We start from the raw sequence: 57,671 nt of genomic DNA on the forward strand, positions 1-57,671 counted from the left end.
CCCCGACGAGACCGGCCGGCGCTCCGTGCGCCGCTCCCCCGTCCCGTCCGGACCGTCGGTGACCGAGCTGGCCGTCTACGGGGCACTGGCCACGGCGATCGCGGTCGCCGTGCTGATCGCGAACGGGCGCCCGTGGTGGCACGCGGCCGCGGTCGTCGTCGGCGCGGCGGTGGTCGTCGGGGTGCTCGTCATGGTGTCGTCGCGGCCGGGCCCGGACCCGGACCACGGGCGCCCGAGCGCGCGACGTCGCAGGCGGCGCTAGGCGCGAGACCGTAGGGTTGTGGGCGTGAGCAACGACCGTATGGTGTGGATCGACTGCGAGATGACCGGGCTCGACCTGCAGCGCGACGCCTTGATCGAGGTGGCCGTGCTCGTCACCGACGCCGAGCTGAATGTGCTCGGCGACGGCGTCGACGTGGTGATCCGACCACCCGACGACGCACTGGCGGCCATGAACGATGTCGTTCGCACGATGCACACCTCCAGTGGTCTGCTCGACGAGCTCGCGCACGGCGTCACGCTCGACGAGGCCAGCGCCATGGTCATGGAGTACATCACCGCGTTCGTGCCGGAGCCGTCGAAGGCGCAGCTGGCCGGCAACACCGTCCACATGGACCGCCTCTTCCTCGCCCGCGACCTCCCCGAGGTCGAGAAATGGCTGCACTACCGCAACATCGACGTCTCCTCGATCAAGGAGCTGGTGCGGCGCTGGTATCCGCGCGTCTACTTCGCCAGCCCCGCGAAGACCGGCAATCACCGGGCGCTCGGCGACATCAAGGACTCCATCGACGAGCTGCGCTACTACCGGCAGACGGTGTTCGTGCCGATGCCGGGCCCTGACAGCACCAGCTCTCGCGCCGCCGCGGTCTCGGTCATGAACGCCGCCCGCACTGCCCAGCCGGCCGACGAGAACGCCGGCTGACGCCCGTGCACCAGCACCCGCTCGGGCACCGTATACTTGTTCAGCCGTGCCCGGTCACGGCGCCATGGTGGGTGTAGCTCAGCTGGTAGAGCACCTGGTTGTGGTCCAGGAAGTCGCGGGTTCAAGTCCCGTCACTCACCCCATTCATCGGTGCTGGTCAGAGGATCTCTGACCAGCACCGATTGTCTTCCGGTGCTTCCCACGCCGTCGCGGTCGCCACCTCGATTCCACCGTCGGACCGCGATGGCCTGTTCCGCGGACGCGATCGCGGTCCTTGGCACACGGAATCACCACGCGCGCGTCCGATTTGCTCCGGTTCATTGCGAGACCATTGCGAGCCAAGTCGCCAACCGTTGATGATCATGGGGAGGCGGCATCCGCGCGCACGCCATTGCATGTCATTGCGGCGATCGCCGCAATGACGCGACGGCGCCGCGCCCGGGAATGTCCCGGACGCGGCGTCGGTGAAGGGTCTGACGGCGGCGGCCTCAGGCCGACTTGATCGCCGAGACCTCGAACTCGAGCGTGACCTTCTCGCTGACCAGGACGCCGCCGGCCTCGAGCGGGGCGTTCCACGTAACATTGAAGTCCTTGCGGTTGATGACGACGGAGCCCTCGAAGCCCACGCGGGCGTTGCCGAACGGGTCGACGGCGGCGCCCTCGTACTCGAAGTCGATGCTGATCGGCCGGGTGACGTCCTTGATGGTCAGGTCGCCGGTGACGCGGAACGTCGTCTCGCTGACCTGCTCGACCGCGGTCGAGGTGAACGTGATCTCCGGGTAGGTGTCGATCTCGAGGAAGTCGTTGGTGCGCAGGTGACCGTCGCGCTGCTCGTTGCGGGTGTCGATGCTGGCAGCCTGGATGACGACCTTCGCGGTCGACCTGCTCGGGTCGTCACCGTCGACGTAGAAGGTGCCCTCGAACTCGTTGAAGGCGCCGCGCACCTTCGTCACCATCGCGTGGCGGGCGACGAAGCCGATCCGCGTGTGGGCGGTGTCCAGCGTGTAGTCACCGGTCAGCTGGTTGAACTCGGTCGTCGTGGTCATGGTTCCTATCTCCTTGCGGGGGGCCGTGGTCAACTTGTTTAGTTGACGCGTCACAGATTATCCAACTTGGATGACGTGTCAACTATTCCGTAGAATCGAAGACATGGCAGAGACACGGTGGCTCGACGACGCCGAGCAGCGGGCGTGGCGCGGCTACCTGCGCATGAACACGGTGCTGGGCGCGGCGCTGAGCCGGCAGCTCCAGGTTGACTCCACCCTGTCACTGCCCGACTTCGAAGTGCTGGTCCACCTCACCGACGTCGAGGACGAGCGGCTGCGCGTCTCCGAGCTCGCCAGAGTCATGCGCTGGGAGAAGAGCCGGCTCTCGCACCAGGTCACGCGCATGGAGCGGCGCGGGCTGGTGGCCCGCGAAGAGTGCCTCAGCGACGGCCGCGGCGCGTTCGTCGTGCTCACCGGCGCGGGCCGGGACGCCATCGAGGCCGCCGCGCCCGCGCATGTCGACGCCGTCCGCCGGCTCTTCTTCGATGCCATCACCGCCGACGACGTCGACGCCCTGGCCGGCATCTCGCAGCGTGTCATCGCCAGGGTCGAGGCCAACGACGTCTGCCCGTCCTGATCCGCCCACCCTGTGTGAGGCCACCGCGGCTGGGTACGTGATGGTCAGGACGAGCTCACGGAGGTGAAGCCGACATGGGTGCTGATGACAAGCTCGAGAACACCGCCGAGAACCTTTCCGGCAAGGCCAAGGAGGCCTACGGCAAGGTGACGGACGACGAGGGCAAAGAGACTGAGGGCAAGGGCGAGCAAGCCAAGTCCGACCTCAAGCAGGCGGGCGACAAGGTGAAGGATGCCTTCAAGCACTGACCTTCGTCGGGCCATCCGCTCCCGCTGCGACCACCAGCGGGGGCGGGTCCGCGTCAGGGACGCGATGCGCTACATCAGCAGGGTGACGGCGATCGCGCCGGCCGTGGCGCCGAGGATCGCGAATGCCTCCCCGTACGAGCCGCCGCCCTTCCGCGACACCTGCTCGGTCCGGCCGGGCAGGTAGACCACCTGGACGGCGTCGCCGACCTGGTACTTCCCCGGTAGCGACGACACCCGCTCGGCGCCGTCGTCGTCCTCATACCGGACCGTCGACACCCAGCGGCTGCTCTGCGAGCCCTGGGCGCCGGCCCGGTGCACCAGCTTCGAGTCGGTGACGACGGCGTCGACCTGCCGCCCGTCGCGCCTGGTCCGCAGCACCCGTAACGCCGACCAGCCGGCCCCGACCAGGCCGGCGATACCGACGACGATCCGCAGCACGTTGTCCACGTCAGGAGTCTTCCGGTGAGCGTCGACGCACACCGTGGCTGCGCTCCCACATGCTGAGCTGCTTCTCCAGACCCTTCATGATCTCGAACACCTGGCTCGGTGGCACCCGAACGCGCGTCACCACCCGGGTCGGCACCTTCACGACTCGGCTGCCGTCGTCGGCCACTGTCGGCTTCGGCGGCCGTTTGAGCACGGCGAAGTCAAGGACGAAGGAGTCGGCGGTGTGCCAGATGGAGGCGAAGTCGGCATACGTGCCGGGCTCGACGTCGGCGGGAATCTCGATGTCGTACTCGCGGCGTTCGGGCTGGTTGGCCATGCCGCCTACTCTAGGCGCCGCGATCACCGGCACCCACGCATCGAGATCGTCGGCCGGCGATCCGCAGCGACCTCCTGCGATTTCATCGCCACGGGCCGCCGATGGTACGCTCTAGCGTCGTTGCGCCATTAGCTCAATTGGCAGAGCAGCTGACTCTTAATCAGCGGGTTCGGGGTTCGAGTCCCTGATGGCGCACTTGCAAATATCTGACCAGCGGCGGAGCCCCTGCGGGCCCGCCGCTTCGTCGTCTTGGGGGCCCGAATCCCCCACCTACCCCCCGGATTGGTTATCCCGCGAGCAGTTGGCCAACGCTCGTCAGCAGCTGCGCCAGTGATCGCGCTCTACGTTTGCGATCTGCCTGGTGTACCTGTTCGACCGATCCTCTCTTCGCGAAGATCATGTAGAAGATCGGAATGCTTCGCAGCAGCTGAGGCGTGACGGCTTTGAGGTTCATTCTTGGCTGAAGCTGCTGAAAGCTGGGCCGCCCGCCGCGTCGAGCGCGAGGATTTCCCCGTCGAGGATCAACTGGTGGCCGGCGAGCGCCGTACCTAAGCGATCAAGCTCTGGATAGCTGCCCGTCACATCGCGCAACTTGCGGCTGGTCAGTCTGAATGCGCCGTCGCGCACGCGGGCCAGAGCGCGACATGTTGACCGGACTAGGCCGTGTTTGGGAATTGAGGAAGCCTCCAGTTGAATCTGTTGTGCTGCAACAGCAGCTGACCGGAGGCTTCGATTGTCGAGCGTGACGCAGGGATCTGACTGATAACCAGTGGGAACGGCTGCGCCGCTGGCTACCGGGGCCAAGTCGACGGGGCCGGCCCGCCATGCTCGCGATCAAGACATGGGCGGAGACCAATTGGACGACGTGCAGGCGGCACGGGACCGGTTCGACAATGCCCGCTGCCGCCGAAGAGCGGGGATTAGGCGGCTCGGCCGAATCGGCGCGGCTCGGCGAGGAGCGCGGGCAGCTCGGCGAGCGAGGTGATCCGCATGGGGCCGTCTGGACCCGGCTCGGTTCCGCTCCGGTCGAGCCAGATGCCGGTGAGTCCGGCGGCGTCGGCCGCCCGGGCGTCATTGTCGGCCAGGTCACCGACGTAGGCGACCGCTTCGGGCGGCAGGTCGAGAGCGGCGCAGGCGGCATGGAACGCCGCGGCCGCGGGCTTGGCGACACCGAGCTCCTCGGCGCAGGCCAGCACCTCGAAGCGGTCGCGGATACCCAGGGCGCGGAGCTTCTGATCCTGCTGGAAGGCGGCATTGTTGGAGAGCACCCCGTGCCGGTATCCGGCGGCGAGCGCGTCCAGTGCCGGGACGGCGTCGGGAAACGCCCGCCAGTGGTGCTGATAGGCGCCCAAGTAGCCGCCGAACCAGGCATCGGCCTCGTCGTCGGTGAACGCCCGGCCCGCGAGGGCGCGCGCCCGCTCCCGCCGCTGGTCCTGGAAGGTCAACGCCCCGTCGAGATAGCGCCGCACGTACGCCTCTGACACCTCATGCCAGTGCGCGGCGGCCTCCTCCTCGGAGCCGTACCGCTCCAGCAGCCCTTCGGACGCGAGGTGTTCGAGCGCCGCGAGCCGCTCCGCACCCGAATGGTCGAACAGCGTGTCGTCGACGTCCCACAACACCGCGGCGATCCCCCGGTCACCGCTGATGGCGTTCGGATAGCGACCGCTCATGGGCGACAACAAGATCGGCTGAGGAGAATCACCTGCGGAATGCTACTCGGCCCCGATCAGAGCGCCAACGTGTCGCGGCGGTTGACAATCGCGGTACCGCCGAGGCGGATCCCGGCGCGCGCGCCCGCCGGTGCGGCCGCGGTGATCGCGGCGGGGCTCCCGAGAGCATCGCCCATATCCACGGTGATGGACTTGAGGCCCTGTCCGGCGAGCAGGGCGGCAAGGCAGGCGGTGCTGTTGGCATTGGCGATGTCCTCCTCGACGCCGATCGAGGGCGCGAACATGCGCGCTGCCAGACGACCGCCGCTGTCGGGGCGGCTGTACACGTAGCAACCGAGCAGCCCCAGCCGGTCGCAGACGACACGGAGCCCGGTGAAGTCCGGTTCGAGCGCCGCCAGCGCCGATCGGGACCCGAGCGGTACCAGCATTCGCTCGCGCCCGATCGAAGCGATACGCGCTCCGGCGACGGCGTCATCCGGCGCGATGCCCAGTGCCGCCAGCACCGGTCGGCGCTCGTGAGGGCACGGTTCGCGAAACTTGACGGGCCCGGTCTCGAAGCCGGCGCGAAGCTGCGCCCCCTCATTCTGGGACCAGCCGGTGAAGACGCCGGCGGCGGTGCGCAGCACACCGCGGAAGCGCTGATTCCCGGCGAGGAAGGCGAGGGCGGCGATCGTCCCGTGCCCGCATGCCGGCAGTTCGCCCTCGGCGGTGAAGAACCGCAGTGCGGCCCGGCCTTCGCCAGCGGCAACGAAAACGGCGTGGGAAGCACCGGTCATCAGCGGGATGCGGCGACGCTCATCGTCGCTCAAGGGCGTCTCCTCGACCACCGCGGTCGGGCTGCCGCCTCGGCCATCCCGCAGACACGCGTCGATGACCACTACCTCGGGCATGGCACCGTGTCGGTCGTCAGCAGCATCGTCAGGTCCAGCGCGGGCGCGCTGTGCGTCACGCGCCGACCGAGATGAGGTCGACTCCCGTCCCGGCGATGGCGCGGACGCTGTTCAGACGGACGGTGCCCGAGGCCTCCGGCAGGATCAGGGAGGCGTCGGCACGCTCGGCCCGGATTCTCACGACCGTTTCGATGTCGGTCACCGGCATGTTGTCGAGCATGATCCAGCGGGACCCGGCATCGAGGGCCTCAACGGTCTGCACCTCGACATCGGTCTCCACCTCGTGCCCGGTGCGCGCCATCTCGCGCCGGACCGCGTCGATCGCGGTGGTCACGCCGCCTGCCGCGGCGATGTGGTTCTCCTTGAGCAGCACCATCGCCGCGAGGTTGAGCCGGTGGTTGCGGCCGCCGCCGACGGTCACCGCGTACTTGTCCAGGGCGCGCAGGCCCGGCGCCGTCTTGCGGGTGTCCAGAATGCGCGCCTCGGTCCCGCCCACGGCCTGGACGTAGCGGTCGGTGAGCGTCGCGATGCCGCACATGCGTTGCAGCAAGTTCAGCACCGTTCGCTCCCCGGTGATCAGGCTGCGCGCCAAGCCGGACAGGCGCACCAGGACATCGTCGCCGGTCAGCCGGGCGCCGTCGGGGACCAGCGCTTCCACTGTGACCTCGGAGTCGACCTGGCGAAGACCTCGGCGACCACGCGGAGACCGCCGGCGATGCCGCACTGCCGGGCGCGGATCTCGGCCACGGCCGCCAGGCCATCGGGAACGCTCCACGCGGTGGTGACGTCCTGGCCCGACTCATCCTCGGCCAGGGCACCGGCGACGGCGGTTCGCGCCGCCTGTGAGGCGAACTCTGTCATGGTCTGTGGTCTCCAGTCCTGTGGTTACGAGCCGAAATCTGAGGTGTCCCGCGCGCGGACCGCTGTCATAACCGGTGGCACTGGCCGTCGCCGGCATCTTCGGCGGCAGTGGGCGGGGCGTCGGCAAGCTCGGCAGCCCACCGCCGCGACCACTCGATGACCGGACCGAGGGCCTCGCGGGCGTCGTGGCCGAGCGGGGTGAGGGTGTAGTTGCCGTCGCGCAGCACCTCGGCGAGCCGAGCCTCTTGGAGCTCTGTGAGCCGTTGCCGCAGGACGCTTGACGACATGCCGTCGCAGCGCCGCTGCAACAGCCGGAAGCCGAGCGGCTCGTTCCCCAGCTCCCAAATGATGCGCAGAGTCCAGCGGCGCCCGAACAGGTCCAGTGCCGCCATCAACGATCGGCCCGTGGTGGAACCGCGGACCGGCCGGCCCGGCATGGGCGTCGGCAACGGGTTCATGACTCTCCGTCAACTCTTGTGCTTCGGATTCCGAAGCAGTAGTGTCGCACATCGCGACTGTGCTTCGGAATTCGAAGCACTCATCTCAACTGGAGGTTCCATGCCCAAGGGCTACTGGGTCAGCGTCTACCCCACCATCGATGACCCCAAGAGGCTTGATGTCTACAACGAGCTGGCAGGCCGAGCCGTCGCGGCCGCGGATGGGCGGGTGCTCGCCAGCATCGGCAGCCGGGTCGACGCACACGAGGCCGGAATCGCCGAGCGCGTCGTCCTGATCGAGTTCGACAGCTTCGAACAGGCGGTCGCCGCACGCGCGAGCGCGCCCTACCAGGAGGCGCTGACCGAACTCCCCGACGGCTTGGAGCGCGACTTCCGCATCGTCGAAGGCCTCGACTGACGATCGAGGCTGCGTCGGCGACGAACGCGGAGGTGGGCGGCGGTGCGCAGGACGCAGACCGTGGTACGCGCCGCCCAAACACCGCCGTCCACGACACCAGACGAGTCAAAGCTCACACGGCAGCACGCCGCCAGCGCGGCGAGACGCACGCGAGCGGCCTCGGCGAGCAGGGCGCGCCGACGTTCGGCAGCCAATCCTCTCAATGCTGCTCAATGCCCTTGGGCCAGGGTGACAACCGGCAAGGACGCGCGAGGTCCGATCGGCGGTGGCGCGGGCGCACGTGTCTACGGCACGCAACGGTCATGGAGACCGCCTTCCACGACGAGCTGATCGCCGCGAACCCGCGCCACACCATGGGGCGTGTTACGTTGATTTTCCTTTTGGGCCAACCGGCCACGAGCTGGAGCCGAGTGAGTGTCCTCCGTCGGGTGATGCGCGACAGTCGTCCGCCAGCTGATGCGCGACAGTGGTCGCGCCTGACCGGCGACCCGGGGCCCAGTCGATCCGCTCGACGCACGCACATCGGCGTGGATGTGCTGGTTGAAGCGCTCGGCTAGCGGGCGGAAGAGAGTGCTGGTCACTGACACACCAGGGCGTGTTGAGGCTACCTTCGGGGACATGACTGGACCTGGTTCCCAGCGGCCACGTGTCGTGCTCACCACGACCGTCAGTGTGGACGGCCGCGTGACCACCAGCCGGCGCGAACGGCTGCTCGACCCGGACGTATGGGAGAGGTGGCGGGCGGTGTGGCCTCCGGACGTGGAAGGGCTCATTGAGGAGCGCCGGAGTTGGATCGAGGAGCACCACGCGCCCACGGTCACTCTGGAGGGCAGCGGCACGTTCGTAGCTGACGAGGCCGTCTCCCCGCGGGTCGACGCTCACCGCCCGGACGACACACTGTTGGTCGACTACCTGCCGCGGCGGGCGTCGCGATGGTTCGTCGTGGTGGACAGTCGTGGTCGCGTGGACTGGCAGTTCACAGGGGACGATGAGACAGCCCTGCTCGTGCTGACCCCAGATCACTGAGCCTGAAGCGTTCGGCAACACGCCAGACCGGGGTGAACGCGGTGCGCTTCGAACCTACGACCACTGGTTCGTAAGGCTGCACGACAGCACCTCATACAGCCACTACCAGCAACAACAGTCCCTAGACAGCCGCACCACACGCCTGGAGCCACCCCTGTTCACTGCCTTTCGCACCACGAACGGCACCACGGAGACGCCAGCAGTGGGTACGGGGATCTCGCGCATGATGTTCTGTCAATGGTCGAAGTGATCTTGGTGCTCAGGTGAGCCATGCCGAGTCTGCTAGCACGGCGTCGGGAGTCACATTGGTCTCCTCGAGAGGCAGCTCGGGCCACGAGTCCGCGTCGGGGTGTCGCTCGAGATCGTCCAGTCCGAGTTCGGCATCTGCCGCGACCAGCGCATCCTGGAGTTGAGCGACGGGGACGGAGCGAAGGTCGCGTCGCGACAGGGCCGCGAGGGCGGCGGCCGTGCCCGCCGCTTGTCCTTCGGCGATACAGATCGGAATGACACGCGTCGAGGCGATGGCCTCGTGCGTGGCCGAGATGCACTTGCCCGCCATCATGAGGCCGTCAACGTCGCGAGCGATGAGCGCCCTCAGGGGGATGCCGTATGCCCGGACGTTCGTGGAGCTGACCCAACTTCCGCTGGGCCGGTGGATGTCGATGTGGTAGCCGCCCATGGCGACGTCGTCGTCGTGGCGCGCGCCGGTGACGAGGTCGTCCGCCGTCAGCACGTGGTCGCCCATGATCCGGCGCGATTCACGGATCCCCAGCATCGGCGCGATCTCGACGAGGTAGGCCCGCTCGCAGCCGGGCACGTAGCCCCGGAAGAAGCCTATGAGCTCGGGGACCTGCTCGTAGACCCGCGCGTACGCTTCGCTGAGTGAGTCGACGTCGGTGGGGTCGAGGCCGAGGACCCGGGTCATGACCACGCTCAGCTCGTGCGGCGTCTCCCGCGTGTGCAGCTTCACCCCGACGATCCGGGTTTGCGGCACGTTCAGATCGCCGGCGCGACGTGCCCGCTCGATGACGCTGGCGAAGCCGCCGAGGACGTATGTGTCGACCGTTTCGAGCTTCTCGGCCATCTGGGCGAACAGCCGCGGGTAGGGCGCGAGCCACTCGCGGTACTTGAACGCGGGGTCCTGACAGGCCTTGCGGAAGGCGTCGTTTTCGATGCCGCCGAGGCGGAACACCAGGGTCGGCGACTGCACCAGCCCGTCACTCGTGCGGCCCTTCTCCCAGGCCACTCCCCCGCGCGCCGCGACGTCGCCGTCGCCCGAGCAGTCGATCACGACGCGCCCGGTGATGGTCTCGCGGCCGGACTTGGACTCGATGACGACGCCGGTGATTCGGTCGTTGGACCTGACAGTGTCGACGAACACGGCGTGCATGAGGACTGTTACCCCGGCCTCGCGCAGCAGCCGCAGGGCCAGGATCTTCCAATAGTGCGAGTGGACGGCGGCGAGCGAGCCGCACTTCGGGTCGAGCGTGATCGGGGAGGCGTGCCCGGCGCCGGCCAGCGTCTCGACGAACTCGCCGGCCAGGCCGCGGACGACCCGCCGGTAGCTCTGATCGTGGAATCCGAGCCACGGCAGCGTCGCCGACACCCCGCCGACGAAGCCGGCTCGTTCGATCAGGAGCGTCCGTGCTCCTGTTCGGCCGGCCGAGAGTGCGGCGGCGATCCCCGCCGCGCCGCCGCCGACCACGACGACGTCCCATTCATTGCTGTGCATCGACCAACCTCGCCTCAGTATGCGGCCACGCGAGGCCAGGCAAGTTCGACTCCGCGTGCGATGAGCGTGTTCTGGAACTCCGTGAGACGTGCCGGCGATTCTCGAACCCCGACGGGGTCCGCACCCGTCGCGACGCAGAAGGCCGCGAGTGCGCCGGCCGCCTCGCCGACGTTCCATTCCACCGGGTGGACGCGGTAACAGCCGTTCGTGATGTGCGTCGTCCCGATGTTCTTGGCAGCGGCGACGAGGTTGTCCGCGTCCGGCGACAGCAGCGCGCCCAGCGGGATCTGGAACGGCCAGGCGGCGTCATACTTGCGCTCGCCGCCATGCGTCGACGGATGCAGGTCGATCTTGTAGCTTCCGACGCCGACGCTGTCCTCGTACTCCCGCGCGCCGGCCGTCCCTCGCACCGACGCCGCGATGTCGTTCTGCGTGATGGTCTCGAGCGCGCGGAGTCGCCGGCCCTCGCGGATGTAGGGCGCCATGGCCAGGCCGTCCGAGGTGCCGGTCACGTCACCGCGCAGGCGCAGCCCCGGAAACCCGGTGCCGCCGTCGGCGCGCGGCGCCTCGGTCTGCAGCCAGTAGAGGAAGCTGAGGCTGAGCTGCCGCGCTCCCTCCAAGTGTTCGGCCGCGGCCTCGGGCTCCACGTCGACGATCGAGCCGGCGATGTAGTCGTTCGCGGAGCAGTTGATCAGGGTGATGTCGCTGGGCGGCGCCGGGTCGAAGTTCCCGCGCGCCACGAGTCTGCGGAAGCGCCAGATGTCCTCGATCGGGCTGTAGTCGCCGTTGTCGCCGAACCGGCCCTGATGACTGGCCGAGACGATGACCGCCGGGTCCGTGGCCGGGTCGGGGTTGGGCCGGAGTACGCGGCGCGCGCGTTCGGCCGGGTCAGCCGACGGCGCCGGCCAGCCGATCTGGGGCGCGGGACGTACGCGGGCGTCCGCCGCCGTCCACCGATCGTACTGGGCGGGCCGGTCGATCACGTGGTTCTCACCGGCGACGTGATCCATGGCGAAGCAGACGGTGAACCCCTGCATCATCTGCGGGTCTCCCACATCGGGGGCATCGGGCTCGCCGGTTTCAGCGGCGGACTCGGTGCCGGTGACGTACGCGACCCCGGCCAGCGCGAGCAGCTCACCCGTTTCGGTCGCGTCGAGGACGTAGCTCCCGGTGAACCACTCCTCCGACCCGTCGGCGGACTGGAACCCGACGGCGCTGATCCGGCTCCTGTCGCGGCGGACCTGCTGTGGCATGAGCCCGGTGCGGACGGCCAGCCGACCCGACCGCTGGTGCGGCGCGAGCATCGCGTGCAGGACGGCGAGCGCGACTCTGGGCTCGTGGCACAACGCGCTCACCGCGCCGTTCCCCGGGTTCAGGTGCAACGCCGACCGGGCGGACTCGGACAACGGGTACCAGGTGCGGTAGTGCCGGCGGACCTCGTCGCGGAAGCGCCGGTAGCTCGCGGTCGCGCCGAACTGTTCGATCCACGGGTGCTCGTCCGGCGGCACCGCCTGCGAGGTGAACTGGCCGCCGATCCAGCGAGTCGCCTCGGTGAGGATGACCGTGGCCCCGGCGTCAGCGGCGGCGAGCGCGGCGGCGACGCCACCCACACCACCACCCACGACCAGCACGTCGGCCTCGGCCAGCGTCATGCCGGCGCCCCGAGCAGGCCGAGCGTCGTCAGGACGCGGCGGACCTCGTCCGACCCGCCGGCATCGAGCGGGGGAAGTGCTGCCCCCGCGGTGCCACCGGTGATCCCGAGCTCGGCCAGCGCCGACTTGAGCGAGGTCAGCCAGAACCCGGACCGGTAGAGCGTGCACACCTCGTCCAGCCGGGCCTGCAGGGTGCTGACCTGGGCGCCGTCACCGCTCAGGCCGGCCCGCACGAGTGCGGTGGCCAGGTCGGGGACGACGTTGGCGATGCCGGGCACCGCGCCGTCCGCCCCGGCGAGGAGGCTGCGCCCGATGAGCGCCTCGGCGCCCTGGAACACCCGCAGCCCGGCGGCGCGGGCAGTCTGCGCCAGCGCGGAGTAGATGTCCCAGTTCCCCGACGACTCCTTCAGCGCCACGACCGCATCGATCGCGGCGAGCTCACGCAGCGCCCGGGGTGTGATCGGGTGGTGCGTCAGGTGCGGGATGTTGTAGACGACGAGCGGCAGGCTCGTGGCCGCGGCGATCGCCGTGGCGTGGCGGATCACGGCGCCGTCGGTCTCGGCGTCGAAGTACATGGGCGCCATCACGACGAGCGCGTCCACCCCGAGCTGCTCGTACTCCGCCGCCGCGCGGACGGCTCGCTCGGTGCTCGTCTCGCCGACACCTGCCAGCACCGGGACGGCCCCGGCCACCGCGTCGACGTAGGCCCGGGTGATCGCCCTGGCGACGTCCGGCTCGAGCGTCGGGCCCTCGCCGCAGGACCCGAGCACGAAGACACCGCCGGCGCCGCCGCCGATGACATGGGCCGCGAGGCGTTCCACGGCGGCGACGTCGGCCCGGTGCGCGTCGGTGAGCGGCGAGACGACCGGGGGGATCATCCCCGACAGGTGCGCGTTCATGATGCCCTTCTGAGCGTTGCCGGTCATGCCTTCACCGCGCCGGCGGTGAGGCTTCCGATGAACTGCCGCTGCATGACGAGCAGGCAGAGGATGAGCGGCACGATCGAGATGACCGTGCCTGCGGTGATCGCTCCCCATGGAGAGGTTTCGACGATCCCGAAGTTCAGCTGCGAGTGCAGGAAGGCCAGCCCGATCGGCATCGTGAACTGGTCGGAGTTCGTGAGCATGACCAGCGGCAGCAGGTAGGCGTTCCACGCGTTCAGGAACAGCAGCAGGCCGGCCGCGCCGAGCCCCGGGCGGACCAGGGGAACCGCGACGGTCCAGAACAACCGGAACTCGCCGCTGCCGTCCAGCCTGGCCGCGTCGAACAGCTCCTCGGGAAGCTGGGAGAAGTACTGCCGCAACAGGAAGAGCACCAGCGCGTTGGCGGCGAGTGGCAGGATGACCGCGGCCCAGGTGTTGAGCAGGCCGAACTGCCGCATGATGGTGAACTGTGGCAGCACCAGGGCGTACTCGGGAATCGCCAGGCTGGCCAGGACCATGCCGAACAGCACCGACCGCCCGCGGAACCGGTAGCGGGCAAAGCCGAACCCGGCGAGCGCGGCCACGCTCACACCAAGCAGTGTCGTCAGCAAGGCGATGCCGAACGTGTTGAGCAGCCAGCGCGGGATCTGGGTGTCGAAGGCGGCGATGTAGTTCTCGAACGTCACGCTCGACGGGATCAACGCGACCTCGCCGAGCCGCGTGCTCGGCTTGAGTGAGGAGATGAGCAGCCAGTACAGCGGGAAGGCAGCCACCACCACGATGAGCCCGACGACGGCGCCTCGCCCCAGCCGTTGCGCGATCGGTTTGTGTTTTCTCCCGCTGCGCGTGACCTCGCGGCCGGCTACCCGTTTACGCACGGTCATCACTCCTCAGCAGGCGGCTCGCGACGGCAGTGCTGACGATGATCGCGGCCGCCAGGAGCACGGAGGCGGCAGCGCCCTTGCCGAGGTCGAACTGCTCGAACGAGGCGCCGAAGATGTACATGACGGCGGTGAGCGTCGACCTGGCCGGTCCGCCGTCGGTGAGCACCTGGACCTCCGCGAACAGCTCCCACGCCGCGATGCTCGAGGCGACGAGGACGAACAGGGTGACCGGCTTCAGCAGCGGGAACGTCACGTGCCGGAAGCGCTGCCAGGCGCCGGCGCCGTCGAGCTGGGCCGCCTCGTAGTACTCGTCCGGGATCGACTGCAGACCGGCGTAGAGAATGACCGCGTAGTAGCCCAGCACGCGCCAGATGCGCAGCGCGATGATCGACCAGGGCGCGAGGTCGGCGTCGGTGAGGAACGGGACCGGGCCGACGCCGACCAGGTCTAGTACGTTGTTCACGAACCCGACCCGTTCGTTGTAGAGCAGGTCGAAGACGAGCGCGACGGCGATCAACGACATGGTGATCGGGGCGAAGATCACCACCTGCACGAGGTTCGCCGTGCGCCGCCGCAGCTGCTTGAGCAGCACGGCGACGAACAGGCACAACGGGAGCAGGGCCAGGAGGAACCCGACGAGCATGTAGAGCGTGTTGCCCATGGCCTTCCCGAACAGTGGGTCGTCCAGGACGGTCGCGAACTTGTCGAATCCGGCGAACTCCGGTGGCTGCCCAAGAGGCCAGTCCAGGAACGAGATGCCGAGCGCCAGCAGCACCGACCCGGCGCCGAACGGGACGAACAGCACGAAGAACGGCGCGATGAACAGGTACGGCGCCGAGGCCGGGTACTTGCGGGCCGAGCGACGGGCGGTTGCGCTCACAGCGCGCTGAGCTCCGCGACGATCTGCTCCACGGCCTCTGCGGGCGTGAGGTCGCCGGCGTAGGCCTGGTCGACGGCCGCGGTGATCGCCGCCTCGGTCTCGGGCCAGTGGAAGAAGTGGAATGCCGGGTAGGGCACGGACGCGAGGTCGTGGCGGACGTTCTGGCCGCCGAAGTACGGGTCCTCGATGTCGAGGTCGATCTCCTCCGCGGCCCGCCGGTAGGAGACGAGGCCCAGGGTGTCGGCCTGCGCCTGAAGGCCCTCGGGTGTGAGCCACCACATGATGAAGTCGCGCGCTCCCTGGGGGTTGTCGGCGCCGTCGAGGCCGGCGTAGAGGCTGCCGCCGAAGACGCCGGTGCGCTGCTCGTCGCTCTCGGCCCAGGTCGGCCAGGTCACCAGCTGCCACTGGCCGGACTGCTCGGGCACGTTCTCCTGCAGGCTGGTGCTGCCGACGCCGAAGTTCATGGTCCAGCCGACGATCTCCTGGTTGCGGATGGCGTCCCAGTAGGTCGCGTCGGTCCAGACCCCGTGGTAGACGAGGCCCTCCTGGTCGAGGCCGACCATGAACTCCAGCGTCTGCGTCGCGAGGTCCTCGTCGACGGCCAGTTCGCCGTCCTCGTCCCACCAGGTGCCGCCGCGCGAGTTGAAGAACGCGTTGAACATGTTGGCGCCGTTGGTGCCCGGCGGCTGCACGAACAGGTATTGCTTCCCGCCGGACGCCGTCTGGAGCTCGCGCGCGACGGCGACCACGTCGTCCCACGTCGGGTTGTCGGGGATGGCGAGGCCGTGCTCGGCGAGGGCTTCCTGGTTCACCCAGAGGCCCATGTTGCCCGGTCCCATGGTGAACGAGTTGATCTCGCCGTTGCCGCCGACCAGGATGCCGTCGGCGAAGTCGTCCTCCATCGGCCCAAGCTCCTCGGACAGGTCCAGGAACTGGCCGGTGGCGAACAGCCCGCCTGATTCGCGCAGCGGGACCTGGACGACGTCGGGAAGGTCGTCGCCGCCCTGCAGGGCGACGACGAGGCGCTGGGTCACGTCGGCGATCGGGACCTCCACGATCTCGACGTCGTACTGCGGGAACGCGGCGGTGAAGCCGTCCTCGATGACCGGGGGCGCGGAGCTGGAGAAGACCCAGATCTCCAGTTCGTCGGCGCTCTCCTCGTCACCGGTCGACCCGGCGTCGTCGGAACCGCACGCGGTCAGGACGACGGCGACCGCGGTGACGCCGCACACGACGGCCTTACGTTTCCAGGCGCGGTTCATCGCTCCTCCTTGAGCTGAGAATCAGAATCGAGTGGGCGCGGCGGTTCTAGAGCCGCGTGCGGATGTTCTCGAAGTGGCGGCACATCGCCTCGACCTCGCCGCTCTGCGCGGCGACCGCATCGACGATGTCCAGGTGCATCCGGGCGAGCTCCGCCGGCGTGGACGGTTGAGCGACCGTCGCGCGATGCAGCCGGTTGAACATCTCCCAGAACAGATCGATCACCTGGCTGACGAGTGGGTTGTCCAGGGGTTCGTACAGGCGGCGGTGGAACCGCCGGTCCAGGGCCGCGTGCTCGTCGGGCGTGCAGCCCTCGGCGCCCATGGCCGTCGCGATGCCCCGCAGCTCTTCGACGTCGCGACGGCGGATCCACTCTGACGCGCGGGCGATGAGCCCCTCCTCGAGGGCGGCGCGGAGCTCGAGAAGATTCAGCAGGTCGCGCCCCTCGACCTGGAAGGCGTACGGCAGGTTCTCGAGGATCGGCGCGAACGAAAAGGGTTCGACGTAGGTTCCGCCACCGTGGCGTGTGCGCACGACACCGACGGTTTCGAGGCCCTTGATCGCCTCACGCAGCGACAGCCGGCCGACGCCGAATACCTCGGCCAGTTCGGCCTCGGGAGGCAGCTGATCGCCGGCGCGCAGTCCGTGCTCGGCGATGTAGGCACGCAGCTTGAGCTGGGTTTCGCGGTACTTGGGCAGTGCGGACATGACGCGCCTTCGGTCTTGTGACGGGACCACTGAAGACTAGGGCAAGTGCTCTGATGAATCAACCCCTTCAGCTGTATTGATCAGATGACTCTTGCGTTCATATGATGTCTGCGCCCTATGAGCGCTCGATCCAACGACGAATCGGCCCCGAGACGCGGTGAACGTCGCCGGCGTACGGCGGGGCTCAGAAGGGATTCCTCATGAAGCGACGGACCTTCCTCACCGGAGCGGCGGCCGGCATCGGCGCCGCACTCCTCCCCGATGCCATGCGTCCCGTGCGTGCCCGAGCCCAGGCAGGCGGGATGTTCGAGGACATCGGCCAGATCTCCGCGGGCCACCACCAACTGCCCACGATCATCGCGACCGGGCCCGACACACTGACGATGGTGACGCAGAGCCGGTACCCGGTCGCGACGGGCGTGAACGTCGACAAGGGCGCCGCCGACATCGTCACGTTCCGGAGCCTCGACGGCGGCCGCACCTGGTCGCCGGGCGGGTCCCTCCACGAGGCCGGCGGGGCGAGCGGGGACTGCGGGTACGCGAGTGTCGTGACGATGATCGGCGGGCGTCTCACGGCCCTCTACACGGTCGGTCCGCAGAACTGGGAACCGGCCGACCTCGTCGTGCACCGCCGCATCAGCGACGACGGCGGCCTGACCTGGTCGGAGGTGTCGTACCCGTCCGTCACCAGCGATCACGCCAACGGCCTGCCCACCAACGGCGGCAAGGGCTTCACTCTGCCGACCGGCCGGATCGTCCTCCCGGGCCGGATGTGCCTGCTCTACAGCGACGACCGCGGCGAGAGCTGGACCGCGACACCCGAATTCGCCGAGACCGTCGAGACGAAGGCCCAGCCCGCCAGGCAGGGCCTGACCGCCCTCGTCCCGTGGCGGACGCGCGACAAGATCGGCCGCATGGGTCGGGTGCGGCTCGGGCACAGGTACGCCTATCGCGGGACCGTGACCCATGACTTCGGCGCGGACACAAACCTCGGCTTCCTCCGTTACGACCACCGCACCCTGCTGATGTCGGTCACCCGGTCCAACCAGCTCTACATTCGCCGCAGCGTCGACGAGGGCCGCACGTGGACCGACGAGAAGATCATCACGGCGAGCGCGCCGAGCGCCCGCTACTCCGACATCGCCGTGACCGCCGACGGCGCCATCGTCGTCGGCTACATGAGCAACCACCGTGTCGTCGCCAATGCCGCACCGCTGCATGTCGTCCGTCTCGACCTCGACTGGCTGACGAGCTGACCCGAGCCCGCCCGCTGCACCCGAGGGGTGGCCCCACGCAGCGTGGAGCCACCCCTCGACGTCAGCTCACCGGGCGACGGTGAGCTCGCTGATTTGCACGTTGCGCGCCGGGCGGATCGGGTCCCAGGTGTCTGTGATCCGCAGCCGCAGATACCGCGCGGTGACCGGTGCGAACGACGTGGTGCCACCGGCCGCGGGATGGTCGGGGACGGCGACGGTCCGCCAGGACACGCCGTCGTCCGACACGTCGATGGTGTAGTCGCGCGGGCCGAGGTGGGTCGCCCCGTCGGCTCGCCCGGCGACGGTCACCGAGCTGAACGTGACCGGCGCGCCGAAGTCCAGCCCGAATGTGGACGGGTTCGCCTCGGTCGGCCCCAGTCCGGCCGTCTTCCCCCACGACGCGTAGTACGACGCCGTCGATCCGTCCACGGCCAGGTGCTCGGGGAAGCGGTCCTGGGCGGTGGTGGTCTCGGGCAGGATCCTCGGGAATCGCGTGAGCTGGGCGTTGAGCGCGAGGTTCGCCGAATGGGTGAGGGTCAGGTTCTCCGTCGCCTCCAGGCCGTTGCCGGCGCGCGCGGTCACTGCGAGCGTGCTCGTGCCCGAGGCGAGACCGGTGTTGCGCACCGCGACGGGAACCGTCACGGAGCCGCCGGCCGGAATGGAGGTGGCCGCCGCAGCCGTCGCCGCGATGCCGTCCGCGCCGGTCGCGGTCAACGTGGCGCTGACCGGACGGTCGGAGGCGTTGGTCACCAGCAGCTCGGCCTCGTTGTAGCCGCCGTCGGCGACCGGCAGCGAACGCTGCTGCGCCTCGAGGGTGAGCACCGGCGCCGTGGCGGCGTACGGCTCGATCGTGACGGGGCCGAGCAGGCCGTAGCGCATCCGGTCCCGATCCCCGGTGTCGACGCCGGGTGCGATCCTGACGGCGTTGAGCAGGGTCGACGCGACCCGCACCGTGATGGTGTTGACGCCGGGGCGCAGCCGGTCGCCGATGTCGATGTGCCTCAGGTCCATCTGGTCGACCGGCGGCAGCTCCCGGCCGTTGACGCTCACGCGGACCGTGTCGACGACGGTGCCGAGATCGAGGCGGGCGCCGGTGACGCCGTCCCAGCCGGCGTCGAGCCGGAACTCGGCGCTGTAGGTGCCGATGCCCGAGACGTCGGCCAAATCCGGGCCGAGCTCGGACCACGCCGGCAGCGCGCCGTCAGCGGTGGCCGCGACCTCCACCGGCCCGATCGCCATGTGCGCCGTGTCGCCGGGCAGGCCGCTCGGGCCCGGTGTCCAACTGTCGACGCTGAGCGACCAGTCGGTGAGCCGCAACGGCTCCGGCGCGGGACCGGAGTACGCCGCGGACGCTTCGGGCCCCTGGTTACGCGGTGCGGCGCCGCCGAAGGTGGCGTCCTGGCGCGGCGTGACGGCGACGACCTCGGCGTCGTGGCCGGCCAGCCGCACGGGGACCGTGACGGTGCCCGGGCCCTCGCGGTAGTCCGCGATCGGGGTGATCTCGCCGGTCCACGTGTCGAGGCGGTACGGCGTGCCCTGCCCGGCCAGCGTCACGGTCTGCGACGTCGCGGTCGAGTGCTGGTTGAACAGGTAGTAATAGTCGACGCCGTCGGCGCGGCGGCGGACGTCGAGGATCGCGTCGGACGGCGTCGCGTGTGCGGCGGCCGCCGCTACGCCCGCGCGCTCCAGCGCCCCGGGCACCTCGCTCTCGTCGTCGACGCGCGTGACGCCGGGCTGGCGGACCAGCTCGGCGATGACGGCGCGCAGCCGGACGTCCTGGTCGGGCCGGTAGCCGGGAGTCGTGGTGGGCAGGTCACCCAGGATCACCACAGGGAGTCCCCGGCGGACGAAGCGCAGGATGCTGTGCGCGGTGTCCAGCGGCATCGTCGTCTGGTCGTTGAGCAGCAGGGCATGGTAGGCCGAGGCGTCGGGGAACAGCACGCCGTCGCGGACTCTGGCGTCGTCGTCGCGCAGCTGTGCCGGGCTGACGTACTCGTAGGTGTAGCCGGCGGCCGCGAGCGCGGACGAGCTGGGGATCAGCGTGTCCGCCGTCAGGCCGGTCAGGCCGAGGCCGAGGTCATGGCGGTAGACGGCCAGGTCGAACGCCGGCTTGCCCTGGCGCAGCACCAGCTGCATACGGGCCAGGTGGTCGTTCACCTGCCGGTAGTCGGCCCAGCTGGGGTCGCCCTTGGCGCCGAACGCCGCGGAGTAGGAGTCATTGCCGCCGTAGCTCATGCCCGGCCACAGCGTCTGCTCGCCATGGCCGGCCAGACCGCGGCTGAGATAGGGGAAGCCGTGCCAGACGATCTGGTTGACGCCGCCGGCGTAGCCCCGGTAGACCGCCTGCAGGTTGGACCGGTCGGTCGCCTCCCCCACGGTGGCCCCCCAGACGTGTCCCCGGAACGCGCAGCACTCGTCGGAGACGACGGGCGCACCGGACAGGTGCGCGCCGGAGGCGACGACCTTGTAGTTCTGCACGTTGCTGTGGGCGCTGTCGTTGCGGCCGAAGGCCAGCGACTCCCCCTCCGGGACGTCGACGTGGCCGGCCGCCTCGGAGCTGTCGATGGCTTCGCCGTAGGGCTGCACCCGGGTCTTCAGGTCGCGCTCGTGCGCCCAGTCGCGCAGCACGTCGAGCCGGTTGTCGATGTAGAGGTCGCTCAGGGTCTGCCGGTAGTCGTGACGCACCCGGTCGCCCATGCCGCCGGCGAAGTCGAAGAACGGCTCCCCCGGGAATCGTCCGGGCAGGCCGCCCTGCGCGCCGGCGCCGGCCAGCGCCGGCAGGACGTCGATCGGCGAATAGCCCCGGCGCGTGGTCCACTCGTCGACGAAGCCGGTCCTCCACTTCTGCCCGCCCAGCTCCAGCGAGTCCTCGAAGAGCTCGGCGGTGCCCATCTCGTCGAGCAACGACCGGACGGCCGGGGTCAGGATGGCGTCGTCGTAGAAGTCGGTGCTCGCCCTGGCGCCGGCCTCGCTCAACGTGTCGAGCGAGTAGTTGTCGACCGTGGCGGTGTAGCCGGACAACGTGTGTCCGTTCGGGGTCTGGTAGAAGGCGATCAGCGCGTAGGTGCTGTCCGCGTCGCCCGGGAGGTCGAGGCTCAGCTCGCCGCCGGCGTCCACCCGCGCCGTGACATCGACGACGGACGACCGGTCGAGCAACCGCCGCGACGGCTGACTCGCGCAGCCGGGATCCTCGCACTTCGCCACCAGCGCCGCGACGAGCGTCATCCGCGCGCCCCGCGGCGGTGCGGTGTCGTAGTTGGTAGGCAGCGGCCCGGAGCGGGTCGTGCCGCCGGGGTGGAACTCGTGCGAGAAGACCAGCTTCTGCGCCGCTCGCGGATCGTTCACGTCGGAGACCGTCGGCACGGTGGCCGGCCACCGCGGGCCGATGCTGAGGTCGAGGCTCAGGCCGTTCGCGTTCGCCGCCGAGAGCATGGTCTCGACCTTGTCCGCCCACAGCGGCGTTCCCCAGCCGTACGTGCTCAGGTGTTCGGCCTCGTAGTGGCCCGGGCCGTTCGAGCGCTGAAGGCTGACTTCGGCCCCGCCCGCGCCGACCTGCCTCAGCTGCTCCAGCTCGGCGGTCAGCTGGCGGTCGTCGGTGAACGCCAGTGGCTGCCACCAACGGTACTTCGGCCGGACCTCGTTCGGCGGATCGGCGAAGGTGTCCCGGGTGAGCGGCGGTGCGGCGGCCTGCCGTTGATCGGGCTCGGGCGTGGGTGCGGCGGCCCCGGTGTGCTCGCCCAGCACCTGACTCGCGGCGACGACGGTGCTCAGCGCCAGCAGGCAGGCGACGGCGCGCAGTCGCCGTCTCGGGTGGGGGTGGGCGTGGGTCATGGGTTCACTCCGATCACATCGCTGGGACATGAGTGCGGCATCGGACGCCTGCTCGGCGGCGGGGCGCACCGGACGAATGGTCTATGCCATTCGCCGCCGTGCCACTCACCGCCTCGTTCGTGCACCGGCGTCCTGGCAGGTATTGACCGTGGTGGTGCGAGCTCCTACCATCTCCGACATCTGATGAATCTTCAAGACTTCCGATGTCATTGGTCTAGAACTCTGATGTCTTGAATCCTGTCCGAAACGCGAAAGAGGACGGCCGCGATGGATGCCGAGGACCTGACCAGACGAGCCTTCATGAAGTCGCTCGCGGCCTCGGCCGCCGTTGCCGGCTTCCTCGGCGGCACCGGCGCCGCGGTCGCCGGGCCGCCCGGCGCGCCCGCGGCCGGCGCCGGCCGGCGGATCGCGGTCCGCGATCACCGCGGCGCACCGGCCATCATGATCGGCGACCAGGCGCTTCCGGCCATCGCGTACATGACGTATCTCCCGCACCGTGGGCAGTACGAGGACTTCGCCGGCGCCGGGTACGGCGTGTACAGCGTGGCCTGCTACTTCGGCGACCGCGGGATCAACTCCACCAGCGGGATCAAGCCGTTCCGGCCCGGCCTCTGGGTGGGGCCGGGCAACTACGACTTCTCCGCCGTAGACGAGGACCTCGCCCGCGTGGTCGCAGCCCAGCCGAACGCGCTCGTCATCCTGAGGGTCAACCTCGACGTCCCGCAATGGTGGGAGTCGCTGCACCCGGGTGAGCTGAGCGTGTCCGCCAACGGCGGCACCCTGCGGCAGTCGTTCAGCTCTGCCGTCTGGAGGGACGAGGCCGGGCAGGCACTGCTGGCACTCATCAGGCACATCGCCGCCTCGCCGTACGCGAACAACCTCATCGCCTACCACCTCGGTGCGGGCCAGACCGAGGAATGGATGTACCACGGCAACCGTGACCGGCTGCCCGACTACAGCGAACCGCACCAGCGGGCGTTCCGTTCCTGGCTGCGCCGGACGTACCGGTCCGACGCGGCGCTGCGAGCCGGCTGGCACGATCCGGCCGTGTCGCTGCGCACCGCCACCGTCCCGGACGCGGCCGCACGCACCGGTGACCCGGCCCGGCTCTTCCGCGACCCGGACTCCGAGCAGCAGGTGATCGACTACTACCGGTTCCACTCGTACGCGGCCGCCGACGCCGTGGTCCACTTCTGCCGCACGGTCAAGAAGGAGGTCGGCGATTCCGCACTGGCCGGCGCGTTCTACGGGTACATCTTCGAGACCACCCACGTGGACGTCGGGCAGCACGCGCTGCACCACATCCTCACGTCGCCGTACGTCGAGTTCCTCGCCAGCCCGAGCAGCTACCTCCGCCGTCAGCCGGGCTACGACTGGTCGTACTTCAGCCTCACCGACTCGGTCAAGCTGCACGGCAAGCTCTGGATGAGCGAGGCCGACACCCGGACGCACCTGACGGTGGGCCTGTCGGTCGCCGCGCCCGAGATCAATCCCACCGGCTCCGTCCCCGGCCCCTACGACACCGCGCTCTGGCAGGGGCCCGACGACCCGCGGATCACGATGTCGTTGTTGCGGAACAATCTCGCCCGCGCCATCACCAACGGCGCCGGGCTGTGGTGGTTCGACATGTGGGGCGGCTGGTACGACGACCCCGAGATGATGGCCTTCATGGCGAAGGCACGCGACCTGGTCGCGGAGTCGCTAACCGCCGACCGCCGCTCGACCGCCGAGGTCGCCGTGTTCGCCGACGAGGCCAGCATGGCCCACTTCGGCTACAGCCGGAACCACAACCAGCAGTTCCTCTACGGCCAGCGGCTCGAGCTCGGCTCGATGGGCACGCCGTACAACATCTTCCACTTCCAGGACCTGCTCGACGAGCGCACGCACGACTACTCGCTCTACGTGTTCCTCAACACGGTCAAGGTCGACCGCGACCTACGCCGAGCGGTACAGCGGCTGCGCGATCGGGGCAAGAGCTTCGTGTGGGGTCACGGCGCGGGCTGGTTCGGCTACGGGGACCCCGGCGCCGGCGGCGTCACCGACCTCACGGGCGTCGAGATGACGGCGACGGAGCAGGCGGCGCGGCTGCGGGTGACCACCGTCCAGAGCACGTCCGCCGCCCTTGCCGGCATCGCACCGGGTACGACGTTCGGCACGACGAGCGCCGTCGGCGCCCCGCTGATCCATCCGACCGGTGGCAACGGCGAGGTGCTTGCCACCGTCGAGGGAACGTCGATACCCGGCGTCGTGCGGGTCGAGCACCGACGCGGTGGTCATTCGACGTACTCGGTGGCGCCGCGGATGCCACCTCAGCTCCTTCGCAACGCGGCGAAGCAGGCCGGGGCGCATGTCTACGTCGACAACGACGACGTCGTCTACGCCAGCCACCGATTCGTCGCCCTGCACGCGACCTCCGACGGCCCGCGCACCATCCACCTGCCCAGGGTGGCCGCGGTCATCACCGACGCCTTCGGGCTTGATGACACGCCGATCGCACGGCACACCGACAGCGTCACGATCCAGTGCCGAGAACACGAGACCTACGTCCTGCGTCTCGTGCCGTAACCGGTTGAATGAGCTGCTTCGACGATCACGTCGACGTAGCTCGCACAGTTCAGGTCATGAGGTGTCCGCGGTAGCGAAGGGCGGCCATTAATGCGTGCCAACCGGTTGCGTCCACATCACGTGCATCGATGAGTGGGCCGTCGCGAGAGCTGCCGATCGTGCCGCGCCGGTCGGGCGCGGTGGACGAGGGCGACCACGGGGTCCACGGCCGCGGCATCTTCGACGCCGGGCTGCTCGACCGTTGCATCTCGTGCGGCTTTTGCCTGCCGGTCTGTCCCACCTATGCGCTGGAGAAGGACGAGCAGTCCTCGCCGCGCGGGCGGATCACGCTGATGCGGGCGCTGGAGGCCGGCCGGCTGGAGCCCGACGACCCGACGCTGCAGCACGAGGCGTCGTTCTGCCTGGGCTGCCGCGCCTGCGAGACGGTGTGCCCGGCCGGCGTCGAGTACGGGCCGATGCTCGAGCAGTGGCGCGACCACCAGTGGCGGGCCGGGCACGGCCCGGCGCCGGCGCGGTGGCTGCGCTGGGCGGTGGCCCGGCGGCTGCCGCTGCGGCTGGCCGGGCTGGTGCGACGCTTCGCCCGAACCCGCGCCCGCTCGGTCGACCCCGACACCCCGCACGTCATGCTCGGCTGTGCCGAGCGGGTGCTGTTCCCCAAGGTCAGCCGGGCCGCGGTGGCACTTGTCGACGGCGCCGACGCGCCGGCCGCGCAGGGCTGCTGCGGTGCCCTGCACGCCCACAACGGCGACTCCACCGGCGGTCGCGCGATGGCCGAGCGGCTGGGACGCGACCTGCCCGGCACCATCGTCACCACCTCCGGCGGCTGCGCGGCGCACCTGGCCGACGCGCTGGGCCGCGACCGCGTCGTCGAGATCAGCGAATACCTGGCCCGGTCGGGCTGGTCGCCTGGTACGAAGCTCATGACCCACGGTTCCCACGGCCACCCGCGCCCGATCCGGGTGACCTTGCAGGACTCCTGCCACCGGATTCCGGCGGCCGCGAAGGCCGCCGCTTCGTCGCTCATGGTCATGGTGTGTCACCTCCTCCGAGGTGGGGTCAGTCGGGTCTGGTCAGCCCGGTCAGCGACGCCAGGTAAGCGTTGAAGTCGGGTGCGCTATATGTTGAAACGGAAAGGAGTGGGTGCTCGCCTTCCTTCATCGTCCGCAGCGGACGGGCGCCAAGCGGCGCGACCGGCTCGGACGTCGTGAGCTAAGGCTGACGCAGCAACAGAGCCTCACCCTGGCCACCGCCGCCGCAGATCGCAGCGACTCCCCACTCGACGTCACGGCGGCGCATCTCGATGGCTAGGGTAAGGACCAGCCGGAACCCGGAAGCCCCAAGCGGATGGCCGAGTGCGATGGCGCCGCCGTTGACGTTGACGTTGTCGAGGTCGATACCCAGGTCGTCGGTCGAGGCCAGGACCACGCCGGCGAACGCCTCGTTGATTTCCCAGAGGCCCACGTCGCTGGTTGTGAGGCCACGGCGCTCCAGCAGGCGCCGGGCGGCGGCGGCGGGCATCAGGTGCAGACTCGAGTCCCGTCCGGCGACGTTCGCCCACCCTTCGATCACAGCCAGCGTCGGCAGTCCCAACGCCTTTGCCCGGTCCGCCCGCGCCAGCATGCCGGCGGCGGCGGCGTCCGACAGCTGGGAAGCGTTGCCCGCCGTGATCGTGCCGTCCGGGGTGAACGCCGGCGGCAAGGCGCGCAAGGACGCGGCGGTCGAGTGCGGGCGGATCCCGTCATCCGCCGGCGGCGCGTCCAGCCCTGACGCGTCGATCTCGTGTGCAAAACGCCCGGTCACGGTGGCGTGGTGCGCCCGGCGGTGGCTCTCGGCGGCGAAGGCGTCCTGCTCGGCCCGGCCGATACCCAGCCGCTCGTTCTCCCTGTCGCTCAGAACGCCCATCCCCACCTGGTCGAGAGAACACCACAGACCGTCGTGCTCGAGCAGGTCGACCGGCTCGCCCCGGTCCTGGTCGGCGGTTGTGCCTCGGCGCCGCCGAACCGCCGTGGCCAGCGGCGCCCGGCTCATCGACTCGAACCCGCCGGCGAGGCCGGTCGTGACCTCGCCGGCCCCGATCATCCGCGCCACGTGAACCACGGCAGTCATGCTCGCCAGGCACACGTCGTTGACGGTCACTCCGGCGACCTCACGGCTCACACCGCCTCGCACTGCCGCCACCCGCGCGGGGTTCTGCCCGTTCCCGGCCTGGACGACGTTGCCCAGGGCGACGTACTCGGGGGCGAGCCCCGGGCACCGGCGGAGGACGGCTCGGACCACTGCGGCGCCGAGATCCGTGGCGGCATGGCGGGACAGCCGGCCACCCAGCCTGCCGATCGACGTGCGCGCGCCTGCGATGAGCACGGGGGTCGCGTCGTTCACGCGAAAACCGCCTCCCGGTTTCGGTTGTCGGTCAAGGGCGCCAGCCGGCTCATGGCCACGCATCCCCAAACGGGGCCGACGGCGAGCACGGCGAGGGCGAGCCACCACCCTCCCGCCTGGACCAGCAACGGCACGGCCTGGATCGTGACGACCGTCAGGAGGAACCCGAGCGCTGTCTGGGCGGTGAGCGCTGTGCCCACGTATCGGTGATCGACGACGGTTGTCAGACACGCAGAGAACAGCCCGGAGTCCGCGATCACGGTCGCGCCCCAAACCATGGCCACGGCGATGACCATCCAGGACGGCCGACCGAACATCACCGCCGCCAGCAGACAGCAGGTCGCGCTGCCGGCCATCGCTCCCGCGGCGGTGCGCGCCCGTCCCAGACGGTCACCTGCCCATCCCGCGAACGGGCAGCCGAGCAGGCCGCCCACTCCGATGGCCAGGAACGCGACTATCGCCGGCGACAACGAGCCGCCGCCCCCGGCGGCCTGGCTGGCCGCGAGGTAGGACGGCAACCACGTCCACACCGCGTACAACTCCCACATGTGGCCGAAATAGCCGAGGTTGGCCAGCCGGGGCCCGCGCTCCCGGAACAACGCGACCACGTAGCCGGGCCGGAACGGCGCCGCTGGCAGGGCATCGGGGCCCGGTCGCACCCAGCAGCCGGCCAGGACGGCGCCGGCAACGCCGAGCCCGCCGGCGGCGTAGAGCACCGCCTCCCACGGCAGCCGGCCGAAGCTGGACAGCAAATGCGGCAGCGCGCTGCCCAAGCTGAGCGAACCGACGAGCACTCCCAAAGCCAGCCCGCGGCCGCGGTCGAACCACGAGGCCATCAGCTTCAGTCCCGGCGGATACACGCCCGCCAGGGCGAAGCCGGTCGTGAACCGCAGGACCAGCGCGGTGCCCAGGCCGCCCGCCATCGCCGCGAGCGCCACCGTCGCCGCCACGGCGAGGAGGGAGCAGCCGCAGACCAAGACCTGAACCGGCACCCGGTCGGGCAGATTCAGCACCGCCGAGGCGACGGCCCCGCAGACGAAGCCGAGCTGGACCGAGGCGGTCAGCCAGGCCGCGCCGCCCGCCGTCAGGCCCCACTCGGCCGTGAGCGACGGGACGACGGCGGAGGCCGAGAACCAGGTGACCATCACGAGGATTTGCACCGCCGCGATCAAGATGAGCTGTCGGCGGGCCGCGGCACCGCCCGCGACCGCCACGGCCGGACTCACGTTCGGCGGGCGCCGAGCCCGACCGTGTAGGTGAGCGCCGTTCCGTCGAGCACCAACTCGCCGTCGACTCGTGTCACGGTCGTCTTCAGGCGGGCGATGGGCTTGTCGTGACGCACCTCGAGGACCTCGACCCGGCCCGTGATCTCGTCTCCCGGCCGTACAGGGGCGAGAAAGCTCCATTCGACCTTCAGGAACACCGAACCCGGACCGGGCAGGTCCTCGGCGACGACGGCGTTCAGGATGCCCGACGTGACGCCGCCCTGGACGATGATCCCACCGAAACGGGAAGCGGCGGCTGCCGCTTCGTCGTAGTGCAACGGGTTGCGGTCTCCGGTGATAGCGGTGAAGTGCTGGATGTCCTCGGCACCAACCGTCCTGCTTCGGAAGGCTGTCGCGCCGATGCCGGGAGCGCCGTCCGGCCACGCGGAGGTCACGTCAGGCATAAGAGGGCACCTGGACGGGCTTTCCACCGGCCAGCGCCGACTCGTGGGCGCAGATGCCCGGCGCGGTCCACGCCGCGGCGGTCGCGGTGTCGACGGCCGGCGGCCGGTGTTCGACGATGCTCGATACGAACTCGTGCACCAGGTGCGGGTGCGATCCGCCGTGCGCCGCCGGCACGACGACGGGCCCGCCGCCGTCGTGCGGAACCAGCTGGTGCGGGCGCAAGTACGGTGTGACCTCCGCCGGCAGGCGGTCATCGCGGTCCGGCGCGTACAGCTGGGTCACGGCCAGGTCGGTCCCGTGCCGGCGGCCATCCGACCCCCCGGTGGCGGTGGACGTCTCCTCGAACAGCATCACCGGGTCGCCCTCGGCCCCGGACCACTCGAAGCTGCCCCGGTCGCCGTAGACCGAGAAGCCTTCGACCGTGGGCCGAGCGGTCTGGAAGAACGAGACCGTGACCTGCGCGACCAGGTCGGAGTCGCGGAGGCGGAAAAGCCCCACCTCGGCCGGATACGGGTTGCCCTTCTCGCCCAGCCGATCGTCGGTCAGCCTGCCCGAGCCGTACGCCGTGACCTCCGCCACGGTCCGGCCCGTCAACGCGAGGGCGGGGGAGAGGGCGTGCGTGGAGTACTTCATCGGCGGGTAGCCGCGCCAGTACTCCGGATGCCCGTCCAGGTTTTGCACGTGGTAGCCCCGGTACAGGATCAGCTCGCCGAGCCGGCCGGTCCGGCGCAGCTGGTCGGCCAGGAGATACTCGCGACCGAAAACCGCGGTCTCCATCATCATGTAGACCGTTCCGGTCCGCCGCTGGGCGGCCACGATCGCCTCGAGATCGGCCAGCTCGGTGGCCATGGGAACGGCGCAGGCGCAATGCTTGCCCGCGGCGAGGGCCGCGAGCGCATAATCAGCATGCAACGCCACGGGCGTGAGGATGTGGACCGCCTGCCAGCGTTCGTCCGCGAGCACGTCGTCGAAGCTCCGGTAGCGGTGCCGGACGCCGTGCCGGTCGCCCACCTCGCGCAGCCGGTCGGCGGAGGTGTCGACGATGGCGACCGAGCGGACGTGGGGATGGGACAGGTAGATCGGCAGGAACTGCTCGCCGAAGCGCAGCCCCACCACGGCGACGTCGACGCCGTCTGGCCCGGTCACGCGACCGACACCTGCTCTTCGACCCCGAACAGCATTGTCGCTCCTCCGGTGGCGAAGTTCGGCACATCATTTCGCGCGGCCCGGCCGGCCGGCGAGTCCAGGACGGTCGTCATCGTCTCGATGTCGGGCGCGTAGAGCTCCACGACGAGGTAGACCGGCGGCATGACGTCGCCGTCCTGCTTGCCGACCCAGCTGAGCGTCCAGCCGGACAAGCCGCGCATCAGGCGGGCGATCGGCAGATGGACGTCGCGGTAGTACGCGTCGAAGGCGGCTGGATCGTCGGGCCAGCCGTAGAGGACCGTCACCTTGTACACCCGTACCTCCTCAGCCGTTCAGCTGGATGTCGAGGAACCGCCGCATGTGATCGACCATGGCCACCTCGGTCGGAAGCCGCTCCATGCTCGAGGCGCCGAGGAAGCCGTGCACACCCGGCACCTTCCGCAGCACCAGGTCGACGTCGTCCGGCTCGGCGATCGGCCCGCCGTGGCAGATGACGATCGCGTCCGGATCTTCCCTGACGATGGCGTCGCGCATCTCGGCCAGCCGGTCGAGCACCTCGGCCATCGAGATCGCGGTCCGGGCACCCACGGTCCCGGAGGTGGTCAGTCCCATGTGCGGAACCAGGATGTCGGCGCCGGCGTCGACCATCGCCCGAGCCTCGTCCGGACTGGCAACGTACGAGAGCGTCAGCAGGTCGCGTTCGCGGGCGAGGCGCACCATGTCCACCTCACGGTCGAAGCCGAGCCCCGTCTCCTCCAAGTTGGCCCGGATGATGCCCTCGAACAAGCACACCGTCGGGTAGTTCTGCACTCCGGCGAAGCCTCTCGACCGTACGTCGTCGAGCAGCCGGGGGATGGAGCGGAACGGGTCGGTGCCGCACACCCCGGCGACGACGGGTGTGTGGCGGACGACGGGCAGGACCTCGTCGGCCATCTCCATGACGATGGCGTTGGCGTCGCCATACGGCATCAGCCCCGCCATCGAGCTGCGCCCGGCCATTCGATAGCGGCCCGAGTTGTAGATGACGATGAAGTCCAGCCCGGCAAGCTCCGCGCACTTGGCGGACAGGCCTACCCCCGCGCCACCGCCGACGACCGGCCGGCCGGTGTTGATCTTTTTCCGGAAGCCGTCGAGGATTTCGACGCGTGTCGCCTGAGTCACGATGCACCAGCCTTCAGCCAGTCGATGAGGATCCGGGCCGCCGCCGCCGCCAACCGGGGGTCGTTGATGTGGGTGTTGAACCTTCGTACGTACACGTGCGGGCCCAGCGACGCGGTCAGGGCGTCGATGAGCGCCGCGTCCGCCTGCGGGTCGTGGAAGACCTGTCCGGGCGTCGAGATCTGGGAGAACCCCCGCGTTGGGATCAGGACCGCGCTCGGCCCAGTGGCCCGGTTCAGCTTGACTGCCAGCTGACGGCCCAGCTCGGCGCATTCCTCGGCACTCGTGCGCATCAGGGTGACCATCGGATTGTGCCGGTGGAGCAGCCGGCCGCCGTGCGCGGCCGGAACCGTGCTCGGCGGACCGAAGTTGACCATGTCGAGCGCGCCCAGGCTGACGACCTGCGGCACGCCGTGCTCGGCCGCGGCCGTGAGCCGGCCCGGCCCGGCCGAGCAGACCCCGCCGAGCAAGTCGTCGGCCAACTCTGTGGTCGTCATGTCGGCAACCGCCTGCACGTGACCGCTGCGGATCAGCGCTTCCATCGAAGCTCCACCGACACCGGTGGCGTGGAACGTGAGTGCCTCCGCGCCCGCCGCCGTGATCAGCTCACGCACCGTCGTGCCGCACGCCGTCGTGACGCCGAACATCGAGATTGCCACCGTGTGACGATCTGCGGCGGTGGTCTCGCGCGGGCCGTGTGCCATGCCGGCGCAGGCGTCCGCTGCGTTTGCGAGGACCAGGCGCGAGACGCGGTTGAGACCGCCGAGGTCGACGACGGGGTACATGAGCGTGAGGTCGGACTGCCCTACGTAGGGGCGGGTGTCGCCGGCCGTGATCGTGGAGACGAGCAGTTTAGGCATGCCGACTGGGAGTTCGGCGCAGACCGCAGACATCAGGAAAGCCGCATTCGAGCCGCCTGCGGCCATCACGGCATCGACCCTTCCCGCCTGACGCAGCCGTGTGACGACGCGCGCCGCGCCGGCGGCCATCGACTCCATCGCCGCGCCCCGGTCGCGCAGGCCTCGCAGCTCCTGCAACTCATGGCCGGCGGCACGGGCGACCTCGTCTGCTGGGACGTCGGCACGCCACCGCGGCTCGCCGAGGACGCCAGCGTCGACGGTCAGCACGTCGCATCGTCGCGCCGTCAGCAAATCGCGCAGGTAGGCATACTCCTCACCTTTCGTGTCGAGGGTGCCCAGCAGCACCACCGTCGGCGTCCTGGCCGGCCGCTCGTCTTGTCCGCTCACGTCATCCCCGCCCTACCGCACCGCTCCGAGGGACAGGCCCGCGACGAGCCGCCGCTTGGCGATGAGGAACACCACGAGAAGGGGGAGCGAGGTCAGCAGGGACAGGCCCATGAGACGGCTCCACTCCACTGAATACATGGAGGTCTGCTGGGCCAGCAAGCCGCTCACCGGCAGCCCTTGCTGGTTGGTGATCAGGGTGGTCGCGTAGACGAACTCGCCCCACGTCATGATGAAGACGATGGTCGCCACCGTGGCGATCCCGTTGGGCAGTAGCGGGATGACGATGGACCGGAAGGTCCGCCGTCCGGAGGCGCCGTCGACCTGCGCGGCCTCGTAGATCTCGCCGGGTATGGCGAGGACGAACGGCCTCAGCAGCAGGATGGCGAAGGGCACGAGGTTCGCCGTGTCGGCGAGAATCAGTCCTGGAAGGGTGTCCACGAGACCCCAACCGGCCAAGATCTGGTAGAGCGGGATCACCGCCATCGGCTGCGGGACCATTTGCAACACCAGGAGGGCGCCCAGGAGCACGGCGACCGTCCGGCTCCACCGCGCGGACACCTTGCGTGCGAGTGCGTACGCGGCTGGGACGGCCACCGCGAGAACCAGGACGGTCACCGCCACGGCGATCTTGATCGACGTCGCCACGGACTCGCTCGCCACCTCGAGGGTGTGGCGGAAGGTCTCCAGCGTCGGCCGGAAGAAGATGGTGTTGGGTTCGGCCCGGGCCAGCTCTTCGGACTTCAGCGCGGTCAGCGCGATCCACGCGAGCGGGATGGCGTACACGACCAGGAGGCCGAGGACGAAGGCCTTGCTCGCGAGGCCGGTCCGACGGCCGATCACGCTGCCTGCTCCTTGCGGACGCCGAGCACGTACGGCACGGAAAGTACGAGGACCACGACCATCGACAGGACGGCGATGGCGCTGGCGAGGTCAAACGAGTACGTGCGAAACGCGGTTTGATATGCGAGGAAGGGCAAGATGTTCGTCGTGTCCCCAGGCCCGCCGCCAGTCAGCACGTACACGAAGTTGAAGCTCCCGAAGGCGTAGAGGATGAGCAGGATCGTCAGCACCGCCAGCGTCGGGCGGAGCAGCGGCAAAATCACCCGGGTGGCGCGCTGCCAAGCGTTCGCACCGTCGAGAGCGGCGGCCTCGAGCACATCGGGCGGGATCGACATCAGCCCGCCGCGGATAATCAGAATGGCGAAGGGCAGGCTGGCCCACGCCGCGACCAAGCTCACCGACCACAGCGCGACCGACGGGGAGCTGAGCCAGTCCACCGGTCCGAGTCCGACCATGCCGAGCGCGGCGTTCACCCCGCCGTCGCCGGAGAGCAGGAACTTCCACACGCTGCCACTCACCAGCGGCGGGAGCGTCCACACGAACACCAGCAGCGACAAGGTGGCGCCGATAAGCCTGCCACGTCCGGTCAGCGCGAGGGCAGCAACGAAACCGATGATCAGGTCGACCACGAGCAGGACAGCGGTCAGTAGCGCCGTCACCTTCGCGGCGTTCCAGAACGCCGCGTCGTTGAGGACCGCCCCGAAGTTTTCCAGGCCGACGAGTTCCCACGCGCTGATGAGCGTCGTGGTCCCGACGTCGCTCACCGACATCCGGGCCAGCTGGACGAGCGGATACACCAGGAGGGCGCCGGCGACGACCAGCGCGGGAAACAGGTACGGCGCCAGCCACGGCCGGGGTAGCCGGCCGTCCGAACGCTGGCGGCGGCCAGCGGCCGGGCGGGCGGCCAGCGGCGAGGTGTCGATCACGCGCCCGTTCATGCCTAGCAGGTGCTCCCGCCTTGCTCGCGCGCGTCCGCGACTTCCGCGATGACGTCATCGGCAGCCTGCTCGGCGCTCTTCTGGCCGGAGATGACGGCGCTGACGGCCGCGCCCATCGCCTGCTGCATGGCGGCGGTCTGCTCGTTCATCGGCCACGCCCCGGAGTCGCCGGCGGCCGCGACGAACGGCCGCACCAGCGCGTCTTCTCTCAGGTCCTGGTGTTCGGCCAGATCTGTTCGGGTCGGAATCTGCCCGGAGGTGTTGAAGTTGATGAGGCTGGCCTCGTCGGACAGCCAGGCCGTCTCGATGTACTCCCAGGCCAGGTCCTGCTGATCGCTGAAGGCGCCGATGCCGAGGCCCTCGCCGCCCAGGAAGACATGGCTGCCGTCGGGTCCGGCGGGGAATCGGGCGGTGCCGATCCACTCAGCACCGCGCGCGTCGCCGAGATTCCAGTTGCCGTTGATTCCGAACGCCACGTCACCGCCGAAGAACTGCTGCCAGGCGTCCGGCCCGATCCAGGTGGACGTGTCGCGGGGGACGAAGCCCTGTTCGGTCCACCGCTGCAGCCGCTCGAACTCCTCATGGACGATCTCGCCCTCGAGGTTGCAGTAGTCCACGCCCCGACCGAGCAGGAGCGGCATGAAATTCCACGCGCCGGCCGTGCCTGCCGCGCCGGCCATGGCCAGCGGCACGTATTTGCCGTCCGCGGCGACGGTCTGCATGGCCGCCTCGAACTCAGTGACGCTCTCCGGCGGCGCCAAATCGTACTCGTCGAGGATGTTCTGGTTGTAGTACAGGCCGAGCAGATTCGTGTACGACATGACCGTGTAGACCTTGTCGTCGGATCGCCACGCGGCGTTGTCGGGCAACTGCTCGGCGACCTCGGACTCATTCCAGTAGTCCGTCAGGTCGGCGAGAACGCCCGCTCCGGCCAGGGCGGGAAAGTCGACCGGCACGTTGTGGAGCACCACGTCCGGGCCATCTTCGGTGGACGCCGTGGCCAGCAGGCGGGACGGCAATTGTTCGAACGGGATCTGCACGTACTCGACCGGGACATCCGGATGCGCCTCCGCCCACAACTCGTGCTGCTTCTCGAGCGCCTCTGCCGGCCCACCGGAGAAGTAGTACCAGACGACCAAGCCGTCCGACGCCTCCGTAGCGTCGTCGCCGGATCCGCAGGCCGCCATCAGCATGCCGCCAACAGCGGCGAGTGCGAGGGTTCTCGACCTCCGCCGCCTGTGCATCGGATCACGCTCCTCCATTGAGGCCTGGCGACCTTTGCCGGGCCATTTATGTCGTTCGTCACTGTAAACCTGTCGATGTTTGACGTCAACAACCCAGATTTAGTGCTCGTGAGCTGCTATATAGTTCGCTTGTGGTCACATCGATAGCAAGCAGGGGGCGCATCGCCCGCTCCGGGGAAGTCCTGGACCTCGTTCGTCGTGGCCGCGCTACCACGACGTCCGAACTCGCCGAAATCATGGGAGTCGCTCGTTCCACCGTGACGGAGCGGGTCGACCTGCTAGTCAGCCATGGCCTCCTGGTCCCGGCCAGCATCATGCCCGCGCGCCGGGGCCGACCGCCGACGGTCCTGACGTTCAACGCACGGGCGGGGCTTACCCTCGCCGCCCAACTGGGGATGAGCGGCACCCGCGTCGCGGTCACCGACTTCGACGGCACAGTGCTGTGGAGTGAGACCGTGGTGCTCGACATCGGCCATGGGCCGGACGTGGTGCTCGAACGGATCACGTCGGAGTTCGGACGGGCGCTGGCCGAGCTCGGACAGCCCCGAGACCGCGTGCACGGCGTCGGCATCGGCCTACCCGGCAAGGTGGAGCTGGCCACGGCGCAGCGAACGGCCACCGGATCGGCGCGTTCCTGGATCGACTACCCCGTCGCAGAACGTCTGGAGGCCGCCGGTCTGGGTCCGGTGTTCGTCGACCAGGACGTCAACCTCCTGGCCCTGGGTGAGCATCGTGCGTCCTGGCCGTCGGTGGGCGTCTTCATGTTCCTCAAGGTCGGCAGCGTCATCGGCTGCGGCATCGTGATCGACGGAAAGGTGGTGCGCGGGGTGGCGGGCTTGGCCGGGGAGATCGGCCACACCCGGGCGCCGGGCCGCGACACCGAGTGCGCGTGCGGCGGGCGTGGCTGCCTCAACGCCGTCGCCGGGGGCACCGCCCTCGCCCGGGATCTGGCCCAGGCCGGGTTCGACGCGGCGACGGCACGCGACGTTGTCCGGCTCGCCCAGGACGGCGTCGTCGAGGCGGGCCAGGCTATCCGCGCTGCCGGGCGCGACATCGGGGACGTTCTGGCTGCGGCGATCAACCTGCTGAACCCCGGAGTCATATCGGTGTGGGGTTATCTGGCCGATGCCGGCGACCAGCTCTTCGCCGGCATCCAGGAGCAGATCTACAGTTCGGCGGTGCACGGGGCGACGCACCTGCTCCGCCTCGAGCCCTCGCGGCTGGGCGACGACGCCGGCATCCGCGGCGCAGCAATGACCGTAGTGGAGCACGCCCTCCTTCCGGAGGCTGTCGACCGGTATCTGCTGCAGGCGCACGAAGCGTGACCGAAGGGACCGTCAGCAGCGGCTTCTCCTGCCGGCCGGATACGGACGGGGAACCAGGGCAGCTGTGGGGTTACGTCAGCCTCCACCCCCGCGGCGCGGAACTGCTGTTCCAGATCATCACCGCCCGCGGGGAACGAGCATCCATCGCCTGCGCCTCCAACGCCGCGTTCTCCGAATGGGGCGCCACCTTCACCGACCTCCGCTTGGCCGCCGCCGTCGATAGGTTGACGTTCAACGCGCACATCACCCGGACCGGGACCAAGTCCTACCGACTCGGCACCAGCCGCGCCGCGAAGGCCTGGCCGTACGACATCGACTGACCGTCTACGAACCCTCCGCCCACCGCGTCCCCAACCCGGGACGCCGCGAGCCAACGGAAACCGTCGACAGGTGGGGCCACTTCAAAGCATCACAGTGGGGCCAAACTCGTTCCAACAACACGCGCCGACACACCCCGGGTGGGGCCAAAACTCATCCGAAACTGGGGCCAGAATTCACCGGGGAATCAGTGCGCCCATTGACATGGAACAGTGTGCCAGCTTGAGTCGCTCCATCGACGTCAGTGCAGCTCTCTCGACAGATTGTGCCGCACGACCGCGAATTGAAGGGAGCAGTCATGACCAGGCCTTCCCGGAACCCCCGCAGGGCCTTGCTCGGCGCCCTGATCGCCGGCTCGGCCCTCGTCGTCAGCGGCCTCGCCGGGGCGCCCGCCAGCGCTGGCCCGGACGACCCCACGCAGCCCGACGTGCTCATCGCGACCGAGGAGGGCGAACAGAAGCCGTTCTTCCCAGAGATCGCGCACCTCGACGACGGCCGGCTCTTGACCGTCTTCTACTGGAACAACGAGCACTCCGCCGGGATCCCCGGGGGCGACCACGACGGGCAAGTGCGGTGGACGGAGAGCACGGACGGCGGGGCGACCTGGTCGCAGCCGCGGGTCGTGATCGACACGTCGTTCGACGACCGCGACGCACAGATCACCCAACTGCGCGACGGAACCATCGTGATCACCTGGTTCCAGACTGACTGGACCGGATATCCCGACACGGCCGCCACGCTGCGCGGCACCTACGTGGTGCGCTCCGAAGACGGCGGGCAGACGTGGTCCGAGCCGGCCTTGGTGCAATCGTCGATGAGCTGCGGGTGCGGCCCGCGAAGCGGCGCGTACCACCTGGGCTGGTCCGCCGAGTCCGGTGAGGTCGTCGAACTCGACGACGGCGACCTGCTGATCCCCCTCTACGGCACGCGCCCGGACTCCACGCTCGGCCGCGCCAGCGTCGTGCGCAGCACCGACGGCGGGCGGACCTGGCCGCTGGAGAACGAGGTCATGCTCCCCGCCGAGCCAGGCGTCGCACTCTCCGAAACCGAACTGGCGGTCCTCCCCGACGGGCACGTCACCGCGGTAATTCGCCCTGGGTACGTCAGCGACTCCTACGACGGCGGCCGCACCTGGACCGTCGCGAGCAAGGTCCCGTGGAGCATGCAGGCCCCGGATCTGATGACCCTGCCCGGCGGAATGGTGTTGCTCACCTACGGCGGGCGAGACTACGGCTCGAACGAGCCGATCGTCGGCCGGCTCCGGCACCGCGACCAGGCCTGGACCGACACGAACCCCGTCCTGCTGTACATGTCGCAGCAGAACGTGGACCAGGGCGACCCCAGCACCGCGGTCGTGCGGGGCGGCCGGTTCCTCACGGTCAGCTACGACACCAACATCCACGCCGTCGTCGGCACCTTCAGCTCCCTCAGCGACTACGTCGACGTCCAGCCGCCGGAGCACGAGACCGCCCCAGAATCCGAGGACGTCCTCAACCTTCCCGCCATGGTCGCCGCGGGAAAGGCCACCTACGAGACCGATCTGACCAGCAGCCACCGGGACCACCCCACCGCTCAGCCCGGCGGAGCGGTCGACGGCGTGGCCGAATACTGGCACTGCTCCCTCGGACCCGTCGCCACACCCGAGGCGCCGCGCCACTTCACCCTCAGCTTCGCCGAACCACAGCGGATCTCGTGGATCGGACTGAACCTCAAACCCGGCTACGCCGAGACCGTCTCCGTCTACCTCTCGACCAACGGCGAGAACTGGGGCGATCCGGTCGACGTCCGCATCGCACACGTCTCCGTCGCCGGCCAGATCGCCTGGGCAAAGATCGACCGCACCACCGCCCAGCACGTCAAGATCGTCATCACCGAATCCGCCGGAGCCTCCATGCTCGCCGAACTGAGCATCGCCCGCTGAGCCAGCGAACAGCCACAGGGTGCGGCCGGCCGCCCGCCGTGCGAACGCACAATCGGCCCTGCCCTCGAACCCGCACCATCCAACCTGGAACATCCCGCCAGGTCTGTGCGCCAACGCTCTGCCGGATCGACGGGAGCAGCCGCGGCACGCGGGTGCCGATTTCGCGTCTCGCGACAGGTGGGACTCTACGGGCCCGCGCCGGCGGGACTACGTGAGTTCAACGCATGGACAGCATCGTCGCGCCACGGCGCTTCGAGGAGATTTGCCCGAGCCCAGCCGTCTACTCAACGACGAACTGATGGGTCGAGCCAGCCGACAAGATCCCGCACCGGCCTCGTCACGCGCGTCAGCTCAGCTGGACATCGATTCTGTTTGCTGCGCCGGCGGTAACGTCCTCCGGCTCGATGATGCGGACCGGCCCCACCGCGCCGACGCGGCCGTCGCGCCGCGCGATACTTCGTGATCCTCTACGGCTACTGGGCCGCAGCGGCAGCGATCGGTTCACTGCTCGGCGCCGGGTTCGAGTCGTACCTGCGGCAGGCCATGCTGCGGGCCGACGACGCGGCGCGAGCACGCTCCGCTCCCTGCGGCACAACCGTCGTCCGGCGCCCGCATCCGGGCAGCATCGATCCGTACATCTGATCCGTCAAGATCAACCGACTTGAGGTAGCCGCGCCCGCGATCTAGCCGAGCGCGACAGGCAGACCAAAGCCGACCTGTTATACCGCGCGAGGTAGGAACGTGCCGGCACTATGCGACCCCGATCTGAGATTCTCGCTGTGGTGCCACCGGAATGAGCTCCGGAGGCACCACGAGCCCGGGCGCTACCTGGTTCGGAATGGCCGTCTCAGGTGAGCGCTGCGCACTGTCCGGCGCTGGGCCCGTCGACGGTGTTGTCAAGGCCGAGTCCGTCGGCGCGACGGTGTTCTCCGAGCAGGACAGCGGTCCGTGCAATCTCGCCCCGTTTGATGACTGCCGCCGTCGCACCCTTTGGAGCCAGCATTGCACGGCATTGACATGGAACGTCGTTCTAGGAAATATGCCCGGCATTCCAAAACCCACGTGGAGGTGCTCGATGAGCCCATTTCCCAAGACCGCGGCCTGGGACAGCCAGCGGCGTTACCAGGGGACAAGGCGGCGTTGGCGCCGATTCTGTGGTATTTCCCTGTCGGGAATCGCGATCGTGGCACTCCTGGCAGGCGATCCGCGGAACTTGCCGGCCACCGCAGCCCCGCTGGTGCCGGGCGCCGCTTCCGGCGACTACCGCGTGACGCTCGGCGCGGAGTGGAGTGTGAGCAGTCCCGGCCCCGGCCACCTCAGCGCCTTCCCGCAAGCGTTCGCAACCGACCGCGTCATCGACGGCGTCGCCGAGCGCCAAATCCACCTCAGCTGGGCGGAGAACCGCGACTCCACCACCGTCGAGAGTGTCGACAAGCACGCCGTGTCCAAGGACGGTGCGATCACATTTGAGCGATTAGGCGAGCTCCTGCCTGCCATGAACATGGTCCGTCTGGGCGACGGATCGCTGTTGTCGATCGAGTTCGTCCCAGGGCCGACCGACCCGAACACCGGTGACATCACGCTGAAGACCGCCCGTTCCGACGACCTGGGCGAATCCTGGACCCGTGGCACCGCCATCGTCAAGGACACCGTGGGGTTCAGTTGGATCCGGGTTCATCGGGGCATCCTGCAACTGGTCGACGGCACGTTGCTGATGCCCATCTACGGCCTCGCACAGGGCGACACCCGGAATCGGTCGGCGCTGCTGCAGAGCGCGGACGGAGGGCACACTTGGACGGTGCGCAATGCCGCGATCCTGCCGCCCACGGCGTCACTCGGCTCGAACGAGTGGGCGATCAGTCGCACCAGCGACGGCCGGCTGATCGGATTCCTGCGCGGCCACGGGCAGGATGCGATCTTCCAGACCTACTCCGGCGACGACGGTGTGACCTGGACGCCGCCGCAGGTCATCGACGCACCCGAGGGAGCGCCCACGGGTTCGGTGGATCCGGGCGTGGTGCTCCAGCCCAACGGCATGCTCCTACTCACCTACGGCCGGCCGGACAACTCGCTGCTGGTGAGCCTCGACGGCACCGGACGCATCTGGGAGGACTACCAGCACGTCTTCGGCAACGCTCCGCGCGGCGGGCCTGCACGGACGACCGGCTCCAGTGGCAATACGGCGATCGTAAGTGTGAGCGCGAACCAGTCGGTCATGTTCGGCGACACCTGCGCCAACATCTGGGGGTGCCGGGAATACGGCCAACTGCACCGGGTCTGGGCACGGATGATCGACGCCGTCACGCCCGGCACCGGCAAGATCGATCTCGCGACGAAGGTCGCCTCCGGCAGCGTGCAACTGTCCGGCGACGTCCTCGACGGGCCGGACGCCTTCCCCGAGACCCGCATTCAGGGCGCCACCGACGGCAGCTCCGAACGCTACGCCGCCGCCCCGATCGCCGCGGGCGGCGAGCTGATCATTGAGCTGGACCAGACATACACGCTGGACAAGATCGGTCTGATGCTGGCCTACGGCATCCCCCAGGACGCCGACGTCCAGCTCTCCACAGACGGAAATTCCTGGGGCAAGCCGATTCTGAAGACACGCGATACCGTCGACTACGCGGTGCGCTACCACCAGATCGAGCCCACCCAAGCCAAGTACGTCAAAATCAACGCACCGAGCGACGGCGGCAGTCTCGACGCGGTCACCGAAGTGGAGCTATACGCCGCGGACACGATGACCTTCGAGAACGACGCCGTCAACGCGCCACCACGCGGCTTCACCGACACCCGCCACGCGGTGGTCGCGGACACGATTATGCCCGGCGCGGATAGCAATCGTCGGCTGACGCTCGTCGACTGGGATGCGGACTCCCATGCCACCGCAACGCTCACGTCTTCGGCCACATCGGAGCAGCGGGTGGACTTCCAGTTCGCAGGTGGAACGTACGGCTCGACCGGCGGCGTATTCTCGATCCCCGGCCGGACCGACGACGGTCAGACGGTGACGGCGTATGAGTTTTGGGTGACGGCCAACGCTGCGGCCGGAAACTTCCGGGTCCGGGCACGTGCCGGGTCCGGATGGGTCGACATCGGAACCGTGCCCTACGCGCCGGCGGAGACGTGGATGCCAGTCTCCATCGAGACCACGGCCACCGGGGCGAAGCTCAGCATGAACGGCGGCACCCTCGAGACAACCGCCCGGGCCAACGAGGTCGCCAGCTACACCGGCATCACCGTCAGCACCTACACCGTTGCATCAGCCTGGGGATCCCAGCTCGACTTCGACGACATCCGGATCACTCCACTGAACTGACCCATCAACCATGGCGGGGGCGTGCTCGTCGGAGTCGGACTTCTCGCGAACCTGCGCCGCGAACCGCCCGCCAAGCCGCTGCTCGCAGTCGTCACTGGTGAGCTGCGGCCACGGCTGGCGTCGGCCGCCCGTCGACCAGCACGAAGTAGTCTGCGGGGCGCCGTGCCCCAGCCGCGGGCGCGGAACGGGTCGGCGCCCGACCTGGCTCGTGCGGGAGGTGAGGCGGCACCGACCTCGTTCCGTGCAAGCGCCCAAAGGGTCCGTCTGTACATGCGGGTGCGGGCGACTGTGCCGTTCGGGTCATGTGGTGGCTGACAGGTGCGCCGGAGGACGTGACGGCAGTCGCCTATCTGCCCCCGTCAGGTGCTACTCCATGCACGATGGCCTGCGAGTCGGCCTGGTACGCGCCGCGCCAGCGAGCAGGCGGCGCGCCACCGAGCCTGAGAGCCCGGAACGCTTGACATGGAATGCGATTCCGTATGTTGTCGTCCCGTGCGCTAGCCCTGGCCGACGCCCTGGCCTGCCGGCTTTGCGCGTTGCGCATCGGCCATGTCGTCACGGTGACGCCGCCTGACGGGAAGTCAGTGGCAGCAGATCACCCCCGACTCGTCGTCCCACCCGTGACGCACTCGTCGTAATCGACAACCAGCCGCGGCTGACAGCGGTGTGGGACGTGTGCAGATATGACGAAGCTGACGACTCGAGGCCCTGCCACCGGCTGTAGGTGCTCGGACCGTTGTTCAAACGGGCTCTCGTGACGGCGAGGATCCAATTGCCTAGTGCCGGTCAAGCGTGAGATCGACAACGATCTCACGCCCGACAACGCCAACCGTTCCACAGCGCGCACCCGTCACGGTCGACTGCTGGCGGCGTGGGAGGTCGAGCTTGGCCTTGGTGCAGCATCGGTGGTCGAGCGTCAGCCAGTCGCGGCTCGACATGTGGGAAGCAAAGCGATCGCGTAGTGGCGACCGTCGGCAGTCGGCATTGTGGGTCGGTCGGTGGTGAAATGACCTTGAGAATTCAGCGATTCAACTGGAAAGCTGCGGGAGTGTCTGTTGCGGTTCCGCAGTCGGTGGTTACGAGCCTGATCGGGGCGAACATGGGCCGCGTGGTGTCGGTGCATGAGAGTCCGATTCGTGGCGGTAGTGGAGCAGCAACCGCGGGAGTGGCGCGCCTGACGTTGCAGGTTCGCGGGCAGGGCGACCGCCTAGAAGAGTTCACTGTCGTTCGAAAGAACTTCCGCCCGTTGACCTCGGGGCGTCACAAGCATGGAGCGGCGAATCCGCGTCACTGGGCTTACTGGCTCCGGGAGCCACTAGCGTACGGGTCAGGTGTCTTGCCGAACGGCCCAGGGCTCAGATCTCTGTCGGCGACGCGTGAAAAATGACCCCGTGTCGACGCCCGAATATTGACCCCCTCTCCGGGGACCCTGGTTCATCCGAGCCGGGGAGGACAGGGGTGTTATCCGTGGAGGACTGGGCTGAGATCCGCAGGCTTCATCGGGCGGAGGGTTTGCCGATCAAGGTGATCGCTCGGGTGTTGGGTATTTCGAGGAACACGGTGCGCGCGGCGATCGCGTCGGATGCGCCGCCGAAGTACCAGCGCAAGGCTGCCGGTTCGATCGTGGACGGGGTCGAGCCGCGCATCCGAGAGCCACGCTCCTGGCGCTTCCCCGCGGTGGGCTCGGAACCACTGCGCGGGGCGCGCTCGCTTGGGCGCGCGCTAAGCCGGTCGCTCATCGCATCCCGTGCGTGCACGGAGACCATGCCTTCGCTCAGCGTCTCGATGCTCATACGCCGCTCCACTCCCGATCCATGCCAGCGCTCACGTGAGCGCCGCTCACCTCTTGGGTGGCCGCTGCCGCGCACATTCTGGGAGGGAGCGGTCCCGGCAAGATCGCGCGGGCCGTCAGGCGTTCCTCCGTTGTGCTTCTGTGCGCTTCACACGGTGTCGAGCGCGTCCATGCCGGGAAACGCAGGGAAGGGTGTGTGCGGCTCGGTCTGGTACCACCACGATGTGGAGGCGATGTCGTCACGGCGCGGCAGGTAGCGCTCCTGACCCTGAGTCGGCGTCCTGAAGCCGAGCGCCTGGATCTGTACCCGCAGGGCGGACGTGAATCGTATCGGGTCGGCCACATGCCAGCGGTAGAGCCCGAAGCGTGGCTGGTTGTCGTAGAAGCCGTCGGGCCGGATCACCTGGGGCATGCCGAGATACGGAGTCGAGTAGGCGGCGTACTGGCCGGGCGGGTCCTCGAAGGCCCAGGCACCACCGAAGTAGTCCTCGGTTCCTGTCCCGCAGATCGTTGGGAACTCGTCGTCGTCAAGGAAGAACTTGATCTCACCCTCGCCCCACCACCCGGTGTGGTGCGCCTCCCATGCCAGATACGTGCCGACGTAGTGGCCCTGACCCCGTACGCCGTCGAGCAGCACATGGGGCTGCTGATACTCCAACGGATCGCTGCGGCGCCACTGCGCATGCAAGTACGCCGCGTCGTCCGGTACGTCCGTCAGCGCGTAGGTGATCTGGTAGAAGAAGCCCTCGATGGTGTCGGGGCCGACATTCTCCACCGTGATCCGGGCGTGCTGCCGGAACGGCATCTCCCAGTAGCAGTTCAGCCCGCCCGCCGGCGCGACGGTCACTGGGAGGGAGGAGACCGGCGCATAGACGGTCCAGCCCTGGCAGAAGAAGTCGCCGAGCGGGACCTCGATCGACGGGTTCTCCTCACCGTCCCAGTGACAACGCAGCACAATCCGGCGCCAGTGCTTCGGCAGCGTCGTGATCCAGATGTGCTGGACGGCGCCGGGGCCGTCGATGTCGGCGATCGTGTACGTCTCCTTGCCGCGCAGATCGATGCATGGCGCCTTCTTCCAGCCGCGTGGCAGCTCTCGGGAGGCGTACGCCGTCGAATGGGTGCCACGCTCGGCGCGGCCGCCGCCGCCCGGTGCGCCGCTGGGATTCTCGGCACTGATGGAGCGGGTGCGAGCGCCGGACAGCCGGGAGAGGTTTCCCAGGTGGGTGCCCAGGCCGTTGAACCATGGGGTCGACATGGACGTTGCTTCTCCTTGAGTCGCTGTGGTCGTGGTCAACGCATCCGGAAGTCGTAGCCGGCCGGGACCGGCTCGCCCGGATGGACCTGGAGCCAGAGGTCGCTAAGGGACGTGTCACCCTCCCGCAGGTCCGGGATCACGATGCCGCGGTCGAGTATCCGCGCCGCCCGGTCGCGACGGCCGCACGCGAGGGCTGCCCGAGCCTCGAGGAGAGCGATCCGGCCCTGTTCCCGCACGGGCGCGGGCACGGCGTCGAGCAGTCGCAGGGCGCCCGCGGCGTCTTCGGCGTCAAGGGCGGCCGCCATCGCCTCGACGACGAGGGTGGGTTCGGCCGGGGTCATCGCCGCGGCCTTGCCGAGCAGGTCGGCGGCAACGGTGCGGTCTCCCTGCTCACCGGCGATGCGGCCGAGGCCCCGGAGGGCCCACGCGCTCGGGCGGTGGGCCAGCGAAGACCGGTAGTACGCGCCGGCCAAGGCAAGGTCGCCGGTGGCATGGGCCAGCACACCGAGATGGTAGTCGCGGGCCCACGACGGGTCGGCTCGCGTCAGCAGCGACTCCCAGACCTCGCCGACCATGTAGGAGCGGGGCGGGACCTGCGGATCCGCGTCCAGCAGGGCGCGCCGGGCTGATGCCGGGTCTTGGACAAGATCGTGCCACAGCTGCTGCTCGGGGCCGATCGTTCCGATGGAGAAGGGGACGCCGGTCTCGTCGATCCAGGCTCGGCCGGTGCGGGCGCGGACCACCCGTTCCAGCGCCCCCCACCCGCTCCCGGTGCAGATGGTCGTGCTCGGGGCTACGTCGGCATCGGCCTCGGCCTGTTCCAGCATCTCGGCCAGTGCCTCGGCGGAGGCGACCCGGTCCATTCTGCTGTCCACGTGCTCGATGGCGGCGTGCCAGTCGTCGCCGTGCACGACAGCCGGGTCGGCAGCGACGTCTCCGTAGGCTTCGACCCACGACCAGGTCGCGCCCGCCGGCATCGCGAGATGCTCGAACTGGGTGGCGGCGAGGCCGGCCTGGATCTCCAGGTAGTTCCCGCCCTCAGGCGACAGCCAGCGCTGCCAGCGGCGTCCTCCCGCCTCGGTGCCCCAGCAGAACATCTTGCGTCCGGGCAGCCTTCTGGTCGACACCTGCGCCAGACCGTGACCGGAAGCGTCCACGGCGGCGATCCACGGCCGGGGTCGGTCCAGCACGAAGAAGTGGTCGGCGGCGTGCGCGCTCTGCGACGGCCGGGTGCGGTCGGCCGGGGAGTGCCCGGGCACCGGAACCTCCCGGACAGTGCCGTCGTAGGAGGTGGCGTAGGCGTGGGTCGCGGGAACGATGACCCGCACGTCCGGCCGCTCCGGTACTGCGGCGTTGGACCACCAGTACATGGGAACGGCTTCGTCGTTCGGGTTCTGGATCCTGACGTGGACGACCAGCGCCCTCGAGCCGGGGGCAAGCCGGGCGTCGACCTGGTACACCACCCGGCGCAACCGTTCGAACTCCCACATCCGCAGGCTGGGCACACCGTCCGCGCCGGCCACCGAAGCGGCGTGCATGGGCGACACGGTGTGTGGGCTGTGGCCCCTGGTGCCGATGTTCCACTCCACGCCGCCGGCGAACCAGGCATTGCGCAGGGCGAGGTTGGCCGGTTGCACGACCGGGTTGCGGTAGAGAAGCTCGCGCCCGGTGCCGACGTCGGTCAACGACCAGAGCCTGCCACCCAGCTGGGGCAGGAACGTCGCGCGCAGGTGCTCGTTCTCCAGGACCACACACGTGAGATCGGTGTCCACCCGATCGCGGCCGTACCAGTTCTGCATCAGGTACGGGTGCATCGACCTGGGCCAGCCGAACGAGGCACCCTCACGGATCCGGTCCGGCAGGTCGTCGGTGAGTTCGAACGGCGCCTCGAGCGTCCGGTCGACCAGCGGGACCGGATCGTCCGGGGGGACCGGTGCGCACGGCAGCCGCATCGTGGTGACGCGGAGCACGCTGGCGCCGCGCTCGGCCACCAGATGCCGGCGCGTCACTTGTTGGCTCCGACCGTCATGCCCTCGATGATCCGGCGACCCAGCCAGATGTAGGCGGCGAGCACCGGGAGCAGGATGATGCACACCCCGGCCATCAGCTGGCCGTAGTCGGCGCCGGCATACTGCTGTTTCGCCATGAAGTTCAGCAGCGCCAGCGGCAGCGTCTCATGGTCCGTGCTCTGGATCAGTACCAGCGCGATGAAGGTTTCGGCCCAGAGCCAGACGAGGTTGAGGATCAGCGCGGTGACCATTCCCGAACGTGCCAGCGGCAGGACGATCCGGAAGAAGGCCGCGAACGTGCCGGCGCCGTCGAGGGACGCGGCTTCCTCGAGTTCGTCCGGAATCGACCGGAAGAAGCCGGCGAGCAGGAAAATGGTGAACGGCAGGTTCAGGCCGACGTAGACCACGATCAGACCCTGTAAGGAATTCAGCAGGTTCAGGTTCTCCACGACGACGAACAGCGGAATCACGATGACCTGGACGGGCACACCGATGCCGACAGCGATGTAGAGCAGCATCGTCTCCGACATCCGGGTATTGGTCTTCGCCAGGATGTAGGCGGCCGGAGCCGACAGCGCGATGATGGCGACGGCCGATGTCGCACAGACGATCACCGAGTTCAGGATGGCGTTGCCGAAGCCGGACGTCACCCAGGCGTTGGCGTAGTTCTCGAGGTGCAGCGCGGCCGGCAGGCTCCACGGATTGGCGAAGATCTCCGAGTGCGTCCGCACGGAGTTGACGAACATCCAGGCGAAGATGGCCAGGTTGAACGCGACCAGGAGCCACACCAGCAGATTGGCGACCTTGCGGCCCGGAGAGGTCCTCATGCGAGCCGAGCGGCTGTGCCGGAACACACCCATCTTCCGTGGGTTCGGCTTCTCGGGAGCAACGACGCCGCTGAGGGACATCGACATCCTCTCAAGATCGTAGGGGGTTCATCATGGGGCCGAGCCGTCGCGGCTAGAGCTGGACGGCATCGCGTGAGTTGAGTCTGCGGAGTAGGGCGACCAGCACGATGATGGCGATCAACGTGACGGCGGCCGATGCCGAGGCGTATCCCAGCTGATATGTCGGTGCCCGGCCGCCGAAGGTCTTGCCGTACACGAACAGCGCCGTGTTCCAGACCCCGACCGGTGGGAGATCGTTCGTCGTTCCGCCGAAGGCGAGGATGAAGTCGAAGATCTTCAGTGAACTCACCGTCCACAGCACCATGGCGGTGGAGATCACGTCCCAGGTGAGAGGGAAGGTGACGTACCGGAAGCGCTGCCAGGCCGACGCCCCGGCAAGTTCACACTCCTCGTACAGGTACGGCGGGATCTGGTCGACGCCGGCCATGATGATCGTGACGTAGAGCCCGGTGCTCATCCAGATCATGCCCATGCACACGATCAGCCACAGATGCTCGCCCAGCAGGTTCGGGGTGGAGCTGAATCCCACGCCGTGCAAGAAGCTGTCGAGCAGGCCGCGCTGCTGGAACAGGAAGCCCCAGAAGATCGCCAGCACGATCGGCGAGACGATCGATGGAAAGAACAGAACCGCGCGGGCGAACCGCTTTCCGGCCATGTCCCGCAGCACCATCGTCAGGGCGAAGCTGAACGCGAACACCGCCAGCCCGACCCCCACCAGGATGACGAAGGTGTTCCACAGTGCCGAGTGGAACACCTCGTCGCGCCACAGGAGTTCGAAGTTCCCCAGGCCGCGCCACTTCATCTCGCCGATGCCGTCCCAGGAGTACAGCGACACCCAGAACGACGCCACCGTCGGCGCGATCATGAAGATGGTGTAGACGACCAGCGCGGGCAGCAGGAACGGCCAGAACATGCGCCGACGCCGCCGCTCCAGAGGTGTACTGGCCCGTTTGCGGGGCGCCGGCAGCGGCCGACTTGCCTCAGCCGGTGCCGGCGCCCCGGTGGCGAACACGGTCACTGGCCCTGCCGCGCCCAGTAGTCGGCCTGTGCGCTGACGAGCTGGTCCACCATCGTCTCCGGGGTGATCTCACCCGTCATCAGCTGCTTGTTGATCGGCTCGAACACCTCGGTGACGTAACCCGGGTAGTCACCGTCGACGCCGTCGTACACCCGGACGACGCTGGTCTCCTCCATGATCCGCTTGGTGTCGGCGATGTCCGGCGGGGCCTCGAGGTCCATCCGGGTCACCAGCTGCAGGGCATCCTGCGTCAGCGCCGTCATCACGTCTTTACGCGTCAGCCAGGCGAGGAACTGCTCGGCCTGCTCCGGATGCTCCGCGTCCGTGGGGATGGCGAACCCGGTGACGTCGGACTGGGTGAACTGGCCGGCCGAACCCTCGGGGAAGGCGAACTGCCGGTACTCGAAGTTCCCGGTGGTCGAGTTCTTCGTCTCCTGCGGCGCCCAGGAACCCATCAGCAGAATGTCGGACTCACCGGCCGCCCACCGCTCCTGAATCTGCGGGAACTTGGACCCGAACGAACCCTCCGCCCAGACGTCGTCGGCCGGCAGCTGGGCGATCTGCTCCAACGCGGCGGCTACCTGGGGCGAGCGCCATGCCTCCCCGGTCTCGTCGGCGATCAGCTCGCTGAACCCGCCCTCGCCGAGCTCGTTGATCAGCGCGTTCGAGGTCCACACCCCGAGGTAGGCGCCGATGTCGCCGTCGACGGCGACCGGGCCGGAGCCGCGCGCGACCTTCAGGCCCTGGAGCATCGCCATGAAGTCCGGCCACGTCTGTGGCGGCGACTCGGCGAGTTCTGGATGCGACGCGCCGTCGTAGAAGAAGCTGTACGCCAGGGTGATGGTCGGCAGCATGAAAGGCCCGTCGAGCGAATCGGCAGTGATGAGCGACCCGTAGTCGCCCAGCACCTCGCCCACGGTCGCGTTCTCGCCGGGTACCTCAGCCTCGAACACGGCACTGAGGTCTCTGGCCGCGTCGGCGGAGACCAGCGTGGCGCGGATGGCGCTGCTCGACGAGTCCACCAGATCCGGCACGTCACCACTGCGCAGCAGCGGCCGGACCTTCTGCAGCACCTGCCTGCCCTGCCACTCGACCTCGACCTCGATGCCGGTCTCGGCGGTGAAGGACTCGATCGCGTCCTCGAGGACGGCGGCCTGTGGCTCGTCCTTCTCCCACTGCGACCAGTAGGTGATCGTGTCGTCACCGCCATCCCCGCCCTCGGCCGAGGAACACGCCCCCGTCAGTAGCAGGCAGACGCCTACCAGCGTGGTCAGGTACTTCCTGGTCATGGTTGTCTCCGAACTGATCTTCCTCTGGGTCATTGCTCAGTTGCCGATCATTCGGCACTCACAGCGCGTATCCCGTCGATCAAGATCGTCCCGCTATCGCCCCGCAGCCCCACGGCATAGTGGTACTGGCCGCGCTGGTCTGGATCGGCGAAGTCGTCGGTTCCGTTGACGGCGCCCGCGTGTACTCGCTGCCACTGACCGTCGTGCTGGACGTACGCGGTCATCCAGCGGCCGGCGAACACCACGGCGAGCTGGTCGCCCTCATCGAGACGGACCGGAACCTCGCCCCAGCTGCTGGCGCGGTGCCCGTCGGTGAGGACGTCGAACCCGAGGCGTTGCTGCTGGTGGTTGTACCAGAGCATCGCGTAGTTGGTGGAGTCCTTGGCAAGCCCGACGAACAGGCTGTTCTCCCACGGCGTGCGGTGCTCCAGGAATCGCTCGGTGTCCACGATCAGGGCGGTGGTGGAGCCGGTCGCGGCCACGGACGACTTCATGACGGAGAAGAACGGGCCATCGGTACCGACCGACAGCAGCCCGTCCGCAACCGTCGGTGCCGGTGCCGCTTCCCCATCGGTGGGCTTGAGCACGGTGTACTCGCCGGCCGTGTCCGTGTCGAACGCATCGTCGAGCAGCACGTTCGGCATGTTCGCCGACGACGGCTCGAGCGTGTCGTTCGGGGCGGCGACAGACCCGATGAGGAAGTCGCGCCACCACATCCACCCGGATTCGGCCGCGATCTGCGTGCCCACCTGCAGGTCACCATAGCTCGTGCGCATCGTCCACGCCGCGCGGTCCCCGGCGTCGTTGGCGACTGCTGGGCTGCCGGCGACGGATTCGGCCATCAACTGAGCCGTGAACGTCCACGCGTCATCGTCTGGCCCGCCGCCCCCCTCCGGGTAGGTGAACGTGCGTGTGCCGTCGAAGGTCTGCCCCTCGATCAGGTAGCCGTGCTCGGCTTCGCTGGTGCGCGCCTCCTGACCAGTCCCGACATCGACGGTGTCGGTACGCACGGGCTCACCCGCGACCAGCGAGTCGACCCAGTACCTGAACTCGTTGAAGTCCGGCCAGCCATCGGCGAACTCGTTGCGGATCGTGATCTCGGACTTTCCGGCGGTGGCCGATGCAGGTAGCACCACGGCCTGGTCGGCCCAGCGATCAGTGCAGTTCTGCGCCGCCGGCCCCCACTCGGCCACCACCTCGCCATCGACGAGAATCCGCGCGCGCTGCCCGGCGATACAGGCGTCGAGGCGTCGTGTCAGCCGCACACCCTCGTTGTCCGGATCGATGGCGACCGTGAACTGGCTGTGACCTGTGAACGCGCGCCCGTCGTCGGTCACGGTCGACACATTCTGTTCGGCCTTCACCAGCGCATGGTTGGCGGTGCGGGCGAACACGATGTGATCGCCGTCGCCGTCCTGCACGAGCGCCGGGTCTCCGGCCACCCCTTGCGCCACGGTGGCCTGCTCCCACGAGGCGGCGTCCGTGGCCGATCGTCGCTGCACGACCAAGGAGCCCGACGACGTGCGGTAGGCGACGACGACGCGGCCGTCGTCGCTCAGCGACGTCGCGGGGACTCCCTCGACGTCGTCAGCGAGTTCGGCCTGCTCCCACGCGCCGTCCGATCCCAGCCAGCCGTGGACCAGGGCGCCCGAGTCGGCTGTGACGAAATAGTGCAGCGTCTCTGCGGCGGTCTGTAGCACGGGATCACCGGACATACGCTGCCCGCGGAGCGCGACGTTCTGCCACTGGCCACCCGGCGGAAGCCAGGCGTGCACCATGCGGCCGTTCATGAGCCGGGCCAGGACGTGCGCGGTACCGTCGCCGTCCAGAGCGACGTCCGGCTGTCCGCCGACGGCGTTCGCGATCGGAGTGGTGGTCCACTCGTCCTCGCCGGGGACGGCGAGTCGCGAGTGCATCAACGCGCCACGTGGGCCGTCGACGGTCAGGGCGTTGATGGATCCGTCGGCACCGGCGAACAAGACGGGCGCCATCGACACGTGGACGCCGACGTCGGACGTGGCCCACTCGTCACCGTCCGGTTGCCAGGCATGGAGCAGCCCGTCAGTCATCGTACGCACCACGACGTCGAGACGACCATCGTCGCCGACAGCGACTGACGGCTTGTCCTTGACGTTCGAGGCGATCGTGGTCCTACTCCACGGGCCGAGTCCCGGTTCGTCCTGCACCCCGGTGATCAGCTCGTGCTCGGCAGTGGTGACGAAGTAGTGCATGCGGCCGGTCTCGTCGGTCACCATCACCGGGTCACCGGTCACGTCACCGCCGAGGTACTGGTACCCAGGGGCCGCGCCGATGTGTTCTGCGATCTCGCGGAACTCGTCGTAGGACTGCATCGCTCGCGGCGATCCCCACGTGGCCTGGGCCAGGACCCACATCGACTGGTCCAGGTTGCGCAGGACCTCGACGTCACTCTCCATCGGAGTGTTGATCCATGCCAGCCACACGGCGATCTGGGCCCCGAGGACGTGCTGTCGCCCTTCACCTGTGACGTTCTGTCCGCCGGCGAAGCCGTCGACCGTGAACTGTTCGTACATCTCCTGCGGATCGAGGTTGCGCCGGGACTGGTCGTAATAGAGGTGACCGATGTCGGCGTTGATGACATCGTGTCCACGGGCAATGAGCTCGTTGATGCCGAGCAGTCCGGTCATTCCCGCGTCCTGTATCCAGTACTCCACCTGGACGCTCGGGTCCAACTGCACGATGTCGGAATCGCGGATCATGTCGTTCCACACCCGCATGGTGCGCCCAGTGGCGCGGACGGCATCGTTCATCTCATTCTGGAACGACGCGAAGAGGTCATGGGCGGTAGCCGCCGGGCCGAACTGCTCCTTCGCGTAGGCCTGCAGCTGAGGATGATCCATCACGCCGGGGTATGCGGGGTACTCGTCGGATCCCATGTGCCAGATCGGCGACGAGAACACCTCGGCGTACGACAAGGCTAGGTCGATCGCCCACCGCCGGGCTTCCGGGTTGGTCAGGTCGAGCGCAATCGGGTTGAGGGTGCCGTCGGTATTGCGCAACTGATACTCGGGATGGGATGGCAGCACCTGGTTCATGTGCCCGGGCATGTTGAGCTGAGGAACCAGCGTGACGTGGTAGCGCTGCGCAATCGCATCGACGGCGGCCATCTCCTCGCGTGTGAGGCCGTTTCCGTCGACGTACATGTGCGTCTCGTTCAGCTTGAAGTACGACATCTGCCGGATCGCGTTCGTCCACCACTCGATCGAGAAATGCCGCGGCGTGTTGTCGACCAGGAGCCCACGCACGGAACGCTCCGGCCAATCTCGCGCCGTGCCGCCCGGTATTCTGGTCGATTGACTCAGCAGCTGCAGGACGGAGCGCGTCCCGTAGAAGACACCGGCATCGGTCGGAGCCGAGATGACCAGCGTCTCGCTCACACTCAGTAGGTAGCCTTCGTTGCCGAGCTGGTCGTCGGGCGCGGAGCGCATCAGGACCAGGTCACCGTCATGCGGCTCGTCAGTGGTGATGTCAGGCCGCCGGCCGTCGAACGCCTGGAGGTCGTCGGCGAACGTCTCTGCGACCGCCCGCACGGCGTCGTCGTCCTCCGGTACCACGATCCGGCTCCGGCGAGCGTAGGTGAAGGAACCGCCGCCGGGTTGCCACTCCTGCATGGCAGGGATCGTCTGCACGTCCGGCGCCGAGTACGCCGAACTCGCGCCGAACGACGCGGGCGCAACGATGGCGGCCGCCGCGATGAGCGCACCAACGAGTGGACCGATCAACCAACGAGACTGTGTGTACATGTCCGATCCCCTCGTGGATCCCGACTGAACTGCAGCTGAGTGATGATCGAAAGTGCATGAATTACAGGCGAACCAGTCCGGAACAAGCCTATTACGACGTCGTAACACACGAGCTTGGTCACCTTAAAGCGGTCGCGAGAGCAGTGTCAAGGGTGAGCTAAGCTCCGGTTCGTGAGCAGCCCACCCGGCCGGGGCAAGCGGCCCAGCATCAAAGATGTCGCCGCCCGCGCTGGCGTGTCGACCAAGACCGTGTCCAACGTCCTGCACGGGCACCCTTACCTCAGCGACAATGTCCGCGAGCGCGTGGAAGCGGCGATCACCGAGCTGAACTACCGACCGAACCCGGTCGCGCGGAACCTGCGGGGGGGACGCCTCGGTTTCATCGCGCTGTCAGTTCCAGCGATCTCCATCCCCTACTACGCTGAGCTGGCAAGCTGCATCGTGGCCGCGGCACGTGCGCGAGGATTCACCGTCCTGATCGACGAAACAGCAGGCGAGCCGGAACGCGAACGCGAACTCCTCACCGCGATCGGACCGCGGCTGGCCGACGGCGTGATCCACACCCCGGTCGCCATCACCGGAGCGAACATGGAGGAGCTCGCCGAGCACGTCGATACGCCGATCGTGCTACTCGGCGAAGCCGCGTTCGGAACCCAGCTCGACCATGTCGTCGTCGACAACACCAGCGCGGCACGAGAAGCCACGGACCACCTTCTCGGCCTGGGCCGGCGCCGCATAGCTCTTCTCGGTGCCCATCAGGATCTCGCCGAAGACGAACGGCTGAACGGGTATCGGGCAGCCCTGGCCGCGGCGGACATCGAACCCGATCCACGCTTCGTGGTTCCGATCGGCGGCGCCCGGCTTTCCGAGGACGGCGCTGAGGCGATGCGCGTGCTCCTGGCACTCCCCGAACCGCCGGACGCCGTCTTCTGCTACACAGATCTGCTCGCCTACGGCGCGATGCGCGTACTTCTCGCAGCCGACCATCGCATCCCCCGGGACGTCGCCGTCATCGGATTCGACGACCTCGATGTGTCGGCACAGATCACACCCGCGCTGTCCAGCATCGCACCGGACAAGCAAGCGATCGCACATGCCGCTGTCGACCGCATCGTCGCCCGTCTCTCCAATAGGAACCAGCAGCCGCAAACCACCACGATCCCACACCGCCTCGTGATCCGAGCGTCCACCGCCACCGACCAGTGAGCGCGGGCTGAGGATCACCCGTTTCGCTCACACCACCGGCCGGTGTTCGTCGGCTCCACCAGCCGTCCGGTTCCGGGCGACGGCCTGGCTGGCCGCCGGCGAGCCGACGCCACCACTTTCTCGTTCGGCGCGCTGCCCGGCATCAGCCGCTCCAGTGATGCCCGGAAGGCGGCGTCGTCGGCGATGATGACGGTGAGCGAACGCTCGGTGTCGTTGAGCTCGGCCAGCGGTGAATCCGGTGCTTGCCAGGACCTGCTCAGGTGCGACGGTGAACAGGTCGAACCGCTGGTTGCCCGGCAAACGCCATGACTGGAGCCCCGACGACCCCGCCGGCCAGGACCTCACCGCAGTCCGGCCCATCCGCGACGAGATCGAACTCGGCGTGCTGACCCTCGGCCGTGTTCCCAGACACCCAGCCCGGCGTGGCATGGTGCAGGCATGACGCGATCCGGTGACGACAGAGACACGCTGGACGTGCTCGGGTCTGCCGCACGGATAGGTGACAGCGGGTCTCAGGCGGCGAGTGCGACCTGAGTGGTGTTGATGGTCTCGTACTCGATCGGGGTGAGGCGTCCGAGGCGGGCTTGGCGGCGGCGTCGGTGGTAGGTGCGTTCGATCCAGGTGATGATCGCGATGCGTAGTTCGTGGCGGGTGGCCCAGCGTCGCGTGTCCAGGACGTTCTTCTGCAGCAGCGAGAAGAACGACTCCATGGCGGCGTTGTCGCCGGCGGAGGCGACCTGGCCCATCGATCCGATCAGGTCGTGGCGGGCCAGCTCGCGCAGGAACCGCCGGGACCGGAACTGCGACCCGCGATCGGAGTGCACGATGCAGCCGGCCACGTCACCGCCGCGGCGCGTCACGGCGCTGGCCCGGGCGTCGACGGCCAAGTCCGACTTCATCCGGTTGCTGATCGAGTAGCCCACGATCGGGTTCGAGTACACGTCCTTGACCGCGCACAGGTAGAGCTTGCCCTCACCGGTGGGGTGTTCGGTGATGTCGGTCAGCCATAGCTCGTTCGGCCGGTCCGCGGTGAAGTCCCGGCGCACGAGGTCGTCGTGCGAGGGCGGTCCGGGGCGTTTGCCGTTCGTGCCGCGCTTCTTGCCGAACACGCTCCACCAGCCGCCGGCGGCGCAGATCCGCCACATCGTCCGGTCGCACGCGACGTGATCGGCGTCGCGGCCTCGTCACGCAGCAGCCGGTAACCGAACTCCGGGTCGTCGCGGTGGGCGTCGAACAACGCGTTGGCCAGATACGCCTGCGCCAGTTCACGGGCCGTGACCGGCTGGGTGAGCCACCGGTAGTGGGGCTGGCGGGCGAGTTTCAGGACCCGGCAGGTCACCGCGACCGGCACCCGGACAGCGGCGTCGGCGGCGGCAAGATCACGGACCAGCGGATAGATCATTTTCCCGGCAGGTGTGCCTGGGCGAAATAGGCGGCGGCGCGGCGCAGGACCTCATTCTCCTGCTCCAGCAGCCGGTTACGGCGCCTCAACTCGCGCAACTCTGCCGACTCCGACGCGGTCGTCCCGGGCCGGTGCCCGTCCTCCACATCGGCAGCATGCAACCAGTTACGCAGACACGACTCGCTGATCCCGAAGTCCTTCGCGATCTGCGCGATCGGAGCCGCACCACGACGGGCCACGGCCACGACGTCGTCGCGGAACTCCTTGGGATGGGGTCTGGGCACGTTCGACATCCTCTCAGCGGCACCACGCGGCACCACAGATCAGGTGTCACCCACTCGTGCAGCAGACCCCTTCTATCGTCAAGGTTTGTCGTGCCGGTCGATGGAGCGATCCAGCCATCGGCCGTCTCTCATGACCGTACGGCCGACGAATTCGTGGACACCGTTCCAAACCTGGATGCGGCTGGGTTGCAGACGCAGGAAGACGAACATGCCAGCCGGGCGGGTACGCGGGTCCGTGGACACCTTGGCGTATCGCTCGGCGATGTCAACGCTAATGTCGGGGACATCGATCAGCGAAGCGCCGGTGTCGACCATGACGACGTCCGTGGTGTCACCGACAGCGACCCTGGCTTGCGTATTGGATTTGATGTTGGCAACAGTCCTGCTCTTGGTAAACGTCGCGGTGTACAGGGCCGAACCATCCCAGACGTAGGCGACTGGGATCATGTGCGCGCCCCGACCGTCGCTGGCGGTGGCCAGCCACATCTGGAAGCCAGACTCCAGCCGCCGGCGAGCATAGGTCCGCCGCTCGGCCAAACCGCGCGGCACGGGTATCGAGGTGATTTCTGCGTCAGGGAGCACAGCGTTTCCTCACATATACGTAGGTTGGTTCCCCCTGCGGAGGACTTCTACCTCTGAGACGAACGACGTACCGCTCGACTCGACATATCA

At 68.7% G+C, this 57,671-nt stretch carries 50 protein-coding genes, 2 tRNA genes and 4 pseudogenes; 21 read left to right on the forward strand and 35 right to left on the reverse strand.

The genetic code is table 11. The features are described 5' to 3' along the window. The 3 genes and pseudogenes from E1269_RS32360 to E1269_RS18740 form a co-directional block, all read left to right on the forward strand. Positions 1 to 262: pseudogene (locus E1269_RS32360) on the forward strand (hypothetical protein); the annotation flags it as partial. Positions 263 to 301: 39 nt separating this feature from the next. Further along, positions 302 to 922 carry an oligoribonuclease gene (gene orn, locus E1269_RS18735; protein ID WP_131897413.1) on the forward strand — a complete coding sequence of 207 codons (621 nt, stop codon included), beginning with the start codon at positions 302 to 304 and terminating at the stop codon, positions 920 to 922. 67 nt (positions 923 to 989) lie between these two features. Then, positions 990 to 1,065 (forward strand) — tRNA-His (locus E1269_RS18740). Between the two features lie 345 nt (positions 1,066 to 1,410). Here the strand turns inward: E1269_RS18740 and E1269_RS18745 are convergent. Then, complete coding sequence (locus tag E1269_RS18745) at positions 1,411 to 1,968, reverse strand: YceI family protein (protein WP_131897294.1); 558 nt, start codon at positions 1,966 to 1,968, stop codon at positions 1,411 to 1,413. 103 nt (positions 1,969 to 2,071) lie between these two features. On the opposite strand from E1269_RS18745, the gene E1269_RS18750 reads away from it, so the two are divergent. Together E1269_RS18750 and E1269_RS18755 are read left to right on the forward strand one after the other, a co-directional pair. Further along, on the forward strand, positions 2,072 to 2,545 hold the full coding sequence (locus E1269_RS18750; protein WP_131897296.1) for a MarR family winged helix-turn-helix transcriptional regulator: 474 nt from the start codon (positions 2,072 to 2,074) through the stop codon (positions 2,543 to 2,545). Between the two features lie 74 nt (positions 2,546 to 2,619). Continuing rightward, complete coding sequence (locus tag E1269_RS18755) at positions 2,620 to 2,793, forward strand: CsbD family protein (RefSeq protein WP_131897298.1); 174 nt, start codon at positions 2,620 to 2,622, stop codon at positions 2,791 to 2,793. Between the two features lie 69 nt (positions 2,794 to 2,862). Here E1269_RS18755 and E1269_RS18760 read toward each other — a convergent pair whose 3' ends face one another. Together E1269_RS18760 and E1269_RS18765 are read right to left on the reverse strand one after the other, a co-directional pair. Continuing rightward, positions 2,863 to 3,240, reverse strand: a complete 378-nt coding sequence (locus E1269_RS18760) for a DUF3592 domain-containing protein (protein WP_162606496.1) — start codon at positions 3,238 to 3,240, stop codon at positions 2,863 to 2,865. Between the two features lies 1 nt (position 3,241). Continuing rightward, complete coding sequence (locus tag E1269_RS18765) at positions 3,242 to 3,556, reverse strand: DUF3467 domain-containing protein (protein WP_131897302.1); 315 nt, start codon at positions 3,554 to 3,556, stop codon at positions 3,242 to 3,244. A gap of 122 nt (positions 3,557 to 3,678) precedes the next feature. Between E1269_RS18765 and E1269_RS18770 the strand changes: the two genes are divergently transcribed. Further along, positions 3,679 to 3,751 (forward strand) — tRNA-Lys (locus tag E1269_RS18770). 255 nt (positions 3,752 to 4,006) lie between these two features. On the opposite strand, the gene E1269_RS34025 is transcribed toward E1269_RS18770, so the two are convergent. From E1269_RS34025 to E1269_RS18790, 6 genes are all read right to left on the reverse strand, one after another. Beyond that, positions 4,007 to 4,360, reverse strand: a complete 354-nt coding sequence (locus E1269_RS34025) for an ATP-dependent DNA ligase (protein WP_338033579.1) — start codon at positions 4,358 to 4,360, stop codon at positions 4,007 to 4,009. Positions 4,361 to 4,476: 116 nt separating this feature from the next. After that, positions 4,477 to 5,226, reverse strand: coding sequence for an HAD family hydrolase (locus tag E1269_RS18775; RefSeq protein ID WP_131897304.1), 750 nt, complete (start codon positions 5,224 to 5,226; stop codon positions 4,477 to 4,479). A 56-nt stretch (positions 5,227 to 5,282) separates the two neighbouring features. Then, on the reverse strand, positions 5,283 to 6,116 hold the full coding sequence (locus tag E1269_RS18780; RefSeq protein WP_131897306.1) for a PhzF family phenazine biosynthesis protein: 834 nt from the start codon (positions 6,114 to 6,116) through the stop codon (positions 5,283 to 5,285). Between the two features lie 55 nt (positions 6,117 to 6,171). After that, positions 6,172 to 6,840, reverse strand: a complete 669-nt coding sequence (gene nadC, locus E1269_RS18785; RefSeq protein WP_338033580.1) for a carboxylating nicotinate-nucleotide diphosphorylase — start codon at positions 6,838 to 6,840, stop codon at positions 6,172 to 6,174. After that, complete coding sequence (locus E1269_RS32985) at positions 6,741 to 6,977, reverse strand: hypothetical protein (protein WP_203433878.1); 237 nt, start codon at positions 6,975 to 6,977, stop codon at positions 6,741 to 6,743. Before E1269_RS32985 ends, nadC begins: the two co-directional genes overlap by 100 nt. A gap of 65 nt (positions 6,978 to 7,042) precedes the next feature. Further along, on the reverse strand, positions 7,043 to 7,435 hold the full coding sequence (locus tag E1269_RS18790) for a winged helix-turn-helix transcriptional regulator (protein ID WP_239000958.1): 393 nt from the start codon (positions 7,433 to 7,435) through the stop codon (positions 7,043 to 7,045). A 100-nt stretch (positions 7,436 to 7,535) separates the two neighbouring features. Here E1269_RS18790 and E1269_RS18795 point away from each other — a divergent pair, with 100 nt between their 5' ends. The 3 genes from E1269_RS18795 (at position 7,536) to E1269_RS18805 (ending at position 8,858) form a co-directional block, all read left to right on the forward strand. Then, positions 7,536 to 7,832: a DUF1330 domain-containing protein gene (locus tag E1269_RS18795; RefSeq protein WP_131897308.1), complete on the forward strand. Its 297-nt coding sequence runs from the start codon at positions 7,536 to 7,538 to the stop codon at positions 7,830 to 7,832. 302 nt (positions 7,833 to 8,134) lie between these two features. Then, positions 8,135 to 8,389 carry a hypothetical protein gene (locus E1269_RS18800; protein WP_131897310.1) on the forward strand — a complete coding sequence of 85 codons (255 nt, stop codon included), beginning with the start codon at positions 8,135 to 8,137 and terminating at the stop codon, positions 8,387 to 8,389. Between the two features lie 61 nt (positions 8,390 to 8,450). Further along, complete coding sequence (locus E1269_RS18805) at positions 8,451 to 8,858, forward strand: hypothetical protein (protein WP_131897312.1); 408 nt, start codon at positions 8,451 to 8,453, stop codon at positions 8,856 to 8,858. A gap of 259 nt (positions 8,859 to 9,117) precedes the next feature. Here the strand turns inward: E1269_RS18805 and E1269_RS18810 are convergent, their stop codons facing one another. Genes E1269_RS18810 through E1269_RS18840 form a run of 7 tightly spaced genes read right to left on the reverse strand, consistent with a single transcriptional unit; the run spans position 9,118 to position 16,897 of the window. After that, positions 9,118 to 10,590, reverse strand: coding sequence for an FAD-dependent oxidoreductase (locus E1269_RS18810; RefSeq protein WP_131897314.1), 1,473 nt, complete (start codon positions 10,588 to 10,590; stop codon positions 9,118 to 9,120). 14 nt (positions 10,591 to 10,604) lie between these two features. Further along, positions 10,605 to 12,242 (reverse strand): FAD-dependent oxidoreductase, encoded by a 1,638-nt coding sequence (locus E1269_RS18815; protein ID WP_131897316.1) that lies wholly within the window; start codon positions 12,240 to 12,242, stop codon positions 10,605 to 10,607. Then, a complete protein-coding gene (locus E1269_RS18820; RefSeq protein WP_162606498.1) occupies positions 12,239 to 13,168 on the reverse strand; it encodes a dihydrodipicolinate synthase family protein in 930 nt (309 codons plus the stop codon). Before E1269_RS18820 ends, E1269_RS18815 begins: the two co-directional genes overlap by 4 nt. After that, positions 13,165 to 14,043 (reverse strand): carbohydrate ABC transporter permease, encoded by an 879-nt coding sequence (locus E1269_RS18825; RefSeq protein ID WP_162606499.1) that lies wholly within the window; start codon positions 14,041 to 14,043, stop codon positions 13,165 to 13,167. The genes E1269_RS18820 and E1269_RS18825 overlap by 4 nt, the downstream gene beginning before the upstream one ends. After that, positions 14,036 to 14,929, reverse strand: coding sequence for a carbohydrate ABC transporter permease (locus E1269_RS18830; RefSeq protein WP_131897322.1), 894 nt, complete (start codon positions 14,927 to 14,929; stop codon positions 14,036 to 14,038). The genes E1269_RS18825 and E1269_RS18830 overlap by 8 nt, the downstream gene beginning before the upstream one ends. Beyond that, positions 14,926 to 16,191, reverse strand: a complete 1,266-nt coding sequence (locus E1269_RS18835) for an ABC transporter substrate-binding protein (protein ID WP_131897324.1) — start codon at positions 16,189 to 16,191, stop codon at positions 14,926 to 14,928. Before E1269_RS18835 ends, E1269_RS18830 begins: the two co-directional genes overlap by 4 nt. 46 nt (positions 16,192 to 16,237) lie before the next feature. Next, positions 16,238 to 16,897 carry a FadR/GntR family transcriptional regulator gene (locus E1269_RS18840; protein ID WP_131897326.1) on the reverse strand — a complete coding sequence of 220 codons (660 nt, stop codon included), beginning with the start codon at positions 16,895 to 16,897 and terminating at the stop codon, positions 16,238 to 16,240. 200 nt (positions 16,898 to 17,097) lie between these two features. On the opposite strand from E1269_RS18840, the gene E1269_RS18845 reads away from it, so the two are divergent. After that, positions 17,098 to 18,153 carry a sialidase family protein gene (locus E1269_RS18845; protein WP_131897328.1) on the forward strand — a complete coding sequence of 352 codons (1,056 nt, stop codon included), beginning with the start codon at positions 17,098 to 17,100 and terminating at the stop codon, positions 18,151 to 18,153. A gap of 66 nt (positions 18,154 to 18,219) precedes the next feature. Here the strand turns inward: E1269_RS18845 and E1269_RS18850 are convergent, their stop codons facing one another. Then, positions 18,220 to 21,984 (reverse strand): glycosyl hydrolase, encoded by a 3,765-nt coding sequence (locus tag E1269_RS18850; protein ID WP_162606500.1) that lies wholly within the window; start codon positions 21,982 to 21,984, stop codon positions 18,220 to 18,222. Positions 21,985 to 22,251: 267 nt separating this feature from the next. Between E1269_RS18850 and E1269_RS18855 the strand changes: the two genes are divergently transcribed. Further along, positions 22,252 to 24,549 carry a beta-galactosidase gene (locus tag E1269_RS18855; protein WP_131897332.1) on the forward strand — a complete coding sequence of 766 codons (2,298 nt, stop codon included), beginning with the start codon at positions 22,252 to 22,254 and terminating at the stop codon, positions 24,547 to 24,549. A 128-nt stretch (positions 24,550 to 24,677) separates the two neighbouring features. After that, the gene (locus E1269_RS18860; protein ID WP_131897334.1) at positions 24,678 to 25,652 is read left to right on the forward strand and encodes a (Fe-S)-binding protein; all 975 of its coding nucleotides are present in this window, start codon (positions 24,678 to 24,680) and stop codon (positions 25,650 to 25,652) included. A gap of 106 nt (positions 25,653 to 25,758) precedes the next feature. Here E1269_RS18860 and E1269_RS18865 read toward each other — a convergent pair whose 3' ends face one another. The 10 genes from E1269_RS18865 to E1269_RS18910 all read right to left on the reverse strand — a co-directional run bounded on the left by E1269_RS18865 (position 25,759) and on the right by E1269_RS18910 (position 35,171). Next, positions 25,759 to 26,928, reverse strand: coding sequence for an acetyl-CoA C-acyltransferase (locus E1269_RS18865; protein WP_203433879.1), 1,170 nt, complete (start codon positions 26,926 to 26,928; stop codon positions 25,759 to 25,761). Continuing rightward, entirely contained in the window at positions 26,925 to 28,142 is a 1,218-nt protein-coding gene (locus E1269_RS18870; RefSeq protein ID WP_203433880.1) for an MFS transporter, read from the reverse strand. Before E1269_RS18870 ends, E1269_RS18865 begins: the two co-directional genes overlap by 4 nt. Positions 28,143 to 28,150: 8 nt before the next feature. Then, entirely contained in the window at positions 28,151 to 28,597 is a 447-nt protein-coding gene (locus E1269_RS18875; protein ID WP_131897338.1) for a MaoC family dehydratase, read from the reverse strand. Further along, positions 28,590 to 29,744 (reverse strand): Gfo/Idh/MocA family protein, encoded by a 1,155-nt coding sequence (locus tag E1269_RS18880; RefSeq protein WP_131897340.1) that lies wholly within the window; start codon positions 29,742 to 29,744, stop codon positions 28,590 to 28,592. The genes E1269_RS18875 and E1269_RS18880 overlap by 8 nt, the downstream gene beginning before the upstream one ends. Continuing rightward, positions 29,741 to 30,058 (reverse strand): EthD family reductase, encoded by a 318-nt coding sequence (locus tag E1269_RS18885; protein WP_131897342.1) that lies wholly within the window; start codon positions 30,056 to 30,058, stop codon positions 29,741 to 29,743. Before E1269_RS18885 ends, E1269_RS18880 begins: the two co-directional genes overlap by 4 nt. 10 nt (positions 30,059 to 30,068) lie before the next feature. Then, positions 30,069 to 30,908 (reverse strand): phosphoenolpyruvate hydrolase family protein, encoded by an 840-nt coding sequence (locus E1269_RS18890; RefSeq protein WP_162606512.1) that lies wholly within the window; start codon positions 30,906 to 30,908, stop codon positions 30,069 to 30,071. Next, positions 30,902 to 32,149, reverse strand: coding sequence for a Tm-1-like ATP-binding domain-containing protein (locus tag E1269_RS18895; RefSeq protein ID WP_131897346.1), 1,248 nt, complete (start codon positions 32,147 to 32,149; stop codon positions 30,902 to 30,904). The genes E1269_RS18890 and E1269_RS18895 overlap by 7 nt, the downstream gene beginning before the upstream one ends. A gap of 12 nt (positions 32,150 to 32,161) precedes the next feature. Continuing rightward, positions 32,162 to 32,989 carry a carbohydrate ABC transporter permease gene (locus tag E1269_RS18900; RefSeq protein ID WP_131897348.1) on the reverse strand — a complete coding sequence of 276 codons (828 nt, stop codon included), beginning with the start codon at positions 32,987 to 32,989 and terminating at the stop codon, positions 32,162 to 32,164. Further along, positions 32,986 to 33,759 carry a carbohydrate ABC transporter permease gene (locus E1269_RS18905; RefSeq protein WP_131897350.1) on the reverse strand — a complete coding sequence of 258 codons (774 nt, stop codon included), beginning with the start codon at positions 33,757 to 33,759 and terminating at the stop codon, positions 32,986 to 32,988. Before E1269_RS18905 ends, E1269_RS18900 begins: the two co-directional genes overlap by 4 nt. A gap of 170 nt (positions 33,760 to 33,929) precedes the next feature. Further along, positions 33,930 to 35,171, reverse strand: a complete 1,242-nt coding sequence (locus E1269_RS18910) for a sugar ABC transporter substrate-binding protein (RefSeq protein WP_162606501.1) — start codon at positions 35,169 to 35,171, stop codon at positions 33,930 to 33,932. Positions 35,172 to 35,428: 257 nt separating this feature from the next. Here E1269_RS18910 and E1269_RS18915 point away from each other — a divergent pair, with 257 nt between their 5' ends. The 7 genes and pseudogenes from E1269_RS18915 to E1269_RS18945 form a co-directional block, all read left to right on the forward strand. Further along, positions 35,429 to 36,496, forward strand: coding sequence for an ROK family protein (locus tag E1269_RS18915; RefSeq protein WP_203433881.1), 1,068 nt, complete (start codon positions 35,429 to 35,431; stop codon positions 36,494 to 36,496). Between the two features lie 68 nt (positions 36,497 to 36,564). Continuing rightward, positions 36,565 to 36,816: pseudogene (locus E1269_RS18920) on the forward strand (ATP-binding protein); the annotation flags it as partial. Positions 36,817 to 37,112: 296 nt separating this feature from the next. Further along, positions 37,113 to 38,735, forward strand: a complete 1,623-nt coding sequence (locus tag E1269_RS18925; protein WP_131897354.1) for an exo-alpha-sialidase — start codon at positions 37,113 to 37,115, stop codon at positions 38,733 to 38,735. Between the two features lie 459 nt (positions 38,736 to 39,194). Continuing rightward, positions 39,195 to 39,377: a hypothetical protein gene (locus E1269_RS18930; protein ID WP_131897355.1), complete on the forward strand. Its 183-nt coding sequence runs from the start codon at positions 39,195 to 39,197 to the stop codon at positions 39,375 to 39,377. A 433-nt stretch (positions 39,378 to 39,810) separates the two neighbouring features. Further along, positions 39,811 to 42,054: an exo-alpha-sialidase gene (locus tag E1269_RS18935; RefSeq protein WP_162606502.1), complete on the forward strand. Its 2,244-nt coding sequence runs from the start codon at positions 39,811 to 39,813 to the stop codon at positions 42,052 to 42,054. A gap of 779 nt (positions 42,055 to 42,833) precedes the next feature. Next, positions 42,834 to 43,016, forward strand: coding sequence for a hypothetical protein (locus tag E1269_RS18940; protein ID WP_131897359.1), 183 nt, complete (start codon positions 42,834 to 42,836; stop codon positions 43,014 to 43,016). Positions 43,017 to 43,512: 496 nt separating this feature from the next. Next, a pseudogene (locus E1269_RS18945) lies at positions 43,513 to 43,707 on the forward strand (helix-turn-helix domain-containing protein); the annotation flags it as partial. A 287-nt stretch (positions 43,708 to 43,994) separates the two neighbouring features. Here the strand turns inward: E1269_RS18945 and E1269_RS18950 are convergent. The 6 genes from E1269_RS18950 to E1269_RS18975 all read right to left on the reverse strand — a co-directional run bounded on the left by E1269_RS18950 (position 43,995) and on the right by E1269_RS18975 (position 54,215). Next, positions 43,995 to 45,101 carry a glycoside hydrolase family 172 protein gene (locus E1269_RS18950; protein ID WP_131897361.1) on the reverse strand — a complete coding sequence of 369 codons (1,107 nt, stop codon included), beginning with the start codon at positions 45,099 to 45,101 and terminating at the stop codon, positions 43,995 to 43,997. Between the two features lie 35 nt (positions 45,102 to 45,136). Then, positions 45,137 to 47,110, reverse strand: coding sequence for a DUF5107 domain-containing protein (locus tag E1269_RS18955; protein WP_131897363.1), 1,974 nt, complete (start codon positions 47,108 to 47,110; stop codon positions 45,137 to 45,139). Continuing rightward, positions 47,107 to 47,937, reverse strand: a complete 831-nt coding sequence (locus tag E1269_RS18960; protein WP_162606503.1) for a carbohydrate ABC transporter permease — start codon at positions 47,935 to 47,937, stop codon at positions 47,107 to 47,109. The genes E1269_RS18955 and E1269_RS18960 overlap by 4 nt, the downstream gene beginning before the upstream one ends. A 133-nt stretch (positions 47,938 to 48,070) precedes the next feature. Beyond that, positions 48,071 to 48,931 carry a carbohydrate ABC transporter permease gene (locus E1269_RS18965; protein ID WP_131897367.1) on the reverse strand — a complete coding sequence of 287 codons (861 nt, stop codon included), beginning with the start codon at positions 48,929 to 48,931 and terminating at the stop codon, positions 48,071 to 48,073. Between the two features lie 101 nt (positions 48,932 to 49,032). Next, complete coding sequence (locus E1269_RS18970) at positions 49,033 to 50,325, reverse strand: ABC transporter substrate-binding protein (RefSeq protein ID WP_162606504.1); 1,293 nt, start codon at positions 50,323 to 50,325, stop codon at positions 49,033 to 49,035. Between the two features lie 47 nt (positions 50,326 to 50,372). Then, positions 50,373 to 54,215 carry a DUF8189 domain-containing protein gene (locus E1269_RS18975; RefSeq protein WP_131897371.1) on the reverse strand — a complete coding sequence of 1,281 codons (3,843 nt, stop codon included), beginning with the start codon at positions 54,213 to 54,215 and terminating at the stop codon, positions 50,373 to 50,375. Positions 54,216 to 54,278: 63 nt separating this feature from the next. On the opposite strand from E1269_RS18975, the gene E1269_RS18980 reads away from it, so the two are divergent. Next, on the forward strand, positions 54,279 to 55,313 hold the full coding sequence (locus tag E1269_RS18980; RefSeq protein WP_131897373.1) for a LacI family DNA-binding transcriptional regulator: 1,035 nt from the start codon (positions 54,279 to 54,281) through the stop codon (positions 55,311 to 55,313). Positions 55,314 to 55,355: 42 nt separating this feature from the next. Continuing rightward, positions 55,356 to 55,622 carry a hypothetical protein gene (locus tag E1269_RS18985; RefSeq protein WP_131897375.1) on the forward strand — a complete coding sequence of 89 codons (267 nt, stop codon included), beginning with the start codon at positions 55,356 to 55,358 and terminating at the stop codon, positions 55,620 to 55,622. Between the two features lie 203 nt (positions 55,623 to 55,825). On the opposite strand, the pseudogene E1269_RS18990 reads toward E1269_RS18985, so the two are convergent. Continuing rightward, a pseudogene (locus E1269_RS18990) lies at positions 55,826 to 56,999 on the reverse strand (IS3 family transposase). A 78-nt stretch (positions 57,000 to 57,077) separates the two neighbouring features. Then, a complete protein-coding gene (locus tag E1269_RS18995; protein WP_203433883.1) occupies positions 57,078 to 57,581 on the reverse strand; it encodes a pyridoxamine 5'-phosphate oxidase family protein in 504 nt (167 codons plus the stop codon). Positions 57,582 to 57,671: the final 90 nt, after the last annotated feature.

The organism is Jiangella asiatica (assembly GCF_004349065.1).
Classification (GTDB): domain Bacteria; phylum Actinomycetota; class Actinomycetes; order Jiangellales; family Jiangellaceae; genus Jiangella; species Jiangella asiatica.

Excerpts from the sequence above, each read along its gene's own strand:
- E1269_RS18970 (WP_162606504.1), bottom strand. The coding sequence starts at position 50,325 with ATGACCAGGAAGTACCTGACCACGCTGGTAGGCGTCTGCCTGCTACTG.
- E1269_RS18905 (WP_131897350.1), bottom strand. The coding sequence starts at position 33,759 with ATGTCGGTGAGCGACGTCGGGACCACGACGCTCATCAGCGCGTGGGAA.
- E1269_RS18810 (WP_131897314.1), bottom strand. The coding sequence starts at position 10,590 with ATGCACAGCAATGAATGGGACGTCGTCGTGGTCGGCGGCGGCGCGGCG.
- E1269_RS18850 (WP_162606500.1), bottom strand. The coding sequence starts at position 21,984 with ATGACCCACGCCCACCCCCACCCGAGACGGCGACTGCGCGCCGTCGCC.
- E1269_RS18815 (WP_131897316.1), bottom strand. The coding sequence starts at position 12,242 with ATGACGCTGGCCGAGGCCGACGTGCTGGTCGTGGGTGGTGGTGTGGGT.
- E1269_RS18790 (WP_239000958.1), bottom strand. The coding sequence starts at position 7,435 with ATGAACCCGTTGCCGACGCCCATGCCGGGCCGGCCGGTCCGCGGTTCC.
- E1269_RS18805 (WP_131897312.1), top strand. The coding sequence starts at position 8,451 with ATGACTGGACCTGGTTCCCAGCGGCCACGTGTCGTGCTCACCACGACC.
- E1269_RS18780 (WP_131897306.1), bottom strand. The coding sequence starts at position 6,116 with ATGCCCGAGGTAGTGGTCATCGACGCGTGTCTGCGGGATGGCCGAGGC.
- E1269_RS18745 (WP_131897294.1), bottom strand. The coding sequence starts at position 1,968 with ATGACCACGACGACCGAGTTCAACCAGCTGACCGGTGACTACACGCTG.
- E1269_RS18845 (WP_131897328.1), top strand. The coding sequence starts at position 17,098 with ATGAAGCGACGGACCTTCCTCACCGGAGCGGCGGCCGGCATCGGCGCC.
- E1269_RS18855 (WP_131897332.1), top strand. The coding sequence starts at position 22,252 with ATGGATGCCGAGGACCTGACCAGACGAGCCTTCATGAAGTCGCTCGCG.
- E1269_RS18750 (WP_131897296.1), top strand. The coding sequence starts at position 2,072 with ATGGCAGAGACACGGTGGCTCGACGACGCCGAGCAGCGGGCGTGGCGC.
- E1269_RS18820 (WP_162606498.1), bottom strand. The coding sequence starts at position 13,168 with ATGACCGGCAACGCTCAGAAGGGCATCATGAACGCGCACCTGTCGGGG.
- E1269_RS18775 (WP_131897304.1), bottom strand. The coding sequence starts at position 5,226 with ATGAGCGGTCGCTATCCGAACGCCATCAGCGGTGACCGGGGGATCGCC.
- E1269_RS18925 (WP_131897354.1), top strand. The coding sequence starts at position 37,113 with ATGACCAGGCCTTCCCGGAACCCCCGCAGGGCCTTGCTCGGCGCCCTG.
- E1269_RS18835 (WP_131897324.1), bottom strand. The coding sequence starts at position 16,191 with ATGAACCGCGCCTGGAAACGTAAGGCCGTCGTGTGCGGCGTCACCGCG.
- E1269_RS18765 (WP_131897302.1), bottom strand. The coding sequence starts at position 3,556 with ATGGCCAACCAGCCCGAACGCCGCGAGTACGACATCGAGATTCCCGCC.
- E1269_RS18840 (WP_131897326.1), bottom strand. The coding sequence starts at position 16,897 with ATGTCCGCACTGCCCAAGTACCGCGAAACCCAGCTCAAGCTGCGTGCC.
- E1269_RS18960 (WP_162606503.1), bottom strand. The coding sequence starts at position 47,937 with ATGAGGACCTCTCCGGGCCGCAAGGTCGCCAATCTGCTGGTGTGGCTC.
- E1269_RS18950 (WP_131897361.1), bottom strand. The coding sequence starts at position 45,101 with ATGTCGACCCCATGGTTCAACGGCCTGGGCACCCACCTGGGAAACCTC.
- E1269_RS18755 (WP_131897298.1), top strand. The coding sequence starts at position 2,620 with ATGGGTGCTGATGACAAGCTCGAGAACACCGCCGAGAACCTTTCCGGC.
- E1269_RS32985 (WP_203433878.1), bottom strand. The coding sequence starts at position 6,977 with ATGACAGAGTTCGCCTCACAGGCGGCGCGAACCGCCGTCGCCGGTGCC.
- orn (WP_131897413.1), top strand. The coding sequence starts at position 302 with ATGGTGTGGATCGACTGCGAGATGACCGGGCTCGACCTGCAGCGCGAC.
- E1269_RS18875 (WP_131897338.1), bottom strand. The coding sequence starts at position 28,597 with ATGCCTGACGTGACCTCCGCGTGGCCGGACGGCGCTCCCGGCATCGGC.
- E1269_RS18935 (WP_162606502.1), top strand. The coding sequence starts at position 39,811 with ATGAGCCCATTTCCCAAGACCGCGGCCTGGGACAGCCAGCGGCGTTAC.
- E1269_RS18965 (WP_131897367.1), bottom strand. The coding sequence starts at position 48,931 with ATGTTCTGGCCGTTCCTGCTGCCCGCGCTGGTCGTCTACACCATCTTC.
- E1269_RS18795 (WP_131897308.1), top strand. The coding sequence starts at position 7,536 with ATGCCCAAGGGCTACTGGGTCAGCGTCTACCCCACCATCGATGACCCC.
- E1269_RS18800 (WP_131897310.1), top strand. The coding sequence starts at position 8,135 with ATGGAGACCGCCTTCCACGACGAGCTGATCGCCGCGAACCCGCGCCAC.
- E1269_RS18910 (WP_162606501.1), bottom strand. The coding sequence starts at position 35,171 with ATGCACAGGCGGCGGAGGTCGAGAACCCTCGCACTCGCCGCTGTTGGC.
- E1269_RS18860 (WP_131897334.1), top strand. The coding sequence starts at position 24,678 with ATGAGTGGGCCGTCGCGAGAGCTGCCGATCGTGCCGCGCCGGTCGGGC.